The organism is Streptomyces sp. NPDC051180 (assembly GCF_040689545.1).
Lineage (GTDB): Bacteria > Actinomycetota > Actinomycetes > Streptomycetales > Streptomycetaceae > Streptomyces.
In genome coordinates this window covers 1-57,227 of sequence record NZ_JBFBBC010000011.1, presented here as the reverse complement: position 1 = coordinate 57,227, position 57,227 = coordinate 1, and the positions used below count along the sequence as shown (strand labels likewise).

The following is a 57,227-nucleotide window of genomic DNA, read 5'->3' as shown; positions in this document are numbered from 1 at the left end:
GGCCGCCCACGATCGAGTACTGGTCGGTCTTCTCGCCGTAGTAGATCCGCTGCTGGTACGTGCCGAGGGAACCGGTCGTCGGCAGGCCGGACTCGGTGAAGATCGGGGAGCCGTTGGCGTCCGTCTGGGTGCCCGAGGCCAGGATCGCGCCGTAGCCGTGGGTGTACGTGAAGTGGTCGTTGATCCAGTTCCGCTTCGGGATGCCCTTGATGTTGAGCTCACGGAGACCGACGACGGTGTCCTTGCCCTGGTAGCGGTCCACGTCCAGGGTCGTCGGGAACTGGTAGTACTTCCGCTTCTGCTCCAGCTGCTGGAACGTCGGCGACACGATGTTCGGGTCGAGGAGGCGGTAGCTGGCCGCCGTGTCGGCGTCCTTGCGGAGCTGGTCCTTGGCCTTGACCGTCGACTTGCCCGAGTAGTTCTCGGGCTTGGTCTCGTCGATCGCGTACGCCTTGCGGGTCGCGTCGATGTTCTTCTGGATGTACTCGGCTTCCTTGGCCTGCTCGTTCGGCTGGACCTGGAACTTCTGCACGATGGCCGGGTACAGGCCGCCGATCAGGATCGCGGAGAGGACCATCAGGCCGAAGCCGATCATCGGCAGCTGCCAGGTGCGGCGCCAGAGCGTCGCGAAGAACAGCACGGCGCAGATCGCGGCGATGCAGAACAGGATCGTCTTCGCCGGCAGGTACGCGTTGGCGTCGACGTACCGCAGGCCCGTCCAGTTGCCGGTCGCCTTGAAGTCGCTGGACTTCACGGCCAGGCCGTAGCGGTCGAGCCAGTACGCCACGGCCTTGAGGGCGACGAAGAGGCCGAGGAGCACCGAGAGGTGGCCGGTGGCCGCGCCGGTGGCACGCGCGCCCGGGCTGGTGATCCGCAGCCCGCCGTAGAGATAGTGGGTGAGCGCGGCGGCGATCAGCGACAGCACGACGGCGGCGAAGCCGAAGGCGAGCAGGAAGCGGTACCAGGGCAGGTCGAACGCGTAGAACGACACGTCGAGCCCGAACTGCGGGTCCGTCTGGCCGAACTTCACCCCGTTGATCCACATCAGCCAGGTGCGCCACTGGCCGGACGCGGAGGCGCCGGCGATCAGGGCCACCAGGGCGGTGACCGCGAGCAGCACCCACTTCTTGAAGGGGGCGAGGCCCATCCGGTACCGGTCAAGGCTCTGCTGCTCCAGCGACATCGCGCTGAGCGGCGGCCGCAGCCGGTACGCCAGCCAGATGTTCAGGCCGACGGCGAGCCCCATCAGCAGACCGAAGACGGCGAAGAGGCCGATCTTGGTCCACAGCGTGGTCGTGAACACGGACGAGTAGTTGACCGAGCGGTACCAGAGCCAGTCCGTCCAGAACCCGGCGAACATCACGAACGCCATGGCCAGGACGGCCAGCACGCCGAGCGTCATGAGCAGGGTACGGGCCCGCCGGGACGGCCGGCCGACTCTCATCCTTGGCCCGGACGGGCTCCCGCCGCGGTCCGGCATCTGGAAAGCCAACGTGCGCCCCTCGATGTTGATGCGTCTGAAAGCAGGCCCCGCGATCGTAGAGCCCACTGATGCAACTTACTGAGGCTTTACCTAGTTCCCGTCTTCCGGGGAAGACGAGGCAGGATATTGGTCATGTCCAACGTTTCCCCCTCAGGCCCGGCGATGGCCGCGAGCCCCCTCACCCGCGCGGTGCTCGAGATCGACGAGTACGCCTCGGGTCTCGGCTGGGATCAGCCGGCCCGCCTCTTCGCCCTGGTCGACACCGCGCGCCTGCGCGCCAAGGAGCCCCGGCTCGCCTCCCAGCTCGGCCTGGGCGACGACGCCACCGCCTACACCCCCATCGAGCAGGACAAGCTGCCGCGCGGGAAGCCGCTCGACGAGTTCCTCGGCACGATCGCCTGGCCCGCCGCCGTCGTCGGCTGCGCGCTCACGGTCGAGCGGCTCATGCTGCCCCCGTCGGCCGAGGCCCAGGTGCCGCAGGGCCTGACCGAGAAGCAGCTCGCCAAGTGGGTGGCCGGCCACCCCGACCGCCAGGAGGTCCGGATGACCGTGGCGGTGCTGCGCGCCGGCGGCCGCGAGGCCGCGATCCGGCTGCGCGAGAAGGACAGCCCGACCGAGGTCCTCACCGGCCCCGACCTGGTGCCCGGCCTCGCCGAGGCGCTGGCGGCGACCTTCGAGTCCTGACCCGTCACCCACGCCGAAGGGGCGCCCGTCCGAGTGGACCGGGCGCCCCTTCGGCGTGCGCGCGCCCCTCAGCCCTTCGAGCAGCGCGGGAGGCTCTTCGTGTCGCCCGCGCGGAGCTTCTCCAGCGACTTCGTGGCGTCCTCGATGGTGTCGACCCTGACCAGGGTCAGGCCGTCGGGGGTGTCCGACGCGGCCGACTCGCAGTTGTCGGCCGGGGTGAGGAAGAACTGGGCGCCCGCGTCCCGCGCGCCGACCAGCTTCATCTCGATGCCGCCGATCGGGCCGACCTTGCCGTCGTCGTCGATCGTTCCGGTGCCCGCGATGAACCGGCCGCCGGTGAGGCTCTCCGGGGTCAGCTTGTCGACGATGCCGAGGGCGAACATCAGACCGGCGCTCGGCCCGCCGACGTCGGCCAGGTTGATGTCGATCGTGAACGGGAAGACGTGGTCGGTGCCGGCCTGGATGCCCACGACGGCCCGGTCCCCCTCCTCCGAGGTGGTGGTCGTGATGACGACCTTCCGGGTGGCGGTGGGCTCGCGGCGCGCCTTCTCCGCGGCGGCGGCCTCCTTGGCGGGGACGATCGTGAACGTGACGTCCTGGCCCGGCTTGCGCTTGGTCACCTGCTTGGCGACGTCGGCCTGCTCCTTGATCGGCACGCCGTCGACGGCCTTGATCACGTCACCGGCGTGCAGCCTGCCCTCGGACGGGGACCCCTTCACGACGCTGCCGACGACGACGCGGGAGACCACCGGGATGCCCAGTTCCCCGAGGGCGGCGACCTTGGCGCTCTCCTGGGACTGGCTGAACTCCTCGGCGTTCTCCTGGCTCGACTCCTCCTCGGTCTTGCCGTCCGGGTAGAGGGTGTCGTGCGGCACCACCACGTTGTCGTGGGCGAGCCAGCCGTAGACCGCCTCGACGGCGTTCATCTTGTAGTCCGCGCTGGTCACCCGGACCGTCGTCATGTTGAGGTGACCGTCGGTCGGGTAGGTCTTGCGCCCCGAGATGTGGAGGACGGGCTCTCCCCTGGCCTCGCCGAGGGTGTTGACCGTGGGGCCCGGGCTCATCTCCGCGTACGGCACCGGGATCAGGACGCCCGCGATGAGCAGGCAGATCAGGACCAGGGTGGAGGCGAGCATCGTCGCGGTGCGGCGTGGCATGGAACGACAGTACGGGACTCGCCTGTGGGTGCACCCCCGGGGCGGGTCCGTACGGGGCGCCGGACGTCAGCTGGTCGGCGAGGTGGTGACACCGCCGGTGGCGGCGGCGTGCTCCCGCTCGACGAGAGCGGAATCGGCGGTCGTGGGGTGGACGCGTTCCATCGCGTCCCGGAACCGTGCGTAGCCGGCGAGTTCGGCCACGTCACCTATCGTCTTGTTCCTCGAAGCCCAGCTTCCCCATATCGCCGCGCCGACGACTGCGAAAAGCGGAATCAGCAACCAGGCCAGCGCTGCCATCCCGACCTCCCATCCCCAGTGAGTTGATCAGCAGACTGTGTCATCTGTGGGATCAACGCTCGCGCCTGGGGGGCGGTTACGCAAATCGGGCGTTCGGCTACGCCCCGTCGGCGCGTCGCCTTGCCCTGCCGGGCGAGCGCTCAGCAGGCGCGCCGACCCTCCCCCAGCCTCCGGCCGGGGGGACCCCCAGTCTCCGGGTGGGCGCTCAGCAGGCGCCCACCCACTCCTCGGTGCCGTCCGAGAAGGTCTGGTGCTTCCAGATGGGGACCTCGTGCTTGAGGTCGTCGATCAGCTTGCGGGACGCCTCGAAGGCTTCGCCGCGGTGGGGGCAGGAGACGGCGACGACGACCGCGATGTCGCCGACGCGCAGGTCGCCCACGCGGTGGACGGCGGCCAGGGCCCGCACCGGGTAGTTCGCGACGACCTTCTCGGCGACGCGGCGCATCTCGGCCTCGGCGGTGGGGTGGCAGGAGTAGCCCAGGGCGTCGACGTCCGCGCCGCCGTCGTGGTTGCGCACGGTGCCGACGAAGAGCGTGGTGCCGCCGGAGGCGTCGTCGCCGACGGCCCGGAAGACCTCGTCGACGGAGAGCGGGGTGTCACGGATCGCGAGCAGCTTGATCGGGTCGTCCGCTGCCTGCTCACCGGGGTGGTCGTGCGTCTGCGCCATGAGGCCATGGTGCCGCACGGCGCGGACATCCGGTAAGAGACCTTTCGACCTGTGGACGGGAGCCCCCGTAGGAGGGTCCTACAAGCCGCGTCGCTTCCGCATCTGGCGGACGAGCGCCGCGGTGCCGAGCAGGGCCACCGTCGCACCCGCCGCGCCCGCGGCCGTCGCGTCCTTGCGGCCCAGCCGGCGGCCGGCGACGGTGTGCCGGCCCGCGGCCTCCTCCAGGAGCGCGGTGAGGACCTCCTCGTTGGTCCACTTCGGCCGCCAGCCGGCGTCGTGCAGCCGTCCGACGCTCACCACCCAGGGGTGCATCGTGTAGGCGAGGTCCCCCGCCGGGGACGGCGTGAGGCCGATCCGGTGGAGGCGGGCCGCGGCGCCGAGGGCGACGGCGGAGGGGAGCTCCATGCGCCGGATGCCGGAGAGCTCCTCGACCTCCTCCTGTTCCAGCCAGCCGTCGCAGCCGACGGCGAACTCGCCCTCGACCTTCTCCAGGGCCGCGTACTCCAGGGCGCTCACCAGGTCCTCGACGTGACAGAACTGCCAGGTCGGCCGGGATCCGGCGACGACGAGCAGCCGGGGCGACTCGAAGTAGCGGGTCAGCGCCGTGTCCGTACCGCCGACGAGGACGGCCGGGCGGACGACGGTGACGTTGAGTCCGGGGTGGGCGCGGGGCGCGCGGCGGCCGAGCCGCTCGATCTCCAGCATGTCGCCGACGCCGGTGGCCTCGGCGGTGGCCTTGAGCTCGGCGTCCTCGGAGAGCGGGATGTCGTTGTCGGGCAGCGCGCCGTAGACCATCGCGGAGGTGCACAGCACCACCCGGCGGACCCCGGCGGCGGCGGCCGCGGTCAGCACGGTCTGCGTGCCGCGCACGTTGTAGGCCGTTCGGGCGGCGGGGTCGGTCTCCAGGTCGAGATCGACAGCGAGGTGCACGACGACGTCCGCGCCGCGCAGCTTCTCCGCGATGGCCGGATCGCGCACGTCGAGGATGTGCCACTGCGCCTCGGCGACCTCGCCCCGGCGCTCGTCGATCGCGACGATGAGCTTGACCTCGTCGGACGCGGCGAGACGCCTGGTCAGCAGGTCTCCGACGCCGGACGCGGCGCCGGTGACCGCGACGACGGGTCCGCGCGCGGCGGACCGGGTTGAGGGGTTTCGCGCTCCGCGAACCTGAGGATCTGGGGAACTCACCGGGCGTCTCCAGCGGTTGTCTTCAGTACGTACGCCGCATGACGCGTACGGACCAGGTGGCGTCCATCCTGCCGCAGGGCACGGCCCGGCGGAGCACCGAGCCCATTTCCGGCCCGGATGTCTACGCTGGTGGTGTGCGGGTCTGTCTGACAGACCTGGTCGGGCAGTCGCCGTCGGCAGGAGGCCGGCGGCCCTACGAGCCGAGGAAACCTGTGAGTGACACCCCATTCGGATTCGGCCTTCCGCCGGAGGAGCCGGAGAACGGCGACGAGGGCAAGAAGAAGGACCCCGCCGGAGGTGGCCAGGGGTCCGGTGGCCAGGGCGGCAACCCGTTCGGGGCGAACCCGTTCGGCTTCGGCGGACTGCCGGGCATGGGCGGGCCGGGCGGGGCGGACAACCCGTTCGCCGCGATGTTCGGCTCGCTGAACCCCAACGACCTGGGGGCGGCCTTCCAGCAGCTCGGGCAGATGCTGAGCTACGAGGGCGGTCCCGTGAACTGGGACATGGCCAAGCAGATCGCGCGCCAGGTGGTCGCGCAGGGCACGGCCGACGGCACCAAGGACGCCAGCGTGGGCCCCGCGGAGAAGTCCGCGGTCGAGGAGGCCGTGCGCCTCGCCGACCTCTGGCTCGACCAGGTCACGTCGCTCCCCTCGGGCGCGAACACGGCGGTGGCGTGGAGCCGCGCCGAGTGGGTCGAGGCGACGCTGCCCGCGTGGCAGCAGCTGGTGGACCCGGTCGCCGAGCGGGTCGGCTCGGCGATGGGCGACGTCCTGCCGCAGGAGATGCAGGCCATGGCGGGCCCGCTCATCGGCATGATGCGCTCGATGGGCGGCGCCATGTTCGGCCAGCAGATCGGGCAGGCCGTCGGCGCGCTCGCCGGCGAGGTCGTCGGTTCGACCGACGTCGGTCTGCCGCTCGGCCCGGCGGGGCGCGCGGCGCTGCTGCCGCTGAACATCGAGGCGTTCGGCAAGGACCTGGGCGTGCCCTCGGACGAGGTGCGGCTGTACCTGGCCCTGCGCGAGGCCGCCCACCAGCGTCTCTTCGCGCACGTGCCGTGGCTGCGGGCGCACCTGTTCGGCGCGGTCGAGGGGTACGCGCGCGGGATCAAGGTCGACACCTCGAAGCTGGAGGAGGCGGTCGGCCAGCTCGACCCGACCCACCCGGAGCAGCTGCAGGAGGCCCTCCAGCAGGGCATGTTCCAGCCGGAGGACACTCCGGAGCAGAAGGCGGCTCTGGCCCGTCTGGAGACCGCGCTCGCGCTGGTCGAGGGCTGGGTGGACGCGGTGGTCCACGAGGCCGCCAAGTCCCGTCTGACCTCGGCGGACGCGCTGCGGGAGACGCTGCGCCGGCGCCGTGCCTCGGGCGGTCCCGCCGAGCAGACCTTCGCGACGCTGATCGGTCTGGAGCTGCGGCCGCGGCGCCTGCGGGACGCGGCGCGCCTGTGGGCCTCGCTGACCGACGCGCGCGGGGTCGACGGCCGGGACGGTCTGTGGGAGCACCCGGACATGCTGCCGACGGCGACCGACCTCGACGACCCGGACGGTTTCGTCCACCGCGAGCACCTCGACTTCTCCGAGCTCGACAAGATGCTCGGCGAGGCGGCGGAGGGCCGCTCCGACGACGAGGGCAAGGACGACGGCGCCCAGTGACCCTGCACGACGACGCGGTCCTCGTACTGAAGGAGTACGGGGACCAGGAAGAGCTCCGGCGGGTCTACCTGGACCACCTCGCGGCCCATCCCGACGGCATGTACAAGCCGTGCGGGGCCGGTCACCTCACCAGCAGCGCGCTGGTGGTCGACCCGTCGCGGGGCCGGGTGCTCCTGACCCTGCACAGGAAGCTGGGCATGTGGCTGCAGATGGGCGGCCACTGCGAGGCCGGTGATCCGACGGTGGAGGCCGCCGCGCTGCGCGAGGCGACGGAGGAGTCCGGGATCGCGGGCCTGACGCTGCTGCCGGGCGGCCCGGTGCGGCTCGACCGGCATCCGATTCCGGCGCCCTGCCACTGGCACCTGGACGTGCAGTACGCGGCGCTGGCGCCGGCCGGCGCGGTGGCGGAGATCAGCGAGGAGTCGCTGGACCTGCGCTGGTTCGCGTACGAGGAGGTGGCGGGCGTGGCGGACACGTCGGTGGTGCGCCTCCTGGAGGCCGCGCTGGCCCGCCTCCCGTAGAGCGGGAGACGGGGAAGGGGGCGGTCGCCGCGGCGACCGCCCCCTTCCCCGTGCTCGGGTGCTCAGTTCCAGGCGTTGTTCTGGTTCTGGGCGTGGGCGCCGTGCTGTCCGGCGCCGAACTGGGCGGCGATGCCCTGGCCGATGGCCACGTGCTGCGGGGGCATGACCTCGCTGGGCTGGACCAGTGCGAAGCCCTGGCCGAGGAAGCTGAGCTCCCAGCCCTCGCCGGTGTCGCCGCGCCGGCGGCGGACGCTGGAGTTGGTCGTCTGCGCCTGCATCTGGACGCGCAGGCCGGTGGACCAGGCGACGATCGCGTCCGCGTCGACGCTGACGTACTTCTCGGGCGTGACCTGCATCGTCAACGGCTGGCCGGAGGTCATCAGGGCGACCTTGCCGCGGCCGGAGATGTTGAGCTGGTACTTGCCGGAGCCGGAGATGCCGTACTGGCTGTCGACGGCGATGACCTCGGTGTGGAGGGTCGAGTCGAGCGCCAGGACGTAGGAGCTGTCCACGGTGAGGCCCTCCTGCTCGACCTCCACGACGTGGACGTACTGGGCGAGGTTGGCGAAGTAGACCGTGCCCTGGCCGGAGCAGCGCATCAGGTCGAGGCCCTCGCCGGTGCGGGCCTGGGCCCGCCGCTGGCTCGGGGTCTTGTACTCGCCGTCGAAGTCGACGAGTCCCTGGTACGCGACCATGGCGCCCTTGCGGGCGAGGACGTCGTCCTGGCCGGTGAGGCTGACCCGCAGCAGCTGCGGGTTCTGGATGACGTACCGCTCCTGGCTCTGCTGTTCGGCGTGGTTGAAAAGCGGGCTCTGCATGGTGTGTTCTCGCTCCCCCTCAGCCCCGGACCCGCAGGCGGTCGGTGCTGTCCTCGCTCGGCTGTACGACGACGATGCCCTGGCCCGAGAAGGCCATCTGGAATGCCTCGCCGCTGCCCCGCCCGATGAGGGAGGACGCCTTGAAGCTGCGCTTGCCCTTGACCTTGAGCGTCGGCGACCAGGCGACGAGCGCGTCGGGGTCGACGTAGGTCTCGTCCTCGCCCCGGCCGCAGTCGACGACGATCGGCGTGCCGCGCGAGGTGAGCGCGACCCAGCCGGTGCCGGCGATCTGCACGTTGAACAGGCCCTGGCCGGCGAACTTGGCGAGCCCCTTGACCCGCTCGACGCCCCACTGGAGGTGGGCGTCGAAGGCGAGCAGGTTGGTGCCGTTGACCGAGATCGAGTCGTTCTGCAGGTTGATCACGACGACGTCGGCGCCGTAGTCGGCGAGGTAGAGCAGTCCGTCGCCGGAGCACTTCATGATCGGCGCGCCCTCGCCGGTGGCCCACTGCTGGGCGACCTGGCGGACGGCGGGCGGGTTGGGCTCGTAGGTGATGAAGCCCTCGTAGGCGACCATCGAGCCGGTCCGGGCGTACAGGTCCTGGCCGGAGGCCATGGCGACCCGCAGCATGGCGCGGCCGTGGTTCTCCATCCGGGCCGCGACGGGGGTCGGGGCGTAGCCCGCGAGTTGCTGGTTCATGACTTCGGGCTCCCTCAGACCTCGTAGGGCTGGACGACGATGAAGTTGCCGGGCGCACCCCGGAACTGCAGGTTGACGGTCTCCCCGCTGTGGCCGGGGTAGGCGTTGCGACGGAGCCGCACCTGGCTGGAGAGGATGACCTGGGACGCGGACGACCAGGCGACGACGGCCTGGCAGTCGGCGAAGGTCGTCGGCGTGACGGGCAGGACGACGGGGACGCCGTGGGTCTTCACGACGACCGTGCCGGTGCCCTGGAACTGCATGGTGAACAGGGCGCCGCCGGGGATGCCGTGGCCCTCGATGCGACGGACCTCGTACTGGAGGGACTCGTCGAAGGCGAGCACGTTCTCGGCGGAGACGCAGATGCCGTCGCCCTGGAGCTCGATCGGGTGCAGGTGCGCGCCCTCCTCGGCGAGGAAGACCTGGCCGCGGCCGGTGCAGCGCATCAGCTGCATCTCCTGGCCGGTGGCGTTGCCGACGATCCGGCCGGCGAAGCCCGCGCCCTTGTAGCCGAAGTCGACCTTGCCCTGGTACATGACCATGGAGCCCTGGCGGGCGAGGACGGGCACGCCGCCCATGGCGAGGTCGACCCGCATGAGCTGCTGGTTCTGCGGCGCCCAGCGGGCGCCGGTGGCGGTCTCCTTGTACGGCGCGAGGGCTGCGGCGAGCCCTGCCCCGGTCGCCGGGACGCCCTGTGGGACGCCCGCGGGCGGCTGGCCGTAGCCGGGCGGCTGCTGGCCGTACCCCGGGGGCTGCTGCCCGTAGGGGGCGGGGGCGGGCTGCCCGTACGGAGGCGTCTGCGGGGGCTGGCCCTGGCCGGGGTACTGGCCGGGGGCCTGTCCCGGGACCTGGCCGTACTGCGGCGGCTGCCCGTACTGCGGCTGCTGCGGCGGCTGTCCGTAGGGGGCGGGGGCCGGCGCGGGCGGCGGGACGGCGGTGGGCGCCAGCGGCGCGACCATCGTCGGGGCCGTGTGGACCGGCTGCGCGGGGGCGGGCGGCACGGGCGCCTGCGGCGGCGCGCCGAACGCGGGGGCCGGAGCCTGCGCGGGCGCGCCGAACGCGGGCGGCGCCGCGCCCTGCGGCGGCGGGGCGAACCCGGGGGCGGCGCCCTGGGGCTGCGGTGCCGCGGGCTCCTCCTCGGCGACCTCGCCGCCGAAGTTCCGCAGCAGCGCGTCCAGACCTCCGTCGAAGCCCTGGCCGACGGCGGCGAAGCGCCAGACGTCCTTGAGGTAGAAGTCGCCGAGCATCACCGCGCGCTCGGTGGAGAACTCCGCGCCGGTGAACGCGTACCGGGCGACCTCCTCGCCGCCGGCGACGATCCGCAGGTGGCCGGGGCCGATCTGGGACATCTGGCCGGCGCCGTCGACCGTCGCGGTGAACGACAGCTTGTGGATGTGCGCGGGGATGCGGTCGAGCGTGACGCGGAAGGACTCGGTGTCGCCGGACTGCGCCCCGAGCAGCTGGACGGACTCCTCGGGCGTCTTCGGCTGGTTGAAGAAGACGAAGTAGCGGTCGTCCGACAGCCGCTCGTCGGCGTCGAGGCCGAAGCAGCTGATGTCGAAAGTCAGTCCGGGTGCCGCGATCTGCACACCGACGTACAGATCGGTCCCCGCGGTCAGATCACTGATCTTGGCCTTGTGGCCGCGTTGGAATTCCCTGGCCATGCGTAACGACCGTCCCCCATCCCGAATGGCGAATGCTCGCGCCAGGCTAACGGCTGACCACGACATTGAGACAGGGCGGGTCGTTTTCGGTACGGAATCGGGAAACACGCGCACGCGTGCGTACCGCCGCCGTCACTCCTCGCGTGCGGCCGGAAGGTGCGGCAGCCGCGCGGCGGCGACGACGCCCTCCAGATAGCCGCGCGCCCGCTCGGTGCGGGGGTAGGACTCCAGGAGCCGCCAGAACTCCGGGCCGTGGCCGGGGACGAGGAGGTGGGCCAGCTCGTGCAGGAGGACGTAGTCGACGACGTACTCGGGCATGCCCTGGAGGCGGTGGGAGAGCCGGATGCTGCCCTCCGAGGGGGTGCAGGAGCCCCAGCGGGTGTTCTGGTTCGTGACCCAGCGGACGGACCGCGGACGGGCCCGGCCCCCGAAGTACTGCTCCGAGAGGTGCAGGGCCCGCTCGGTCAGCTCGTGGTCGCCGAGGACGCCCCGGCTCTCCTGGGCGGCCAGCTTGTCCAGCATCACGCCGACCCAGCGCCGCTCCTCGGCCTCGGACATCCGGGCCGGGATGAGCACGATGGTCCGGTCGCCCTCCCGGTACGCCGAGACGGTCCGGCTCCGCCGCGCGCTTCGGCGCACCTCGACCGCGCTCGTCCCCGCACCGCGGGGCTGCTTGCTGGTCACGCTGCGCTGTGGGTCGGCGGGCACGGCCCCGACGTTACCCGCTGAGGGCGCGGGAAGTCCCGCCTCCTGAGTGGTTTCGGGGAGAGTTCCGACACCTGCGCGTCCCATTCGAATGACTAATCCCCGAGCCTGTGGACAACTTTCGGCGACCGTCACGACAGCGGGGCATTCTCCCCACGGGACGGCGAAAACGCCGTTGTCGATCATGAAATGCGATCAGGGGCGGGGACGGAAATGCATCCGATGGTGAAACCGGCGCTGCGGCGGGCCTGGCGGAGTCTGCAGAGCGTGCAGTTCGGGGTCACCCCCGCCCACGCGGTGGTGCTCGGCCCGGTCGGCGCCGACACGGGGGCGGTCCTCGGCCTGCTCGACGGCACCCGCGGGACCGAGCGGCTCCGGGCCGAGGCCGGGGCGCTCGGCCTGCCCGACGGGCGTCTGGAGGCGCTCCTCGGCCGGCTGGAGTCGGCCGGGCTCCTCGCGGACGCCGGCACCGGGCGGCCCGGCCGGGCCGGACCCGCCGCCGGCGCCGTGGACCACGCCCTCGACCCGCTCCGCGCCGACCTGGCCGCCCTCTCGGTGGTCCACCCCGAGCCCGGGCAGGCCGCGCGGACCCTCGCGGCCCGGCGCGCCCTCCGGGTCCAGGTCCGGGGCGCGGGCCGGGTGGGGGCGACCGTGGCGGCCCTGCTCGCCGCGGCCGGCGTGGGCGGGATCGAGGTACTGGACTCCGGCCGCGTGGAGCCCTGGGAGACGGCCCCCGGCGGCCTGCCCGCCGAAGCCGTCGGGGAGCGCCGCGCCACGGCCGCCCGCCGTCTGGTCGGGCGCTGGACCCGGCCCCCGGCCCGCACCGCGGCGTCGGGGGTGCGGGGCGGGGCGGGTGACGGCGGCGGGAGCGGCGGCCTTTCACTCGTCGTGGTGACCCCGCGGGACGGTCTGGGGGCGTACGTCCCCGATCCCCTGCCGGCCGAGCCCTGGATCTCCACGGGCACCCCGCACCTGTACGCGGGGGTCCTGGAGGCGACGGGGGTCGTGGGGCCGCTCGTGCTGCCGGGCTCCACGGCCTGCGCGCGCTGCCTCCAGGAGGACCGGACCGACCGGGAGCCGGTGTGGCCCCGGCTGCTCGCCCAGTGGCGCTCCGGCGCCCCGCACGCGCTGCCCGCCTGCGACCTGGGCCTGGCGACGGCGGTGGCGGGGCTCGCCGCCGCGCACGCCCTTGCCTTCCTCGACGGCGGCCTCCCGGCGAGCGCGGGCACCCGCTGGGAGACGTCCGCGCCGTCTCTGGAGTGGCGGGCGGAGCGGCTGGGACCCCATCCGGCCTGCCCCTGCGGGGCGGCGCGAGGGGCGGAGGGGGAGCGCGCCTCGGCGGCCGCGGGCACGCACGACACAATGGCGGGGTAACGGCCCTGCGCGGCACGGCAGTCTGGGTTTTGGAGGGGCGTATGTCTGATCTTCCCCGGAAGGCGGTCACCCGGACCGCCAAGTTGGCCGCGTTGCCCTTGGGCTTCGCGGGCCGGGCCACCTGGGGCCTGGGCAAGCGGATCGGCGGGAGATCGGCGGAACTCGTCGCCCGCGAACTCCAGCAGCGCACGGCCGAGCAGCTGTTCAAGGTGCTCGGCGAGCTGAAGGGCGGGGCCATGAAGTTCGGGCAGGCGCTGTCCGTCTTCGAGTCGGCCCTCCCCGAGGAGGTCGCCGGACCTTACCGGGCGGCGCTGACGAAGCTCCAGGACGCGGCTCCCCCGATGCCGACCCGCACGGTGCACACCGTGCTGGAGGAGCGGCTCGGAACCGAGTGGCGGGAGCTGTTCCTGGAGTTCGAGGACAAGCCGGCGGCGGCCGCCTCGATCGGCCAGGTGCACCGGGCCGTCTGGCACGACGGGCGCGAGGTCGCGGTCAAGGTCCAGTACCCGGGGGCCGGGGAGGCCCTGCTCTCGGACCTGGCCCAGCTGAGCCGCTTCGCCCGGCTCCTCGGTCCGCTGATTCCGGGGATGGACATCAAGCCGCTGATCACCGAGATGCGGGACCGGGTCGCCGAGGAGCTGGACTACGCCCTGGAGGCGGAGGCCCAGCAGCGGCACGCGGAGGAGTTCGCGGACGACCCCGGCGTGGTGGTGCCGGCGGTGGTGCACCGCGCCGAGCAGGTCCTCGTCACCGAGTGGATGGACGGCGTCCCCTTGGCGGAGGTGATCGCCGACGGCACGGAGGCCCAGCGGAACCGGGCGGGCCAGCTGCTGGCCCGCTTCCTCTTCTCCGGCCCGGCCCGCACCGGTCTGCTGCACGCCGACCCGCACCCGGGGAACTTCCGGCTGCTCCCCGGCGCCGACGAGGACGGCGGGCCGGAGAGCTGGCGGCTCGGGGTCCTCGACTTCGGCACGGTGGACCGGCTGCCGGGCGGGCTTCCGGAGACGATCGGCACCTGTCTGCGGACGACCCTCGCCGGCGACGCGGAGACGGTCTACGGGCTGCTGCGCGGGGAGGGCTTCGTCAAGGAGTCCGTCGTCCTCGACCCCGACGCGGTCCTGGAGTACCTGCTGCCGATCATCGAGCCGGCCGAGGTGGAGTCGTTCCAGTTCAGCCGCGGCTGGATGCGCGCCCAGGCGGCCCGGATCGCCGACCCCCGCTCCCCCGCCCACCAGTTGGGCAAGCAGTTGAACCTGCCGCCCTCGTACCTGCTGATACACCGGGTGACGCTCAGCACCATCGGCGTGCTGTGCCAGCTCAACGCGACCGTCCGGCTCCGCGACGAACTGGAGGAGTGGCTGCCCGGCTTCAGCGGACCGGACCCCGCCTAGGCGGAGCCGCCCGGCTTCCGCCAGACGAGGCTGTACCGCCAGAACAGACGGCGACGCAGCCGCGCGCCGGGGAGGATCCGCCGGGCGGCGAGGGCGATGTCGCCGAAGGTCTCCTCGGCGTCCCGGGTCGCCGCGGTCATCGCGACCGGCCGGGGCGCCGGACGGCCCCGGCTCCGGAGCAGGCCGGTGGCGACGTTCAGGGGAATCGAGAGCAGGCCGAGAAGGTGGTCGCCGACGGTCGCGGGTCGGGCGAGGCCGAGGACGACCAGGGTGCCGCCGGGGGCCGACCGGTCCCGGAGTCGTTCCAGAGCCGGGATCAGCGGCAGGTGGTGGAGGGTCGCGACGCAGGTGACCGCGGCGTAGGTGCCGTCGTCCCCGGTGTCGGCCAGGGCGTCCTCGACGGCGAAGGTCACACGGGCGGCCGGGTCGGTCAGCTCGCGGGCGCGGGCGACGATCACGGGGTCGGCGTCGACGCCCCGCACGGAGCGGGCGCGGTCGGCGAGGAGCCGGGCGAGGTCGCCGGTTCCGCAGCCGACGTCGAGGGCCCGCTCGGGGCGGGCGGGCAGCCGGCGCAGGATCCACCGGTGGTAGTGGGCGTTGTGGTCCCACGGGTGGGCGGTGTTGAGGCGTTCGAGCGCGCGCAGGACGCCGTCCGTCAGGGTGGCCATCCCGGGAGTGGACCACACGGGTCCCGCGCGGGTCACCACCAGGAGGAGTCGAGGCGGCCCTCGATCGAGCGGATGTTGGCTCGGGCGCACTCCTCGCAGAAGTAGGTGCGCCGGCCGTTCTCCACCGAACAGGTCCAGGTCAGCGGCAGGGTGTCGGCGGTCTTGCCGCAGCGCGCACAGGCGAGGCGCTCCTCGGGGGTACGGGCGTCGTTCACCCTGGTGACGATAGCCCCGGCGCGGCGTCGCCGCCCGGGCAACGCACCGCGGGGGCCGGTCCGTTCGGACCGGCCCCCGCGTCGGCGCCCCGGATGGGGCGCGAGGTCACTGCTCAGTGCATGACGGCCATGGCGAGCGCGCGGCGGGCGCGCAGCGAGACGCGCTCGGCGCGGCGCTGCATGCGCCGGGCGGCGACCAGGCGCACGGCCTGGCGTTCCGCGTCGGCCTCACGCTGACGCTCGTGCATATGGGCACGGGCCAGGGCTTCTGGGATGAGTTGCATTTCACGGGTCCTGTTCTGACGCGCGGTGTACGCCGCGGCGGGGGAGAAGACTGGGGTCGCGGAGCCGAACGGCTCGCCTGCGGAAGAGGTCATCGGGGCCTGCTTCTGGGGATCGTGCGTGAGGGGGCGGTCGATGGTTCCGGTGGCGCTCATGCCGCGACCGGGTTCTTGCGCGGACGGCCACGGGGCCGCTTGCGGGCGACGACCACGCCCTGGACGAAGAGCTCGCCGCCCCAGACGCCCCAGGGCTCACGGCGCTCCTGTGCGCCGGCCAGGCAGGCCGCCACGAGCGGACAGGTCTTGCAGAGGGACTTCGCGTACTCGACGTCGGCCGGGGACTCCGCGAAGAAGACCTCGGGGTCGTAGGCGCGACACGGGACGGGGACGCCGAGGTTCTCGATGGCGTCGTCGAGCGCGGTGAGCGTGGTGAGGGGGGTCAAAGCGGGGTCCTCCGTGAGGCCGGGCAGGGGGAGCGAATCGGAAGGCGGTACGGACGGGGCGTGCGCTTCGAGTTGCACGGTGGTTTTTCCTCGTCTGGTCGTTCCGGCCTGTTGGCCGGGGTTTCGGCTGGTACCGGGTGTTCTGCCCGAGGCCCCTTCACTCCGTCGTCCCCGTTCGGGGACAAACAGAAGGGCCGCGGATCCCGGGTGGGGTTCCGCGGCCCTGAAGGCGCCGGTCTGATCATGGATCAGACTGGATCACTCCAGGGTTCGAGCCCACGGAAGGCCCACATCGTGTGGTGGTGCATCGTCGTCTGCTGCTGGGTGCCGGCACCGGTCGCCGCAAAGCCATAAACCGTGGCCTTGCCTGCTGCTCCTGCTTCCAGTGCCTTGGTCGGTCGCTCATTCCGGCGCTCCACGGCGGCCATGCCGAGACCGGAGAGACCGGTGACGGGCAGGCCGGCGACGGGCAGACCGGTGCCAATGAGAACCGAGGCGGAGAGGCCGAGGGTGCAGGCGGAGACGACCGAGGGATCGGTCATTTTGGCCATGCCGACGAAGCTGGCGGTGCTGACGGAGCTGGTCTGAATGGTCTTGCTGATCACTGGAATCGCCTCCTCTCGGCGTCTCGGAGGGCTCGGGTGCGAGCCGGGCCCTCGATATGTATGTGGACAAGTACAGCACGAAGACAGGGCTTCGAAGAAGCCGCCGTTTCCGTGGTTAAGAACCTATGGCGCTTGACGGGGCAGGCGCAAACTATTTTTCCGACGAGTTTTCCTCAGCCCTCGTCGACGTCCGTCCCTCCGTCCTCACCTGCGCAGATGGCCAGGACGTCGGCTCCGAAGCGGTCCAGCTTCCGCATGCCGACTCCGGCGATGGAGGACAGCTCGCCGTCGGTGGTCGGGACGCGCTCGGCGATGGCCATCAGCGTCTTGTCGGTGAAGACGCAGTAGGCGGGCTGGGCCAGTTCCCGCGCCTGCTCGGCGCGCCAGTCGCGGAGCCGCTCGTACAGCCCCTCGTCCATGTCCGAGGGGCAGTCCTCGCAGCGCATGAGCTTCATGGCGCCCGCCTCGGTGAGGGTCGCGCCGCAGACCCGGCAGAGCACGGGTCCCCGCACCTTGCGCCGGCCCCCGCCGACGCCGCTCCGCTCGATGCCGCCGCGCCCGGCGGACGCGGCCGCGCCGAGGGAGCCGGAGCCGGGCCGCAGCCCCTTGAGGAAGCGGCTGGCGCGCCGGGAGGCCCGGCCGCCCGGGGAGCGGGAGAGCGCCCAGGAGAGCGTGAGGTGGAGCCGGGCGCGGGTGACGCCCACGTACAGCAGGCGGCGCTCCTCCTCGACCTGCTCGTCGGTCTTGGCGTAGGTGATCGGCATCATGCCCTCGGTGAGGCCGACCAGGAAGACGGCGTCCCATTCGAGGCCCTTGGCCGCGTGCAGCGAGGCGAGGGTGACGCCCTGGACGGTCGGGGCGTGCTGGGCGGCGGCCCGCTCGTCGAGCTCGGCGACCAGGTCGGAGAGGGTGGCCCCGGGCCGGGCGCGGGAGAAGTCCTCGGCGAGCCGGACGAGGGCGGCCAGGGACTCCCAGCGGTCGCGGACGGCGCCCGAGCCGGCCGGCGGCCGGTCGGTCCAGCCCTTGGTGGAGAGGACGGCCCTGACCTGCGCGGGGAGGTCGTCCGCTCCGTCGAGGAGGGAGTCGTTGCCCCCGGCGCGGGCCGCGCCGCGCAGGGCGACGCCCGCCTCCCGCACCTCCTGGCGCTCGAAGAAGCGCTCGGCGCCGCGCAGCTGGTAGGGCACGCCGACGTCGGCGAGGGCCTGCTCGTAGACCTCGGACTGGGCGTTGATCCGGTAGAGGACCGCGATCTCCCCGGCGGGGACGCCGGCGGCGATGAGGTCGCGGATGCGGCGGGCGGTGCCCTCGGCCTCGGACGGCTCGTCGGCGTACTCCGTGTACGCGGGCTCGGGGCCGGGGTCGCGCTGGGAGATCAGCTCCAGGCGGTGCTCGGCGGCCCGGCCGCGGGCCTGGCCGAGCAGTCCGTTGGCGAGGTGGACGACCTGCGGGGTCGAGCGGTAGTCGCGGACCAGCTTGACCACGGTGGCGCCCGGGTGCCGGGTGCGGAAGTTCAGCAGGTGGTCGGGGGTGGCACCGGTGAAGGAGTAGATCGTCTGGCTGGCGTCGCCGACGACGCAGAGGTTGTCCCGGTCGCCGAGCCAGAGATCGAGCAGCCGCTGCTGGAGCGGCGAGACGTCCTGGTACTCGTCCACGACGAAGTGCTGGTACTGGCGGCGGATCTGGTCGGCGATGTCGTGCCGGTCCTGGAGGATGCCGACGGTGAGCAGCAGCACGTCCTCGAAGTCGATCACCGAGCGGTCGCGCTTGAGCTGTTCGTACATGGCATAGATCTGGCCGATCTCGGCCGGGTCGCGGGGGGCTTCCCGGACGGACTTGGCGACCACGGCCGGGTAGTCGGCGGGGACCGTCTGCGTGACCTTGGCCCATTCGATCTCGCCGGTGACGTCCCTGAGCTCGTTGCGGTCGAGCCGGACGCGGCAGCGGGCCGCCGCGTCGGCGACGAGCTGGATCTTCCGCTCCAGGAGCCGGGGCAGTTCGCCACCGACTGCTTTCGGCCAGAAGAACTGGAGCTGCCGGAGCGCGGCGGAGTGGAAGGTGCGGGCCTGGACGCCCCCCGCGCCGAGCTGCCGGAGGCGGCCCCGCATCTCCCCCGCGGCCCGGTTGGTGAAGGTGACGGCCAGCACACTGGAGGGCTGGAGCACGTTCGCCCGGACGCCGTACGCGATGCGGTGGGTGATGGCCCGCGTCTTGCCCGTGCCGGCGCCGGCGAGCACGCACACCGGGCCCGTCAGGGCCAGCGCGACCTCGCGCTGCTCGGGGTCGAGCCCGTCGAGCACCGCGTCGGCCGTCTCCGGGACCTGCGGGAAGAGAGTGGAGTGCGTTGCTGCTGTCACTCCGCCATGCTGCCAGGTCCGGCGGGCCGGTGCGGAGGACCGTCCACAGGCCGCCGGCTCCGGTCGTACGAATTCCGGGAATGGAGAGGCGGGGGCGTACGTTCTCCTTCTCGGCACCCGTCAGCGAACAAGAGGAGCGCCACGCCATGCAGGGCACCGTGACGATGTACAGCACCACGTGGTGCGGCTACTGCCGTCGGCTGAAGAGCCAGATGGACCGCGAGGGCATCGCGTACACCGAGGTCAACATCGAGCTGGACGCCGACTCGGCCGCGTTCGTCGAGAAGGCCAACGGCGGCAACCAGACCGTGCCGACCGTCCTCTTCCCGGACGGCTCCACGCTGACGAACCCCTCGCTCGCGCAGGTCAAGCAGAAGATCGGCGTCTGAGCCACCGCGCTCTCGGACCCCCGGCCGGCGAACCGCCCGGCCGGGGGTCCGTCGTGTGCGGGGCCCTCGCGGGGCCCTGGGAGGGAGCGGGCCGCTCAGGGGGCGGTCAGCACCATCAGGTCGTAGCGCTCGTCGACGGGGACGGGGCCGGTGGCGCCCTCGCGGCGCGCGTCGGCCGCCAGGTGGTCGAGTCCGTCCTCGAACTCCGCCGGGCTGAGTCGGCCGAACTTCGACTGGGGGCGGGCGGTCAGCCGTGCGTGGTAGGTCCGCAGGTCGACGGCGACCGGGCGGGCGAAGGACGTGACCTTCCGCACGGTGAAGCCGGCCGAGGCGAAGTCCTCGCGGATCTCGTCCGCCGACGGGAAACGCGTCCGGTCCAGCTCGCGCAGCTTCGGCCAGTAGTCGTAGACGAGGGCGTCCAGGCGGTCCCGGAAGGTCGTCCGGACGACCACCACTCCCCCCGGGCGCAGGACCCGGGCCAGTTCGCCGGCCACGCGGGGGCGGTCGGGCAGGTGGTGGATCACCCGGGACAGCAGCGCGAGGTCGAAGGCGCCGGAGCGGACGGGCAGCGCCTCGGCGTCGCCGCGCAGATAGTGCACCGCGGGACGGTCGTGGTGGCGCACGGCCTCGGCGAGCATCGCCGCGGAGGGGTCGACGCCGACCACCGTCGACGGGGCGAGCCAGCGGGCCGCGGCGGCGCAGAACATGCCGGTGCCGGCGCCGACCTCCACGATGGCGGGGGCGGGCCGGTCCGTGAAGGAGCCGATCAGCCGGGTCCAGTCACGGAGCGACGCCTCGGGCATCTCGTTGCCCCGCTGGTACGCGCCCGCCAGCCGCTCGTCGTCGTACACCCTGTTCCGCGTCATGACCGGCATCGTGCCAGAGGTGTCAGACCACGTCACCGGGCTTGGGCAGCGGCTTGCCGTACCAGCGCTCGATCAGGCGGGAGGCGATCGAGATGCCGTACGGGGGCACGACCTCGCCCGACTCGAAGGCGGCGGCCAGGTCGTCGCGGGAGAACCAGCGCGCCTCGTGTATCTCCTCGCCGTCCACGGTGATCTCCGAGGAGGTGGCGCGGGCGAAGAAGCCCAGCATCAGGCTGGAGGGGAAGGGCCAGGGCTGGCTGGCGATGTACTCGACCTCGCCGATCGTGACGCCCGCCTCCTCGAAGACCTCGCGGACCACCGACTGCTCGATGGACTCGCCGGGCTCGACGAAGCCGGCCAGGGTGGAGAAGCGGCCCTCGGGCCAGTGGACCTGGCGGCCGAGCAGTGCCCGGTCCCGGTCGTCGGTGACGAGCATGATCACCGCGGGGTCGGTGCGCGGGTAGTGCTCGGCGCCGCACGCCTGGCAGCGGCGGATGTGGCCGGCGGCGGCGATGACCGTGCGCTCGCCGCAGCGCGAGCAGAAGCGGTGGAGGCGCTGCCAGTTCTCCAGGGCGACCGCGTGCACCATGAGGCCCGCGTCCCGGTCCGACAGCAGCAGCCCGGCCTCGCGCAGCCCCGCGGGGCGGGCGGACTGGTCCATGCGGCCGGGCAGGGAGTCCTTCTGGAGGGCGAAGTAGGAGACCCCGTCGGCGTCCGTGCCCAGGAAGTAGCGGTGCGTCTCGGTGACGGGGGCCTCGAAGGCCGGGGTCATGACGAGCTCGGTGGTGCCGTCGGGCCGGTCGTCGATCAGCACCTGGCCCCCGGAGACCACGAAGACCCGGGTCGTGGGGTGGCTCCAGGCCGCGGCGAGCCACGCCTCGTCGAGGCGGTGGTGGGCGGCCCGGTCGACGCCGCTCGGTGCGGTGAGCGAGATCGGGCGGTCCGCGGACGCGTTCTTCAGGGTGCTCACAGGTGCTTCCAACTCCCCCGGATCGGTATGTGGGTTCAGCGCTCGGCGACGGCCTGTCCGGCCGTTCGCGTCGGGTCGGGCCGGGCGTTCGGCGCGCGGGTGCGCACCGGGCGGCCCGGACCCGGCGGGAATCGTCAGACGGGCCCCAGGGCGGCGGGCAGGTCGCCCCAGAGATGAGCGGTCGTCTCGACGCCCTTCATGAGGAGATCGAGCTCGATCTTCTCGTCGGGGGCGTGCCAGCCGTCGGACGGGACGGAGATGCCGAGGAAGAGGACGGGTGCCTCCAGGACGTCCTGGAGGTCGGCGGCCGGGCCGGAGCCGCCCTCGCGGGTGTAGCGGACCTTCGCGCCGTCGAAGGCCCGGCTCATGGCGCCGGCCACCGCCTTGAGGGCGGGGTGGTCGAGGGGCGTGAGGCACGGGCGGGTCGGTGCGCCGAAGGTGATCCCGTACCGGATGCCGGCCGGGACGAGTCCGTCGAGCCACGCGCGTACGGCGAGCTCGATCTTGTCGGGGTCCTGGCCCGCGACGAGCCGGAACGACAGCTTCAGCTGGGCGGAGGAGGGGATGATCGTCTTGCCGCCGGGGCCCTGGTAGCCGCCGCCGATGCCGTTGACCTCGGCGGTGGGGCGGGCCCAGACCCGCTCCAGGGTGGAGAAGCCCGCCTCGCCGAGGGTGCCGTGGGACTTGGCCGTCCGCAGCCACGCCTCCTCGTCGAAGGGCAGCTCGGCGACGAGGGCGCGCTCGGCGTCGGTGAGCTCGGTCACCCCGTCGTAGAAGCCGGGGATCGCCACGTGCTCGTCCGCGTCGTGGAGGGCGGCGACGATCCGGCCCGCGACGGTGGCCGGGTTCGGCACGGCTCCGCCGAAGGAGCCGGAGTGGATGTCCTGGTCGGGGCCGTACAGCTCGATCTCGCAGTCGGCCACTCCGCGCATGCCGGTGCAGACGGTGGGCGTCGTCTCGGACCACATGCCGGTGTCGGAGACGATCACGGCGTCGGCGGCGAGGCGCCCGGCGCGGGACTCGACCAGGGCGCGGAAGTGCGGGGAGCCCGACTCCTCCTCGCCCTCGACGAGCAGCTTGAGGTGGACGGCGGGTGCCGTGCGGCCGGTGGCGGCGAGGTGGGCGCGGACGCCGAGTGTGTGGAAGAACACCTGGCCCTTGTCGTCGGCCGCCCCGCGCGCGTACATCCGGCCGTCGACCACGGTGGGCTCGAAGGGGTCCGTGTGCCAGCCGTCCTCGCGGGCCGCCGGCTGGACGTCGTGGTGGCCGTAGACGAGGACGGTCGGGGCGCCGGGGTCCTCCGAGGGCCACTCGGCGAAGACCGCCGGGGCGCCGTCGGTCTCCCAGACCTCGACGGTCGTGAAGCCGGTCTCCGTGAGCTTGGCGGCGAGCCACTCGGCGCTGCGCCGGACGTCCCCGGCCCGGTCCGGCTGTGCCGACACCGAGGGGATGCGCAGCCACTCGGCGAGGTCGCCGAGGAAGGCGGCACGGTGCTGCTCGATGTACGTGCGTACGGCGTGGACGGCGCTGTCCGGGGTCTCGCTCATGCCTCCGAGCCTATCCGGCGTCCGGGGGTGCTCCGCCAAGCAGGATGGCTTCGAGCCCGGCCCGGCCCGGCAGGCGGGCGGGGCGGGCCACCTCGCCCGTGCGGACGTACACGAAGGCGGCGGCGACGTCCTCGGGCGCGAGGCCGTGCTGCTCGGCCCAGGCGAGCCGGTAGATCGCCAGCTGGAGCGGGTCGGCGGTCCGCTGGTGGCTGGTCTTCCAGTCGACGATCTCGTACGCGCCGGTCTCCGGGTCCCGGTAGACGGCGTCGATCCTGCCCCGGACGACCCGGCCGCCGAGGGAGAGGTGCACGGGGACCTCGACGCGGTACGGGGTGCGCCGGGCGTACGGCGTGCGCGCGAACGCCTCCTTGAGGGTCTCCAGGTCCCGCTCGTCGAGGATCTCCGGCTCGCCCGCGAAGTCCTCCCCGCCGGGCAGCTCCTCCGGGCCGAGGAAGGGCAGCGGCAGCTCCTCGAAGCGCGACTCCACCCACGCGTGGAAGCGGGTGCCGCGGCGGGCCGCGGGCTGCGGCGCCTTGGGCATGGGCCGGGCCAGCTCCTGGGCGAAGCCGTCCGGGTCGGCGGCGAGCCGCAGCACCTGGGAGGCGGAGAGGTACGCGGGCAGCAGGACGTCGCGGGTCGTCGCGCGGGCGCGGCGCAGCTCGGTGGTGAGCGAGGTGAGGTCGCGGTCCCAGGAGGCGATGGTCCGGGCGTCCTCGGGGGTGAGGTCGCCGTGCGGCGGCTCCGCGGGAGCGGCGGCGGGTTCGCGTGGTGCGGGGACGGCGTCCGCGTGGGTGTCCTCGGGGAGGGTCTCCTCGTCCTCGTCCCAGACGGGTTCCTCCTCCCAGACGGGTCCCTCCTCATCGGGCTCGGGCTCGGGCCGGGAGTCGTCCCCGGCGCGCGGGTCCGCCGCACGCGGGTGCCGCGCGGCCGGCTGCGTGAGCGGGGCGTCGCGCGCCTCCTCGGGCGCGTCCGCCCACAGCCTGGCCAGGACCTGCCGTGCCGCCTGCCGGCGGCGGGCGAGGGCCTCGCCGTCCAGCGGAAGGGGCCAGGGGCGGTCCGGGCCGCCGTCCGCGAGGGACGGGTTCCGGTCGTCGGGGGCGGGCTCGTCGGCCCAGGACTCGATGTCGCCGTGGCCGGCCGCGCAGTGGTCGTACAGCGCGTGGAGGAAGTCCGAGGGGCCGCGGGGCTTCTTCTGCTCGGGGCCCCACCAGTGGGCGGAGCCGAGGAGGAGGGAGCGGGGGCGGGTGAAGGTGACGTAGCCGAGGCGGAGCTCCTCGGTGTGCTGGTGGTCCCGCATCGCGTTCTTGAAGGACGTGAGGGACTTGGCGTCCCAGGTGTCGATCGCCGGCAGGGTCGGCGCGTCGCCGCGCAGGGCGTGCGGGAGGACCTGGGGCTGGGAGGTCCAGGACTCGCGGGCGCGCGCGCTGGGGAACTGGCCGGCGACGAGGCCGGGGACGGCGACGACGTCCCACTCCAGGCCCTTGGACTTGTGGGCGGTGAGGACCTTGACCGTGTTCTCGCCGCCCGGGAGGGCGCTGTCGAGGCCCTTCTCGAACTGGACGGCCGTGCGCAGGAAGCCGAGGAAGGCGAGCAGGCTGGCCTCGCCGTCGAGGGAGGCGAAGCCCGCGGCGATGTCGAGGAAGTGGCCGAGGGTCTCGCGGCGGCGGGCGGCCAGGGCCTGCGGGGAGGCGGAGAGCTCGACCTCCAGGCCGGTGGCGCCGAGGACCCGGTGGAGGACGTCCATGAGCGGGTCGGCGAGCGAGCCGCGCAGGGCGCGCAGCTCGGTGGCGAGGCGCGCGAAGCGGACCCGGGCCTCGGCGGAGAAGGCCAGGCCGTCGTCGTCGGTGCCGCCGGAGCCGAGGAAGGTGTCGAGGGCGTCGGCGAGGGAGACGACCTCGGCCGGGTCGACGCCCTCGACGGCGGCGGCGAGGCGCTGCTCGGGGTCCGGCTCGTCGCCGCCCCGGTGGACCAGGAGGCGGGCGCGGCGGCCGAGGAGGGCGAGGTCGCGGGGGCCGATGCGCCAGCGGGGGCCGGTGAGGAGACGGACCAGGGAGGCGTTGGCCCCCGGGTCCTGGAGGACCTCGCAGACGGCGACCAGGTCGGCGATCTCCGGCAGGTGGAGGAGGCCGGAGAGGCCGACGACCTCGACGGGGACGTCACGGGCGACGAGGGCCTCGTGGATGGCGGGGAAGTCGGTGGCCGTCCGGCACAGCACGGCGATCTCGCCGGGCTCGCGGCCGGTGCGGACGAGGTGGGCGAGGGAGTCGGCCAGCCAGTCGATCTCCTCGGCGTGGGTGGGCAGGAGCGCGATCCGCACGCTGCCGTCCCGCTCGGCGCCGGGCGCGGGCCGCAGCGCCTCCACGCCCGCGTGCATGGCGCGCAGGGGGGCGGCGAGGCCGTTGGCGAGGTCGAGGAGGCGGCCGCCGCTGCGCCGGTTCTCGGAGAGGGAGAAGCGGTCGGCGGGGCGGCCGTCCGCGTGCGGGAAGTGCTCGGGGAAGTCGTCCAGGTTGGCGACGGACGCGCCGCGCCAGCCGTAGATGGCCTGGCAGGGGTCGCCGACGGCGGTGACGGCGTGGCCGGTGCCCTGGCCGAAGAGCCCGGAGAGCAGCAGCCGCTGGGCGACGGAGGTGTCCTGGTACTCGTCGAGGAGGACGACCCGGAACTCCTCGCGCAGGATCTCGCCGACCTCGGGGCGGGTGGTGGCGAGCTCGGCGGAGCGCGCGATCTGGTCGCCGAAGTCGAGCAGGTCGCGGGAGCGCTTGGCGGCGCGGTAGCGGACGACGAGGTCGAGGAGCTCGCGGCGGGCCGCGGCGGCCTCGGGGATCTTGCGCAGCTCCGCGTTGCTGAGCCGGGCGCCGGCGAGGGCGTCGAGCAGCTCGCCGTCGTACGCGTCGAGCCGCTCGGGCGGGACGAGGTGCTCGGCGAGTTCGGCGTCGAGGGCCAGCAGGTCGGTGATGAGGGTCGGGAAGGACCGGCCGAGCGCCGGGTAGGGGCCGGGGGCCTCCCGCAGCACGCGCGCGGCGAGCTGGTAGCGGGTGGCGTCGGCGAGGAGCCGTGAGGTGGGCTCCAGGCCGATGCGCAGGCCGTGGTCGGTCAGGAGCTGCCCGGCGAAGGCGTGGTACGTGGAGATCCGGGGCTCGCCGGGCGGGTCGTCCGGGTCGATGACGTCGGGGTCGGTGACGCCGGCGCGGACGAGGGCGGTGCGGACGCGCTCGGCGAGCTCGCCGGCGGCCTTGTTGGTGAAGGTGAGACCGAGGACCTGCTCGGGGGCGACCTGGCCCGTGCCGACCAGCCAGACCACGCGGGCGGCCATCACCGTCGTCTTGCCGGAGCCGGCTCCGGCCACGACGACCTGCGGGGCGAGCGGCGCGGTGATGCAGGCCGTCTGCTCCGGAGTGAACGGGATGCCGAGGAGCTCTTTGAGCTGCTCGGGGTCGGTGATGCGTGCGGTCACCCCAAAGAGGCTAACGGGGCCGACCGACATTCCGGCCCCGTACGCCTCCCGCCCGGGGTCCTAGGGCCTGTCGTCACATTCCCCTCTGCCCCGCGACGCCTGACACGCGCTCTCGCCGCAGGGCCGCCCTTCGGGCAACGAAGGGAATGTGACGACAGGCCCTAGACGGACGCGCCGGGGTCGAGCCGGGTGAGGTCCACGGTCTGGTCGGCGGGCGGGACGACCACGCGGACGGGCTTGTCGTAGTCGGAGAGGAGCATCGTGCCGGGGTCCTCGCCGCCGGCCTTGACCATCTTCCGGATGTACGGCTTGCCCTCCCGGGCGACGGAGACGGTGGTGGTCTCGCCGTCCTCCTTCCTGACCAGGGTGGCGACGGGGGCTCCGTCGACCTCGGCGTCCGGCCCCCGGGTGAGCGGGCCGCGCTCCTCCTTGTCCCTGCCGAGGTCGGCGAGGAGGGACTTCAGGTCGCAGACGCCGCCGAGGTCCTCGCTGCCGGCCTGACCGGGCGCGATCTTCAGCCAGCGTCCCTTGATGAGTTCGATGGTGGCGGCGATCTGCGGCTCGGGCATGCCCTGGGAGGTCATCGACGCCCGCCAGAACGCCTCGTCGCCCTTCATGTAGGTGATGTCGTCGGCCTTGCGGAGCTCGGCGACACCGCCCTTGATCTTCATGCGGCCGGTGCACTCGTCCTTGTCACTGAGGGCGAAGTCGATGTCGAGGGGCTGGCCGTCCGTGACGATCCGGCCGGTCATGCGCAGCGAGGTCGCGGACCGGGTCGCGGTGACGGCCCGGTCCGCGATCTCGTCGGCGGAGAGCCCGGCGAAGGGGTCGGGCGACGGTGCGACGGCGGCGGCGGGGGACGGGGCGGACTCCGCCGCCGCCCAGGCCGCCGGAGCGGGACCCGCGACGACGACGGCCGCGCAGACGACGGCCGCCGCGCGGAGCGTGCGGGGGGAGTGGGACGTCATGCGAGCCTCCTCGCCGATCCCCCCGGGCCGTCCCACCAGGGTCGCCCCGCGCGCGCGTGCCCGCTACTCCGGCGCCGCGGGGCGTGCCTGCGTCAGGAGGCGCCCTTCATGAGCTCCGCCATGTCCACGGTCTGGTCGGCCGGCGGGGCGGCGGCGGTGACCGGCTTGTCGAAGTCGCCCAGGTCGACCGTGCCCGGGTCCTTGCCGCCGGTCGTCACGACGCGGAGGATGTACGGCTTGGCCGCGTCCTTGGCGACGTAGAAGGTGACGGTCTCGCCCTTGGCGGTGTCCTTCTTGCTGAGCACGGCGGCGGACCGGCCGTCGACGTCGGCGTCGGCCCCGCGGGTCATGCCCTTGCGCGGCGTCTCCTCGTCCATGTCCTTGACGATCTGCTTCAGGTCGCAGAACGCGCCGGGGCCCTCGGCGCCGGCCTCGCTCGGCATCTTCAGCCAGCGGCCCTTGAGGAGCGCGGACATGGCGCCGGACTCCTCGGCGGAGGCGCCCTCGTCGCCGCCGGTGGACTTCCAGAAGGCGTCGTCGCCCTTCATGTACGTGGTGCCGCCGGTGCCGACGATGTCGGCCTTGCCGCCCTTGACGGCCTGCATCGAGCCCTTGCAGTTGCCCTTGTCGTCGACGGAGAAGTCGACGCTGACGTCCTCGCCGTCCGTGTTGCCCTTGCCGTGCATGCGGAAGGCGGTGGCGCCCTTGGTGGTCTCGACCGCCTTGTCGGCGATGGCGTCGGCGGTGAGTCCCGCGAAGGGGTCGGCGGCCTTGTCCTCGCCCTTGGAACAGCCCGTGACACCCGCGACCACGGCCACGCAGACCGCCGCCACCGTCCAGAGCTTCCTGTCGACCCTCATGCGCGTACTCCTCACAGCCGTTCCGGACGGCTTTCTCACAGCTTGTCTTCACGACGCCCTTATGCGGACGTCACGGAGACATGGACCGGTGAGGCAGGGAAAAGGATGCACGGGGCAGAACGTGACGCTCCGCACAGGCGGCGGCCGGCTGTCAGTCGACGACCTGGCGGCCCTCGGGCCGTGCGCTGCACGAGGCCCGGAAGGCACAGGTCGTGCAGTGCTGTCCGGTGCTCGGGGTGAACCGCTCGTCGAGGACCCGGCCCGCCGCGTCGGCGAGCAGCTCGCCGACCCACTCCCCCTCCAGGGGCTGCTGCGCCTGCACCTTCGGCAGGGCGTCCCCGCCCTCCTTCTGCGGGGCGCTCTGCCGCAGCTGGACGAGTTCGGCGCCGCCGGGCTCGGGGCGCCGGCCGTCGAAGACCTCGTCGAGGGCGCCCTCCCGGACGGCGAGCTGGTAGACGGCGAGCTGCGGGTGGTGGGCGACCTCGTCGCGGGTGGGGGCCGACTTGCCGGTCTTGAAGTCGACGACGTACGCGCGTCCCTGCTCGTCGGTCTCCACCCGGTCCATGGAGCCGCGGATGCGGACCTCGTAGTCGCCCGCCTCCAGGGTCACGTCGAAGCCGTGCTCGGAGGCGGCCGGGGTGCGGCCGCCCCGGTCCAGGACGTGCCAGCGCAGGAAGCGTTCGAGGGCCACGCGCGCGTGGCCCTTCTCCTGCGCCGACTTCCAGGGCGCGTCGAAGGCCAGGCCGTCCCAGACGGAGTCCAGGCGGGCCATGAGGACGTCGAGGTCGGCGGGGGTGCGGCCGGAGGCGACCTCGTCGGCGAGGACGTGGACCACGTTGCCGAAGCCCTGGGCGGCGGTGGCCGGGGCGGCCGCCTTGACCTCGCGGCCCAGGAACCACTGGAGGGAGCAGGTGCCGACCAGGCTCTCCAGGGAGCTCGGGGAGAGCGCCACGGGCCGGTCGCGCTCGCGCAGCGGCGCCGCGCCGCGCGTGGGCTCGAACAGGCCCCACCAGCGGTCCGGGTGCGCGGCCGGCACCAGCGGCTGGCCGTCCTCGTCGGTGAGCGCGGCCAGGGCGGCGAGCCGGTCGGCCGCCGCGTCCCGCAGGGCGGGCGAGGCGGCGGGGTCGACGGTGGTGGCCCGCAGCTCGGCGACGAGGGCGGAGACCGCGAGGGGGCGGCGGGGGCGGCCGGGGACGTCCGTCGGCTCGGCCCCGAGCTCGGTGAGGAAGCGGGACGGCTGGTCGCCGTCCTCGGCGGCGGCCTTCACCGCGGTGACGACCAGCCGGTCACGCGCGCGCGTGGCGGCCACGTAGAAGAGGCGGCGCTCCTCGGCGAGGAGGGCGCCGGGGGTGAGCGGTTCGGCGAGGCCGTCGCGGCCGATGCGGTCCGCTTCGAGGAGCGAGCCGCGCCGGCGCAGGTCGGGCCAGAGCCGCTCCTGCAGTCCGGCGACGACGACCAGGCTCCATTCGAGGCCCTTGGAGCGGTGGGCGGTCATCAGCCGGACCGCGTCCGGGCGGGTGTGCCGGCGGGTGAGCGTGTCCGCGGCGATGTCCTGGGCGTCGAGCTCCTCCAGGAAGTTCAGGACGCCACGGCCGCCGACGCGTTCCTCGGCGCGGGCGGCGGTCTCGAACAGCGCGCAGACGGCGTCCAGGTCACGGTCGGCGTTGCGTCCCGCGGGGCCGCCGCGCAGGGCCGCGCGCTCCAGGCGGCCGGGCCACGGCGTGCCGTTCCACAGCACCCACAGCGCCTCCTCGGCGGTGCCTCCCCCGGCGAGGAGCGTGCGGGTCTCACGGAGCAGGTCGCCGAGCCGCTTCGCGCCGCGCGCGTACGCGGGGTCGTGGGCGACCAGCCGTTCGGGCTCCGCGAGGGCGCGGGCGAGGAGGACGTCGGAGGGCGGCGGGACCTTGTTGCCGGCGGCGCGCTCCTCGTCGCGCAGGGCGCGGCCGAGGCGGCGGAGGTCGGCGGGGTCGACGCCGGCGAGGGGGGAGGCGAGGAGGTCGAGGGCGGTGTCGACGGGGAGCCACGCGGCAGCGGCGGCGGCCGGGGCCTCGTCCGCCCCGTCCGCGTCGTCCGCCTCCTTCGTCCGGTCCGTCCGGTCCGTCCGGTCCGTCTCGTCCGTGGGGTCCTCGTGCGGCCCGTCGTCCGGGACGGCCCGGGCGGCGCCCGGGGAGGCCGAGGACACCGCTCTCAGGGCCAGGAGCAGCGGGGCGACCGCCGGTTCGTGGCGGAGGGGGGTGTCGGCGGCGTCGGTCTCGACGGGGACGCCGGCGGAGGTGAGGGCGCGGCGGAGGGACGGGAGGGTGGCGGCGGCGCGGGTGAGGACGGCCATGTCCTGCCAGGGGACACCGTCCTCCAGGTGGGCGCGGCGGAGGAGGTCGGCGATGTTCTCGGCCTCCGCCGAGGCGGTGGGGTAGGTGTACGCCTCGGCCCGGCCGCCGTCCCGTACCGGTGCGAGGTCCCGGTGGGCGCGGACCTTGTCGGCGGGGAGCCGGGGCATCGGCATCCGCTGGGCGAGCTGCCGGGTCGCGCCGAGGAGGGCGGCGCCCGAGCGGCGGGAGGCACCCAGGACCCGGACATCGGCGCCGCCGAAGGAGGCGGGGAAGTCGAGGATGCCGTTCACGTCGGCGCCGCGGAAGGCGTAGATGGACTGGTCGGGGTCGCCGAAGGCGACGACGGTGGAGCGTCCGTCGCCGGCGAGGCGGTGCAGCAGCCGGACCTGTGCCGGATCGGTGTCCTGGTACTCGTCGACGAAGACGGCGTCGTACGCGGGCAGGGTGACCTGTTCGGCGAGCAGGACGGCGCGGTGCACGAGCTCCGTGTAGTCGAGGACGCCCTGGAGGTCGAGGACGTCGAGGTACTCGGCGAGGAAGCCGGCGGCGGCCTTCCAGTCGGGGCGGCCGACCCGGTCGGCGAAGCGGGCCAGGGCGTCCGGGCCGAGGCCCAGCTCGCGGGAGCGGGCGAGGACGGCCCGCACCTCGTCGGCGAAGCCGCGGGTGGTGAGGCAGGCGCGCAGTTCGTCGGGCCAGCCGACCCGGCCGAGGCCCGCCTTCTCCAGGTCGATCTGGCCGGCGAGCAGTTCGCGTACGGCGAGGTCCTGCTCGGGCCCGGAGAGGAGCCGGAGCGGTTCGGCGAAGATCTCGGCGTCCTGGTGGGCCCGGATCAGGGCGTAGCAGTAGGAGTGGAAGGTGGTCGCCTGGGGCGGGCGGCGGCCGCCGAGCCGGGCGGCCATGCGGTCGCGGAGTTCGACGGCGGCCTTGCGGCTGAAGGTGAGGACGAGGAGGCGTTCGGGGTCGGTGCCGCTCTCCATGCGGGCGGCGACGGCCTCGACCAGCGTGGTCGTCTTGCCGGTGCCGGGTCCGGCGAGGACGAGGAGCGGTCCGCCGGCGTGGTCAACCACTTCCCGCTGCGCTGCGTCCAGCTGAGGGGGATCCTGGCGGGCCGGTGTGGTGCGCACCAGCCGGTACGCGCCCGGGGTCCGCTGCCGTCCCGTACCCGGGTACGGCTGTCCCTGGTGCGGCGGCGTACGCCGGGTGGTGGAGGAGGTGCTCACGTGGATCGCCGGTCCTGGTGGGTGTGGTGGTGCGGGTGAGGCGGCCGTGTGCCGTGGCCGCCGCCTCGGGAGACGCGAACGTCGACGTTACGCGAAGCGGGCCGTCGACGAGCCGCACTCCGGACCGCTTCCACCCCGGCGGGGCCGTCCCGCCCGCGCCTTCCTGGCCCCCGCCCTCAGGTGTGAGTTCCGGCACCTCCGCCGCCGCCGGCGCCGTCCGCCCGACCGGGGTCCGGGGTGCCGTCCCAGCGTGCCCGCCGCATGTCGACGCGGGGCACGTGGCCCTCGGCCGACGCGCCCGCCGCACGCAGCGGGGTGCCCTCCTCGCGGTAGTGGCCGAGGGCCCGCAGCTCATGGCCGGGGAGGATCGTCCCGTCCGCCCGGACCACGCGCCACCAGGGCGCGGCACCGCCGTACAGGGCCATCACCCGGCCCACCTGCCGCGGTCCGCCCTCGCCCAGCCATTCGGCCACGTCGCCGTAGGTCATGACCCGGCCCGGCGGGATCCCGTCGGCGACGTCGAGCACCCGCTCCGCGTACTCGGGCAGTTCTCCGGTCTCCCCCACGGGCTCCTCCATGCTCATCCGCACCATCCTGCCTCACCCCACCGACATGGCCCTGATGCCTCCGCGCGCGGGCTCTTCGTGCCACCATCGTCCGGGCGGTGACTGGTGATACGAGATCAAGAGCGACAAGTACGAGAACAAGAACGTGATCGAGAAGACACGCGGGCAGAGACGGACATGCTGATGGGGCAGGACACGCAGCCTCCCGAGGGGGGCCAGGCCGACGTGCCCGAGCGGGTCTCCGGCGACGAGCCGCTGCTCGCCGCCCGGGTCCACCGGCCGTCCGACCTGATGCGGCTGCTCGTCGGCCTGCTCGCCATCGGGCTGGTCATCGCGATCGCGGCGTTCGCCCACGCCACGACCTCGGGCCTCGAGGAGGACATCAACAAGGGCGCCGTCGGCGCCCCCGACGTCTTCGTCAAGATCGCCGGTCTCTTCTCCTCCATCGCCGTCCTGCTCGTCCCGGTCGCCTTCGCCATCGAGCGGCTGATCAAGCGCGACGGACTGCGCATCGCCGACGGCGTCCTCGCCGCCGTCCTCGCGCACGGCGTCACCCTCGCCACCGACCTCTGGGTCGCCCAGGCCGCGCCCGGCACCATCCAGGACGCGCTGACCCAGCCGCAGTCCGGCGGCGGGCTCACCGACCCGGTGCACAACTACCTGGCCCCGGTCATCGCGTACATGACCGCCGTGGGCATGGCCCGCAGGCCGCGCTGGCGGGTGTCGCTCTGGGTGGTGCTGCTGCTCGACGCCTTCACCATGCTGGTGGCCGGCTACACCACCGCCCTGTCGATCATCCTGACCGTGCTGATCGGCTGGACGGTGGCCTACGGCACGCTCTACGCGGTGGGCTCGCCCAACGTGCGGCCCACCGGGCAGACCCTCCTCGCCGGACTGCGCCGGGTCGGCTTCCGGCCGGTGACGGCGCTGCGCGCCGAGGGCGTGCCCGACTCGGCGGACAGCGGGGACCGCGGCCGCCGCTACATCGTGACCCTGGAGAACGGTCCCCCGCTCGACGTCACCGTCGTCGACCGCGAGCAGCAGGCGCACGGCTTCTTCTACCGCGCGTGGCGCCGGATCACCCTGCGGACGATCACCACCCGACGGTCGATCGTCTCGCTCCGCCAGGCGCTGGAGCAGGAGGCGCTCCTCGCGTACGCGGCGATCGCCGCCGGGGCGAACGCGCCGAAGCTGATCGCGACCTCGGAGCTCGGGCCGGACGCGGTGATGCTCGTGTACGAGCACATCGGCGGCCGGAGCCTGGACTCGCTCGACGACGACGAGATCACCGACGAGCTGGTCACCAGCGCGTGGCGGCAGGTCCGGGCGCTGCAGTCGCGTCGGATCGCGCACCGCCGGCTCACCGGGGACGCGATTCTGGTGGATCGTTCCGGCAGGGTGATCCTGACCGATCTGCGGGGCGGCGAGATCGCGGCCGGCGACCTGGTCCTGCGGATGGACATCGCGCAGCTGCTCACCACGCTCGGCCTGCGGGTCGGCGCCGAGCGCGTGGTGGCCGCGGCCGTCGAGGTGCTCGGCCCGGACGCCGTCGCCGACTGTCTGCCCCTGCTCCAGCCGATCGCGCTGAGCCGCTCCACGCGCGCGACGCTGCGGAGACAGGCCCGGGAGCGGTCGGCCCGCGAGCGGGAGGCCGTGCTCGCCGCCTCAGGGGCGGCCAAGCACGAGCGGGAGCTGGCGAAGGCCCAGGCCGCCGAGGCCGCGGCGGACCCGTCGGCCGCCCGGGCGGAGACCAAGGCCGAGAAGAAGGCGGACAAGAAGGCCGAGAAGCGGGCCCTCGACACCGCGCTCGACGAGGCCCGCGAGGAGGACCTGCTGGCCCAGATCCGGCAGCAGGTGCTGCTCATCCGCCCTCAGGCGCCGGCCGAACCGGTCCGCCTGGAGCGGATCAAGCCGCGGACCCTGGTCAGTCTGATCGCGGGCGCGGTCGCCGCGTACTTCCTGCTGTCGCAGATCTCCCGGACACCGCTGTCGACGATCAGCGAGGCGGACTGGCGGTGGGTCGCGGCCGCGGTGCTGTTCTCCGCGTTCAGCTATGTGGCGGCGGCGATGAGCCTGCTCGGCTTCGTGCCGGAGCGGGTCGGGTTCTGGCGGACGGTGGTGGCCCAGGTCGCCGGCTCGTTCGTGAAGATCGTCGCCCCGGCGGCCGTCGGCGGCGTCGCCCTGAACACCCGCTTCCTCCAGCGCTCCGGGGTGCGGCCGGGGCTCGCGGTGGCGAGCGTCGGCGCCTCCCAGCTCTTCGGGCTCGGGGCGCACATCCTGCTCCTGCTCTCCTTCGGCTACCTCACGGGAACGGAACGGTCGCAGTCCTTCACCCCGTCGAGGACGGTCATCGCCGGCCTCCTCACGGTCGCGGTGCTCGTCCTCGTCGTCACAGCGATCCCGTTCATGCGGAAGTTCGTCTCGACACGGCTGCGCTCGCTCTTCGCCGGTGTGGTGCCGCGCATGCTGGACGTGCTCCAGCGGCCGATGAAGCTGGTCACCGGCATCGGCGGGATGCTGCTGCTCACCCTCACCTTCGTGCTCTGCCTGGACGCCTCGATCCGGGCCTTCGACCACAACGGCGTGTCGATCAGCTACGCGAGCGTGGCCGTCGTCTTCCTCGCGGGCAACGCCCTCGGGTCGGCCGCGCCGACCCCGGGCGGCGTGGGAGCGGTCGAGACCGCGCTCACCCTGGGTCTGGTGGCGGTCGGCCTGCCGGCCGAGGTCGCGACCCCGGCCGTCCTGCTCTACCGCCTGCTGACCCTGTGGATCCCGGTCCTGCCGGGCTGGCTCTGCTTCAACTGGCTGACGAAGCGCGAGGCGCTCTAGGCCGGGCCTCTCCAGGGGCGCCGCGCCCCGGCCACCCGCATGGACCTCCGTCCCGCGCGGGGGCGGGGGCGACGGCCCACCATGGGTGTATGCCGATCTCCGTCGCCCAGCGCGCCGCACTGCTGACCGCCACCACCGTGCTGCTCGCCGCCGGGTGCTCGGACGGGGGCGACGGCACGGAGGAGCCGCCGAAGGCCAGCGGTTCCGGGGTCGCGGCGCTGACGGAGCAGAAGCTGTCCTGGGCGCCCTGTCCCCCGCCGTCGGCGGCCGAGGGCGGCGGGCCCGCGCCCTCTCCGCTCCCCGGCGGCGCGGCCTGGGAGTGCTCCTTCCTCCAGGCGCCGCTGGACTGGTCGGTGCCGGAGGGCGAGACGATCGAGCTCGCCCTCATCCGGGCCAGGGCGAAGGACAGTGCCCGCCGGATCGGCTCGCTCGTCTTCAACTTCGGCGGCCCCGGCGGCTCCGGGGTCACCGCCCTGCCGGGCTTCGCCGCGGACTACGAGACCCTGCGCAGCCGGTACGACCTGGTCTCCTTCGACCCGCGCGGGGTGGGCCGCAGCGACCCGGTGGAGTGCGCCACCGACAAGGAGCTCGACGCCTACTACGCCCTGGACTTCACGCCCGACGACGAGGCGGAGGAGCGGACGCTGTCGGAGGCGCAGAAGAAGTACGCGGCGGGCTGCGAGCGGGACTCGGGCACCGCCCTGCCGCACGTCGGCACCGAGAACGCGGCCCGGGACATGGACCTGATGCGGCAGGTCCTCGGCGACGACCGGCTGCACTACTTCGGCATCTCGTACGGCACCGAACTCGGCGGCGTGTACGCCCACATGTTCCCGAAGAACGTCGGCCGGGCCGTCTTCGACGCGGTCGTCGACCCGGAGGCGGGCGTCGAGGACGGCGCCCTCGGCCAGGCGAAGGGCTTCCAGCTCGCGCTGGACAACTTCGCCCAGGACTGCGTCGACCGCGGCGACGAGTGCACCCTGCCCGGCTCGACCGTCGCCGAGATCGAGGACTTCGTCATGGAGCTCCTGGCGTCCCTGGACAAGAACCCGATCCCCGGCATCGGCGACCGGAAGCTCACCCAGACGCAGGCGACCAACGGCATCGCGCAGGCGCTGTACTCCAAGGAGTACTGGACCTATCTGGAGCAGGGCCTCGACGCGGCGGACGGCGGCGACGGCGCGCTGCTCCTGTCGCTCTCCGACGCGATGAACGGGCGCGACCAGAACGGCTCCTACAGCAACATCCAGGCCGCCAACGCCGCCATCAACTGCGTGGACTTCAAGGAGCGCTACACGCTCGGCCAGGCGAAGGAGCGGCTCCCGCAGTTCCGGGAGGCGTCGCCCGTCTTCGGCGACTTCATGGGCTGGGCGCTGGCGAGCTGCTCGCAGTGGCCGGTGCCCGGCGTCTGGGAGCACCCGGACGTGTCCGCCCCCGGCGCGGCGCCGATCCTGGTGGTCGGCAACACCGGCGACCCGGCGACGCCGTACGAGGGCGCCCGGGCGATGGTGAACGCGCTCGGCAAGGGCGTCGGCGTGGAGCTGACGTACGAGGGCGAGGGCCACGGCGCCTACAACAGCGGCGACAAGTGCGTGAAGAAGGCGGTGGACGCCTACCTGCTGGACGGCAAGGTGCCGCCCTCGGGGACCGTCTGCAAGTAGGCCGGACGGCCGGAAGGGCCCGGACCTCGTCACGAGGTCCGGGCCCTTCCGTCGCCGAGGGGCCGCCGTGTCCTAGTAGACCGGCTTCTCGGGCTCGATCTGGTGGACCCAGCCGATCACGCCGCCGCCGACGTGGACCGCGTCCGCGAAGCCCGCGGACTTGAGCACCGCGAGGACCTCCGCACTGCGGACACCCGTCTTGCAGTGCAGGACGATCCGCTTGTCCTGCGGGAGGTCCTGGAGGGCGGTGCCCATCAGGAACTCGTTCTTCGGGATCAGACGCGCCCCCGGGATCGAGACGATCTCGTACTCGTTCGGCTCGCGGACGTCGATGATGTCGATGTTCTCGCCCTCGTCGATCCACTCCTTGAGCTGCTTGGGAGTGATCGTCGAGCCGAGCGCCGCCTCCTGGGCCTCCTCGGACACGACGCCGCAGAACGCCTCGTAGTCGATGAGCTCGGTGACGGTGGGGTTCTCGCCGCAGACCGCGCAGTTCGGGTCCTTGCGGACCTTCACCTGGCGGTACTGCATCTCCAGGGCGTCGTAGATCATCAGGCGGCCGACCAGCGGGTCGCCCACGCCGGCGAGGACCTTGATGGCCTCGGTGACCTGGATGGAGCCGATGGACGCGCAGAGCACGCCCAGGACGCCGCCCTCGGCGCAGGACGGGACCATGCCCGGCGGCGGGGGCTCCGGGTAGAGGCAGCGGTAGCAGGGGCCGTACTCGGACCAGAAGACCGACGCCTGGCCGTCGAACCGGTAGATCGAGCCCCAGACGTACGGCTTGTTCAGCAGCACGCAGGCGTCGTTCACCAGGTAGCGGGTGGCGAAGTTGTCGGTGCCGTCGACGATCAGGTCGTACTGCCCGAAGATCTCCATCACGTTGTCGGCCTCGAGCCGCTCCTCGTGAAGGATCACGTTGACGTACGGGTTGATGCCGAGCACGCTGTCGCGCGCCGACGCGGCCTTGGAACGGCCGATGTCGGCCTGGCTGTGGATGATCTGGCGCTGGAGGTTCGACTCGTCGACCTCGTCGAACTCCACGATGCCGAGCGTGCCCACGCCGGCGGCGGCCAGGTACATCAGCGCCGGCGAGCCGAGGCCACCGGCGCCGACACACAGCACCTTGGCGTTCTTCAGCCGCTTCTGCCCGTCCATCCCGACGTCCGGGATGATCAGGTGGCGGGAGTACCTGCGGACCTCGTCTACGGTGAGCTCGGCAGCCGGCTCGACCAGGGGTGGCAGCGACACGGGGACTCCGGTTGTCGGTATGTCAGTACGGTTGTTCTCCCCGTAACACTGCCACGCCCCTCCTCATTCCGAGACACCCGGTCCGATCCGCGAGACGATTTCGTCCCAGTAGCCGGGCAGCGAGTGAAATGGCGCGGTTCGTCCCGGCCCACCCGGGCGGTCGGTGAAGAAGATCGTCCCCGCCCCCTGCCAGCGGGCGACCCGCAGGGCCTCCTCCAGGTGGGTGCGCGGGACCCCGTGCACCAGGTGGACGAACTTCGACTCCGCGTAGTCGGCGGTCCACTCCGCCACCTGGGACCAGCGGTAGTCCACCCAGGAGCCGGAGAAGGTCACGAGCTGGTCGGCCGCCTCGGCGTACCCCGGATGGGGAGGGGTGCCGTGGCCGAGGACGAGATGGGCCTCGCCGCCGAGGATCGCCTCCAGGGTCGCCGTGACCCGTCGCGTCCCGGCCAGATCGGCCCGGTCGGCGGGGGCCCGGTCCAGGTAAAAGCCGCCCACCTTGTACCAGTCGAGGAAGCGGTGGGCGTCCGAGACGAGCTCCCCGAAGGGCCGGCGGCCGTGGTCGGCGTCCAGGTGTCCGAGGACCCTGACGCCGGCGTTGCGGAGCTTCCCGGCCGCCTCCAGACAGTGCGGGTCGGGCCGGCAGCCCGGCCCCTCGGCGACGTTGAGCACCGCCCAGTGCACCGGGGTCCCGGGCCTGGTCAGCTCGGCCCACTCGACCGGGGCGAGCAGGGGGTGGGCGTAGCCGGGGACGCCCACGCCGAGCGCCTGGACGGCCCCCGTGGCGGTGGTCGTCGTCAGATGCGACACGCCGCCTCCATCCAGATGTCGGCGAGGGACTCCTCCAGGTTGATCCGGGGCCGCCAGCCCAGCCGGTCGCGGGCGGTGCGGACGTCCGCCTGCTGCCATGGGCCGCAGCCGTCGGGGTACGGGTAGGGCGCGGAGGCCAGCTGGTCGGCGATGGTCCCCTCGGTGCGGGGCGCGCCGATCATCGGGCGCTGCGCCAGGCCGTGCGGGGCGTCCAGCTCGTGCAGGTTGCCGGAGTAACCGGCCACCCGGGCGAGGACGGCGGCGGCGTCGCGGAGCCGGACCGCGCGGCCGGTGCCGATGTTCACGACGCCCTGCGCGGCGGAGAGCGAGGCCGCGTGCACGGCCCTGGCCACGTCCCGCACGTCGACGAAGTCCCGCTGCACGCCGAGGCCGCTGAGCTTGAGCTCGCCGTCGCCGGCCTGCATGGCCCGGCGCATCGCCTCGGCGAGCCGGCCGAGCGGGGAGCCGGCGGGCGTGCCGGGGCCGACGGGCGAGAAGACGCGCAGGACGACCGCGTCGAGCCCGGAGCCGAGGACGAGTTCGGTGGCGGCCAGCTTCGACACCCCGTACGGGCCGCCGGGGCGGGGCACCGCGTCCTCGGCCGTGGAGGAGCCGGGCTGGCTCGGCCCGTACTCCGACGCGCAGCCGACCTGGACGAGGCGGGCGCCGCAGCCGCTGCGGCGCAGGGCCTCGCAGACGGTGGCGACGGCGACCGTGTTGTGCCGGGTGAGGTCCCGGGCGCCGCCGCGGGTGGCGCCCGCGCAGTTGACCACGACCCCCGGGTGGACGGCGTCCAGGAAGCGGGTCAGCGCGCCCGGACTGCCGGAGGCGAGGTCGAAGCGGACGTCGGCGTCGTCGCCGCGGCCGAGGGCGGTGAGGTGGACGGCCGGGTCGGCGAGCAGCCGGTCGGCGACGAAGCGGCCGATGAAGCCGTTGGCTCCGAGCAGTAGCACCCTCATCGTGCGGCCCCTTCGTGCCGACCGGCCGGTGCTGGGGGTTGACGGGTCATGGTCTTCGGTCTCCTTGCGGGGTGATGAGAGAGGTGGTGACGGGGCGCGCCCGCGGCGTCGGCTCCGCGGGAGCGGGCGGTGGTGCGGTGGGAGGCCCGCCGGGGTGTCGGCTCCGGCGGGGCTCCCGGTTTCGCGGGGCTCCTCACGGGGTGGCGTGGGCGGAGGCCCGGGCGAGGGCGCCGGTCGCGTGGGCCAGCAGGCCGAGCGCGGCGGCGCCGCAGACGAGGGTGGGTACGGCCCCGGGGCCCCAGGAGTCGACGAGGGCGCGCACCGGGGCGGCGAGCCCGTCGAAGCCGGGGAGGGGGACCCGGGCGGCGAGGACGCTCGCGAGGGCGAGGGCCTCGGCCGCGCCGGCGGCGGCGAGGGCGGCGGAGGCCGTCTCGGGGTGGCCGTGGACGGTGAGGAGCCGGGCGAGCAGGAGGAGCGCGCCGAGCGCGAGGGCGCCGGGGCTGAAGCCGGTGGCGGCGAGCAGCGCGGCGAGGGCGAGCAGCTGGAGGGCGACGGTGCCGAGGAGGAGCGGTCTGGTGGCCGCGGCGAAGTCGGCGAGGCCGCGGCTCTCGGCGATCCGGAGGCGGGCCCGGCGGGCGAAGAGGTGCGCGCACCAGGCGGCGGGGGCCACGGCGAGGGCGAGCCCGAGGAGCGGGCCGGGGTCGAGGTCCCAGACGCCGTCGGGGCCGCCGCTGAGGACCTGGGCGAGGAGTCCGTCGCCGCCGACGGCGTACGCCAGGAGCCAGAGCGTCCAAAGCCGTGCGGCGGGCACGGTCCCGCCGGCGGGGACCCGGAAGGGTCCTCGTCGGACGGCGAGTACCAGCGCGGCGCCGAGGGCCGGGACCGCGAGGACCGCGAGGGCGGTCCGCAGGGGTCCGTAGGCGAAGGTGAGGGCGATGCCGGCGAGGCCCGCGACGGCGCCGGGGGCGAGGACGGCGAGCGCCCAGGGGGTGCGGTCGGGCTCCGGTCCGGCCGTCGGCGCGGGTGTCCCCTGTCCGCGCGGCACGCGCGCGTACAGCTCCTCCGCCAGCGAGAAGACGTCCCGGTGCCGGAAGCGTGCGGCGGTCCGGTCCGTGAAGCCCTGCGCTTCGAGGCCGGCGGCGATCTCCAGCGGGTCCACGGCCCGCTCGCACAGGTCCCGGTGGCGGTGCATGAGCACCTTGACGGGATCGGCGTGCCCGCGTCGGGGCCGGGGGGCGGCGGACGCTCCGGGCGAGGGGGCGCGTGCGTCGGCGCGTGCGGCGGCCGCCTGCTCCGTCCGCCACGCCGTTCCGCCGACCGGTGCGTCGGGCCGGTCTCCGGGCGGGCCCGCGGGCCGACCGGCACCGGGCTCCGGGCGGGTCGGCGCGGCCGCCTCCGGGATCGGGGCTATCCCGGCCGGGCCGGCGGCGTCCACGGGGTCGGCGGGGTCCGCCGGTCCGGCCGGGTCCCCCGGGACGGCCGCCCCCGTCGGGTCCGGGGAGTCGGGGGCGCGCAGGTCGAGGCCGGTCGCGGCGGCCCTCGGGTCCGGGCCGCCCGACGGGGTGAGGGCGGGCGCGCCGAGGAGGGCTTCGGAGCGGGCGTCCCAGGCTCCGGGGCTCGTCGGGGCGGCGGGGCCGCGCATGGGGGTGCCTCCTTCAGGCATCGGGGCCTCCCGCGCCCGCGGTCAGGGCCGTGTGCGTCCAGCTGCCCGGCACATGGGCCTCGGCGGGGTGGGCGAAGGGCACGCCGTCCCCGGGACGGTGGCGCACCGGCGTGTGGGAGAGGAGTTCGAGGTAGATGCCGCGGAAGGCGGCGAGGTTCTGCTCGACGGTGAAGAGTTCGAGGGCGCGGGCGCGGGCCGCGGCGCCGAGCCGGTAGCGGCGTTCGGGGTCGCGGAGGAGGGCGAGGCAGGCGTCGGCGAGGGCCCGGGGATTGCGCGGGGGGACGACGAGGCCGGTGCCGCCGATGATCTCGACGACGGCTCCGACGTCGGTGGAGACGGTGGCCCGCGCGCAGAACATGGCCTCGACGAGGCTGGCCGGGAAGCCCTCGACGACGCTGGACAGGACGACGACCGCGCCGGAGGCGTAGACGTCCTCCAGGGTGGGGGCCTCGGGGCCGCCGAGCTCCTCGAAGGTGACGGGGTTCTCGCCGACGGCGTGCGCCCCGGTGGCCTCGTCGGGAAAGAGCTGGGCCGCGAGCCCCCTGCAGTGCGTCAGGTACGCGCTTGCGCCCGGTTCGCGGACGGGCACGGCGACGATCCGCAGCCGGGCGTCGGGCTGCCGGGCCCGGATCTCGGCGAAGGCGTGGAGGAGGGCGATCAGGTCCTTGGCGGGTTCGACGCGGCCGACCCAGACGAGGGTGGCGGGGTCGCCGCTCTCCTCGTCCTCGCCGACCTCGGCGAAGCGGTCGGCGGCCATGCCGGGGTGGACGGTGCGGACGCGGTCGCGGTCGGCGCCGCACTTCTCCTGCCAGCGGCGGGCGTGGGCGTTGCCGGGGGTGAGGAGGGCGGCCTGCCGGTAGGTCTCGGCGGCGATCCGTCCGTGGAGGGCGGCGAGGAGGGCCCGCAGGGGGGCGGAGCGGTCGCTGCCTGCGGCCGAGAGGTAGTGGGCGCGGAGCGGGACGCCGTACTCGGTGACGAGGAGGGGGGTCCCGAAGAAGCGTTTGGCCAGCAGGCCGGGGAGGGCGGTGGTGCCTCCGGCGGCGGCGTGGCAGAGGTCGGCCGAGCCGAGCGTGTCCTCGGTGTACCAGTCGAGGGAGAGGGGGCGCAGGGCCCGCTCCAGGTGGTCGGCGAAGGCGAGGTGGTCGGCGAGGCCGGAGGCGGCCGCGCCCCGGCGTGCGCCGGGGGCGCGGCAGGCGGTCTCCAGCGCGCGGACGGCGTCGTCGGAGCGGAGCGCGCCGGGCAGTCCGCCCCGCTCGCGGGCGAGTTCGGCGAGCGCGTAGAGCCCGGCGGCGAAGGAGGCCGCGCCCGCGCCGGCCGCCGGTTCGCCTCCGGGGGCGGCTCCGGTCCCGGCGCCCGTCCCCGGCGCGTCCTCGGCGCAGAGACCGCCGGCGAGGGCGTGGAGGGCGTCGGCGAAGTGCCGCCGCTCGCGCCGGCCGTATGCGCGGCGGCCCGCGCGGCCGGCACCGAAGGCGGCGCGTTCGAGGCGGTGCCTCGGCAGGCCGGCCGCGTCGGGACCGTCGAGGTGGGCGGTGCGCACGACGCGGGCGTTCGGGGGGAGCGGCGGCGGGGTGCCGGGGCGGCCCAGTGCGTAGAGGTCGAACTGGTGCTGCCCGAGCCCGCGTACGAGCCGGTCGCACCAGGGCACGGACTCACCGGCGGCGTACGGGTAGCCACCCTCCGTGAGCAGTCCGATCCGCACGAGCGCACCCCCGATCTCCCTTGACGGCGGCCACCGTTGGTCCGGCGACTCGCAGCGGGAAGAACGTAAGCGGAGAGAGCGGTGGTGCGACGGACGGTTGTCCGTCGCACCACCGGAAGGGGTGAATGCACGTAACTTTCACTCCCCGGTCGCGTTCCGTCGCGGTACACCACGGAACGGTCACACAGGGTCAGGCCGCGGCCACCACCGGCGCCCCCCGCCGACCCCGGCGCTCGGCCGCCAGGACGGGGTCGAGCGAGGGCACGGCGGCGAGCAGCTGCCGGGTGTAGGGGTCCCGGGGAGCGCCGTACACCTCCTCGACCGTGCCCTCCTCGACGAGCCGGCCGGCCCGCATGACGGCGACCCGGTCGCTCACCTGCCGGACGACCGCGAGGTCGTGGGCGATGAAGACCAGTCCCAGGCCGAGTTCGGCCTGGAGCTCGGCGAGCAGTGCGGTGACCTGGGCCTGGGTGGTGACGTCGAGGGCGGAGACGGGTTCGTCGCACACGATCAGGCGGGGCGAGGCGGCGAGCGCGCGGGCGATCCCGACGCGCTGGCGCTGGCCTCCGCTGAACTCGTGCGGATAGGCCGTGTACCGGTCGGGGTCGAGCCCCACCCGGTCGAGCAGCTCGCGCACCCGGCCCCGGATCCGGGTCTCGTCGCGCTCCCCCGCCACGCGCAGCGGGTCGGCGATCGACTCGCCGACGGAGCGGCGCGGGTTGAGGGAGGCGACCGGGTCCTGGAAGACCATCTGGAGCTCGTGGCGCAGCGGGCGCAGCTCCCGCTCGGGCAGGGTGCCGATCTCCCTCCCCCCGTAGCGGAGCCGGCCGCCGGTCGGGTCGAGGAGCCGCACCAGCATCCGGCCGAGGGTGGTCTTCCCGCTGCCTGACTCCCCGACGACGCCGAGGGTCTCGCCGGCGCGGACGGTGAGCGACACCCCGTCGACGGCCGTGACCCGCTTCCCGCCCCGCCCGAACTCCCGCCGCAGCCCCTGTGCTTCGAGGAGGACCTCGCCCGCTTCGGCGGGCGCGCGCACGGGCCCGTCGAGCCGGGGCACGGCGGCGAGCAGGCGTCGGGTGTACGGCTCCGCCGGGGCGCCCAGCAGGCGGGAGACGGGGCCGCGTTCGACCTCGCGTCCGGCCCGCATGACGAGGACGTCGTCGACGCTCTCGGCGGCCACGCCCACGTCGTGGGTGACCAGGAGCAGGGCGGTGCCCGTCTCGCGCCGCAGCTCGTGCAGCAGGTCGAGGATCTGGGCCTGCACGGTGACGTCGAGGGCGGTGGTCGGCTCGTCGGCCACGAGGAGCCGCGGCTCGCAGGCGAGCGCCATCGCGAGGAGGGCGCGCTGGCGCATGCCGCCGCTGAACTCGTGCGGGCGGGAGCGCGAGCGGCGGACCGCGTCGGGGATGCCGACCCGGTCGAGCACCTCCACGGCCCTGGCCCGGGCGGCCTTCCGCGACACGGGGTGGTGGACGCGGTGGACCTCGGCGATCTGGTCGCCGACGGCGTGGTACGGGTCGAGGGCGGAGAGCGGGTCCTGGAAGACCATGGCGGCGATGCCGCCGCGCAGCCGCCGCAGCTCGCCCGGGCCGGCGGTCCCGACGTCGACGCCGCCGACCCGTACGGAGCCGCCGATCCGCGCGCCCGTGCCCCGGTGGAGGCCGAGGAGCGCTCCCGCGACGGTGGACTTGCCGCTGCCGGACTCGCCGACGAGGGCCAGGGCGCGGCCCTCGCCGAGGGTGAAGGAGAGGCCGTCGACGGCCCGCACGCGGGCGCCGTGGCGGTCGAACTCGACGGTGAGGTCGCGGACTTCGACGAGTGGCGCCGGGGTCTGCGGGGCGGGGTCGTGTGCGGTCACGTCAGGACCACCCTTCGGTCGGCGGCGGCGTACAGCAGGTCCGCGACGACGCCCGCGAGGACGACGGCCGTGCCCATCACCATGACCACGCCCACCACCACGGGCAGGTCGATCTGGCGCACTGCGTCGATGAGGGTCTTGCCGAGCCCGGGGATGCCGAAGAGGGACTCGGTGAGGACGGCTCCGCCGAACATGGAGCCGAGGTCGACGGCGCTGACCGCGATGACCGGCGGGACGGCGCCGCGCAGTGCGTGGCGGGCGACGACCGACCGCTCCCCCACCCCGTAGGCGCGGAAGGTGCGGATGTGGTCCTCGGCGAGCGTCTCCAGGGTGGAACTCCTGGTCAGCCGGGCGTACTTGGCGGACTCGAAGAAGCCGAGGGCGAGCCAGGGCAGCAGCATGTTCCAGGCCCACTGCTCGGGGTCGTCGCCGAGCGGCACGTAGCTCGGGAAGGGCAGCCAGCGGAGGTAGGCGCAGACGGCCATGAGGAGGAGCAGGCCGAGGATGAAGACGGGGGTGCCGGTGCCGGCCAGGGTGAGGACGGTGAGGATCCGCTCGGTGGGTCCGCCGCGCCGGAGCGCCGCGAGCAGTCCGGTGCCGACGCCGACGATCAGCCAGATCACCATCGCGCCGAGGGCGAGCGAGGCGGTGGCGGGGAGCCGCTCCAGGAGGAGCCGGGTGACCTGCTGGTCGGTCTGGTAGGAGAGGCCGAGGCAGGGCGCGTCGCAGTGGGTGAGCGCGGTGCCGGTGGAGTAGTCACGGCCGACGAAGACGCCCTGGAGGAAGTGCAGGTACTGGGCGACCACGCTCTGGTCGAGACCGAGCCGGACGCGGACCTGGGCGATCTGCTGCGGGTTGCAGCGCTCCCCGCAGGCGAGCCGCGCCGGGTCGCCGGGGGCCAGGTGGAGGAGGCCGTAGACGAGGACCGAGAGCGCCAGGAGGACGAGCACGGCACCCGCGAGCCGCTTGAGTACGTAGCGGGTCATCGGGAGGTCTCCTTACGGGTGCCCACGCCGAGCCGGCTCGCCTCGCGCGGGTCGAGGGCCGTGCGGACCGCGTCGCCGAGGACGGTGAAGGCGAGGACGGTGACGAAGAGGAGCCCGGCGGGCAGCAGGACGTAGGCGGGGTCGGCCCGGAACCAGGTCTGCGCGGTCGACAGCATCTGCCCCCAGGAGGGGGTGGGCGGGGTGACGCCCACGCCGAGGAAGGAGAGCGACGCCTCGACGACGATGTTGGTGGGGAGGAGGATCGCCGCGTAGGTGATGACGGGGGCGGCGAGCGACGGCAGCAGTTCGCGGCGGGCGGTCCGCCACCGTCCGGAGCCCGCGAGGCGCGAGGCCGCGACGAAGTCGAGGCTGCGCAGGGTGAGGGTCTGGGCGCGGACGATGCGGGAGGTGCCGGCCCAGCCGAGGAGGCCGATGATCAGGACGAGGAGCAGCGGGCGGGGGAAGTCGCGCGGGACGACGGCGGTCAGCGCGATGGCGAGGACCAGCATCGGCAGGGCGACGAGGACGTCGGTGATCCGGCCGAGGAGGCCGTCGACCCAGCGGCTGCCCAGGCCGGCGGCGAGGCCGACGAGGACGCCGATGACGATCTGGACGGCGGTGGCGCCGACGGCCACGAGCAGCGAGATCCGGGCGCCGTGGAGGAGGCGGACGAACAGGTCGCGTCCGGTGCCGGGTTCGACGCCGAGCCAGTGGTCGGCGCTCGCCCCGCCGAAGGAGCCGTACGGGACGCCGCCGCGGGCCGAGTCCACGAGGTCGTCGTGGTACGTGTTCGGGTCCTGGCCCTCCAGCGCGGCGAACAGCGGGGCGGCGACGGCGAGGAGGACGAGCAGCAGGAGGACGGCGGCGGAGACGAGGGCGGCGGGCCGGGTGCGCAGCCGCCGCCACACCTGCCGGGCGGCGCCCGTGGCGGGGATGCCCGCCACGGGCGCCGTCGTGTCGGTCACGGCGGTCACTTGACCGCGACCTGCGAGATGTCGAGGACGCCGGTCCAGTCGCTGATGACGACGTTCTTGACGTCCTTGCCGACGAGCCGCTTGTAGACCGGGTGGAAGAGCGGCACGTCGAGGGCCTGCTCGCCGATCCTCTTGTCGAGGGCGCCCCAGCGGCCGGCGGCGGCCTTGAGGTCCGTCAGTTTGTTGATCTCGTCGATCTCGCGGTTGACCGAGGGGTCGTTCAGCTGGGCGTGGTTGTAGTTGGAGCCGTCGGCGACGATCTGGCGTCCGTCGAAGATCGGCGCGAGGAACGGGCCGCCGGCGGGCCAGTCGGCGCCCCAGCGGGAGAGGAAGAAGCCCGGGGCGTCCTTGACGCTCCAGCGCTTCTCGTTGAAGGAGTTGGGCTCCTGGCCGTCGAGCTTGACGGTGATGCCGGCCTTGCCGAGGGCCTCCTGGACGGCGGTGGCGATCTCGGGGCTGGTGGCGCGGTTCTGGGCGGTGGAGTGCAGCAGGGTGACGGTGAGCCCGTTCGGGTGGCCGGCTTCCTTGAGCAGCTCCCTGGCCTTCGCGGGGTCACCGGTCTTCCCGGCCGGGAAGTGGTCGTAGGGCGTGAAGCCGAAGGACTTCTGCTCAGGCAGGAAGGTGGTCGCGGGCTCGGCGAGCGCGGAGCCGCCGGCGGCGTTGACGACGCTGGTGCGGTTGACGGCGTAGGAGATCGCCTGACGGACCTTCGGGTTGTCGAAGGGCTTCACCTTGGGGTTGAAGGCGAGGTAGTTGGTGAAGCCGAAGTGGCCGGTGCCGACGCGGGCGGCGAGCGCCTCGTCGGAGCCGATCTGGGCGAGTTCGGCGGGACCGAGGTTGGTGTCGGTGGTGATGGCGGCGGAGTCGGCGCCGGAGGAGGTGGCGAGGCGCTGGTTGATGACGGCCTCGTCGAGTCCGGACCTGACGTCGATCCGGTCCGGGTACGCCTTGCGCTCCTCGTCCGTCTTCGGGTCCCAGTGCTCGTTGCGCTCCAGGACGAGGCGCTCGCCGTCGTTCTCGTTCGCCACGACCTTGTAGGGGCCGGAGGAGACGGGGTGCTGCTCGTAGGCGGCGCCCTTGTCCTTGGCCTTCGGGACGGGGGTGAACTGCGTCTGGGTGGCGACGAAGGGGAACTCGCCCTCGGGCTTGCGCAGCTTGAAGACGATGGTCCGGGGGTCGGGGGTGACGATGGACGCGAGGCCGTTCCGGTCCTTGTAGGGCCCCTGGTACGTGTCGCCGCCGACCAGCCAGTCCCGCAGGTAGGGGGCGCCGCCGGAGAGTTCGGCGGCGAAGGAGCGCTCGATGCCGTACTTGACGTCGGCGCTGGTGATGGCCGTGCCGTCCTCGAACTTCAGGCCCTCCTTCAGCGTGTACGTCCACTCCGTGGCGTCCTTGTTGGGGCGGCCGATGTCGGTGGCGAGGTCGGGGACGACCTGGGTGCCGGCGGCGCCCGCCTCGCGGTTGCGGGTGGTGAGGGTACGGAAGACGAGGGACGGGACGTTGCCGCCGCCGGAGGTGTAGAGACGGGCGGGGTCGAAGTCGGTCTGCGCCTCGCTGTTGAGGACGGTGAGCGTGCCGCCCTTCTGCGGGGCGCTCCCCGCCTTGCCGGAGGTGCCGCTCCCGGCGCCGGCGTCCTCGGGTCCCGCGCAGGCGGCGGCGCCCGAGGCCAGGACGAGACTGACGGCGGCCGCTGCCACGCGGCGGGAAATGACGGACGGTTGACGCATTGGAGAAGACCTCTCGGAGAACTACCGGCGGGAAAAGGGGAATTCCGCGCAGGCAGCGGCGAGTGGGGTCGTCCGGGAATGGTGCCGGGAACGGGAAAAGGCCGCGCCTGCGGGAGGGAGGACCCGGGCGCGGGGCAGCGTCGGCGAAAAGCGGAAAGGAAAGGGCCGACGGGCGCTCGGGCAGGCGTCAGCTACAGAGAATGTCGGACACGGTGTGTGCGGTCACGCCGATGAGCGCCAGCTCGAAGGCGGCGCGATCGGAGACGACGTGACGGGGCGACATGCCGAGAAATATGAACGAACGCGCGAGCGATGTCAACGCGATTCCCGGCCGGGATGAGACGCGGGTCTCGACATGTGATCACGCCGGCGACGGACGGAACGTCAACTTCCGGGGTGCACCCAAGGGTTGGGGCGACAGGCGATCCCGTCGATGTTCAGCGACTTCGTCTGCTGCTGCATCACGGGCGCGAGCGCACCGGCCGTGCGGCAGCTCACATGACCGTGCCCGAGGCGATGACCGACCTCGTGATTGATGAGCATCTGACGATAGGCGTACATCGCCTTCGGTCCGAAGGTCTCCGAACCCTGGGCCCAGCGGAAAGCGTTGATCATCACGCGTTCGGTCGACGCGGAGTCGCAGGACACGTTGTCGACCGTCGTGTCGAGACCGGACTTCCTGCACCACGTTCCGGTGGTGCCGGGACTGGCGAGCGTGATGACGAACTCGGGTTCCCCACTGGAAATCCGCTCGAACTTCATCTCGCCGTCACCGGCCCAGCTGCGCCGGTCGTTCAGCGTCTTCTGCACGGCGGTGGCGAACAGCCTCGGATCGAGGCCGATCCCCTTCTCCACGTCGATCCGGTAGCGGACGAGGCGCCCCTTGCCGGGCGCCCTGTCGAATCCCGGCACGGCCTCGAAGGCCCCGGAGCCCTTCAGCTTCGGGTCGATCGGGAACTGGTGGGTCATCAGCTGCTCGTACGTCGGCGCGGGGGTGACGACGGGCTTCGGCGCCGTCGGCGTGATCCGGTCGTCGGAGCGCGACGCGGAGGAGTCGTCCACCGCACGGTCGGCGGGACCCTCGGCGGCGTGGGTGACGGGCGGCTCCTTGCCGCTGTCGGCGACCTGGCCGGCGACCACGACGGCGAGGACGGTGGCGACGGCGGCAGCGGCGACACCGGTGAGGGTGCGCCCCGGGCCGCCCTTGCGCGCGGCCTCCTCCGCCCCGTCCGGGGTCTCGCGGCGCGGCGCGGGGATGAGCGTCCCCTGCTCCGCGTCCTGCCGGGAGGCGGACTCCTCCGGCGCCGCCGCCCGGTGGGAGCCGCGGCGGCCCTCGTACGCCCCGGGACGGGCCGCCGAGCCCTCGTCGTGCTGCGGATGGCCGCCCCGCACGGGGGTGCGGTAGGCGGGGATGCCGTGTGCGGGAGTGCCGGGCGTGCCGTGCGCGGGGGCGTCGAAGGCCGGGGGCGCCGCGGGGGCGCCGGCATACGTGCCGCGCCCGTACGTCGGGACGCCGTGGGCGGGGGTGCCGTGGGCGGGGGTGCCGTACGCCGGGGTGCCGTGCGCAGGGGTGCCGTACGCGGGGAACCCGTGCGCCGGGGTCCCGGCGGGGTCCTCGCCGGCGCCGGGGGCCCGGCGGCGGCGCCCGGTGCCGGGGGCCTGGGCCGGCGGCTGCGCCTGCCCCGCCGACGGGTACTGCCCGGTGGCGGCGGCCGGAGGCGCGGCCGGCGCGGTGGGCGCGGAGCCCTTGCGACTGTGTCGTCCCACGGCCCCGGATCAGCTCCCGCCGTGGTCGGCGATCAGTTCCCGGGCGGCCTGGGCGACCGTCTCGGGGTACTCCATCATCGCCACGTGCCCCGCGTCGGGGAGCGTCAGCAGGCGCGAGCCGCGGAAGGCGGCGGCCGCCTTCCGGGCCATCCGGTACGAGACGAGCCGGTCGCGCCCGCCGTAGACGAGGAGGGTCGGGGCGAGGACCCGTTCGGCCTGGCGCCACAGCCCGTGCTGCCCGCCGAGCGTGTAGGCGTCGACGATGCCGCGCGAGGAGCGGGCCATGGCGTCCCAGAAGTAGGGGAGCTCCAGACGCCGCTCCATCTCCTCCACCGCGTGCAGGAGGCCCTCGTCGGTGACCCGCGCGGGATCTCCGTAACAGAGGGAGAGGACACCGCGGACGCGCTGCTCGGGCGTCCAGTCCCGGGAGAGCCTCGCGAAGAGCGCGGCGACGCCCGGCACGGCCAGCATCACGGTGGGCCAGGCGGTGCGCTGGGCGCGCAGCTCCGGCAGGGCCGGGGAGACCAGGGTCAGGGTGCGGACCAGGTCGGGCCGGGCGGCGGCCACCCGGGTGGCGACGGCGCCGCCGAGCGAGTTGCCGAAGAGGTGGACGGGGCCGCGCCCGCCGGCGTCCAGGAGCCGGATGACCGCGCGGGCGTGTCCGGTGACCGTGTAGTTGCCGTCGTCGGGCGGCGGGGAGTCGCCGAAACCGGGCAGGTCGACCGCCTCGCCGTCGAGCACGTCCGCCAGCAGGGGCATCAGCGCCGACCAGTTCTGCGAGGAGCCGCCGAGGCCGTGCACGTACAGCGCGGGCGCCAGGCCGGGCCGGTCGCCGGGCCGCGCGCGCACGGTGAGGGTGAGGCCGGGGAGTTCGACGGAGCGGAGCTCCTCGCCGTCGGCGACCCGTACGGCGCGGGTCCGCGACGCGGGTGGTGCGGCGGATGCGGTCCGTTTTTCCGGCAGCTCGGTCGAGGACATGGCCGCAATATTACGAGACGATCACGCGGCTCCGCGTGTGGGTGCCGTCACAAGTGCGTGTGCGGCGGGGCGCGGGTGCTCCTACGCTCGAAGAGAGGGCCATCGGAGAGGACCGCGACCCGCATGCCGGAGGGAACCCGCATGACTGTCGATCCGTCCGAGCCGGACACATTCACGGAGGAAGAGGTCGTCTTGCTGGAGCAGGAAATCCCGGAGGCCGACGCCGCTGAGCAGCACACGGAACTGCAGCAACGCGAGGACGAAGCCGTCCCCCATATCGAGCAGGAGTCGGCGAACGAGGCTGACGCGTCCGAACAGGCGCGCGTGGTCGCCCTGGACGAAGACGACTACCGCTGATTTGTTCGGTTTAATCTTGAATCGACTGTCGACCGGAACGTCCGGTCCGTGAAATTCTGCGTTCGCACCGCGCACAGCCGGGTTACCCAAAAGTACGATGGCGGCGCGGCGCGACAGCGCGCATGGATCGATTCTTGGGAGGCCGCGTGAGCGCCATCGAGCAGACAGAGGCAGCACGCCCTCGGGGCACGCGCCTGCCGCGACGTGCCCGACGGAACCAGCTGCTCGGCGCGGCCCAAGAGGTCTTCGTCGCCCAGGGGTACCACTCCGCCGCGATGGACGACATCGCCGAGCGGGCCGGCGTCAGCAAGCCGGTGCTCTACCAGCACTTCCCCGGGAAGCTGGAGCTGTACCTGGCCCTGCTCGACCAGCACTGCGAGGCCCTCCTCCTGTCGGTGCGCACCGCGCTGGCCTCCACCACCGACAACAAGCTCCGGGTCGCGGCGACGATGGACGCGTACTTCGCGTACGTCGAGGACGAGGGGGGCGCCTTCCGTCTCGTGTTCGAGTCCGACCTGACCAACGAGCCCGCCGTGCGCGAGCGCGTGGACCGGGTGAGCCTGCAGTGCGCCGAGGCGATCTCGGACGTCATCGCCGAGGACACCGGTCTGTCCAAGGACGAGTCGATGCTCCTCGCCGTGGGTCTGGGCGGCGTCTCGCAGGTCGTGGCCCGTTACTGGCTGTCCAGCGAGTCCCCGATCCCCCGTGACAAGGCGGTCGCGCTCCTCACCTCCCTCGCCTGGCGCGGCATCGCCGGCTTCCCGCTGCACCCGGTGGACGGCCTGCTCGGCGCCGAGGGCCACTGAGCATTCCCGGGGGCTGTTCGCTCCTGGCGTGCAGCGGCTGCACCGTGCGCGTCCCCTCACCGGGCTAATGTGTGCAGCGTACGGCGCACTCAATCGCGCAACGCTGACCGTTCGGAGGGACATAGCCGTGGAGGTCAAGATCGGCGTGCAGCACGCACCCCGGGAGATCGTTCTGGAGAGCGGGCAGTCCGCCGAGGAGGTCGAGCGCGCGGTGGCCGACGCGCTGGCCGGCAAGGCGCAGCTGCTCAGCCTGTCGGACGAGAAGGGTCGCAAGATCCTCGTTCCGGCCGAGAAGATCGCGTACGTGGAGCTCGGCGAGCCCGCCGTCCGCCGCGTGGGTTTCGGCGCGCTCTGAGCCCGCGGAACACGAAGGAAGGCCCGGTGGACCGTCTCGGTCCACCGGGCCTTTCGTATGTCCGTATGGCCACGTCAGGGCGTACGGAAGGATTGCGTTCCGCCCCTCAGGGGTAGGAGGTCCCCGACCGCACCACCCGCCCCGCAGCACACCGCGAGGTGATCCGCAGTGTTCCTGGAAGCCCTCGGTTCCGCCCTGCTCGGTTTCGCCCTGGCATGGGTCGCCGTGCAGCGGCTCGCCGGCCGCCTCCCCGTCCGGGGCAGAGTCCTCGCCACCGGCACGCTCGGCGGGGTGTTCGGGGCCCTCGTCACCCACGGGGCCCTGGGACCGGGCCACTTCGCCGCCACGCTGATCGGCGCCGTGGCCGTGGCGGCGGTGCTGCTCTCGCTGCTCATCCGCCCGTCGAGGCGTCGGCTGCGCCGATCAGCGGCGGCGTGAACAGCGCCGCCCGGCCCTCCCGTTCCTGATCCGCCGCGCTACGCGGCGAGGCCCAGCGCGGCCATCCGCTTGGTGTGCGCCTCGGTGATCCGGGAGAACATCCGGCCCACCTCCGCGAGGTCGAAGCCGTCCGCCACGCCGCCGACGAGCATCGTCGACAGCGCGTCGCGCTCGGCGACCACGCGCTGCGCCTGCGAGAGCGCCTCGCCCATCAGGCGGCGCGCCCAGAGCGCGAGGCGCCCGCCGACGCGCGGGTCGGCGTCGATGGCGGCGCGCACCTTCTCCACGGCGAAGTTGCCGTGGCCGGTGTCGTCCAGCACGGAGAGGACCAGCGCGCGCGTGTCGGAGTCGAGGCGGGCCGCGACCTCCCGGTAGAAGTCGCTCGCGATGGAGTCGCCGACGTACGCCTTGACCAGGCCCTCCAGCCAGTCCGACGGAGCGGTCAGGCGGTGGAAGTCGTCCAGCGCCCGGGCGAAGGGCTCCATGGCGGCGGTCGGCTCGGCGTCGACGGCCGCGAGGCGGTCGCGCAGCTGCTCGAAGTGGTGGAACTCGGCCGAGGCCATCTTCGCCAGCTCCGCCTTGTCCGCGAGGGTGGGCGCCAGCTTGGCGTCCTCGGCGAGCCGCTCGAAGGCCGCCAGCTCTCCGTAGGCGAGGGCGCCGAGGAGGTCGATCACGGCGGCGCGGTACTGCGGCTCGGCGGAAGCGGTGGCCCAGTCCTCGGCGGCGATCCCGGTGGGCGTGGCGTTGTCAGGCGTCTCCATGGAGCGCACAATAGCCCGCCCGCGGACCCCGGTAAGGCCCTGGTCAGTCAGTGTGACCGTGCCCTCATCACGTTTTCTCCCAACACACATGCGCGATTCCGGGGTACAGTGATAAAGCGCCTGCCGAGTATGCGGACATGCTTTCGCACGTTCGGACGTAACCGGTAGGCCGACTCATGAATGAGGATGCCCGGTCGGTGGCCCGATCGGCTCCGGCCCGACAGCCCTTCCGGCGGACCCGCGGAAGGGTCACCCTCAGCGGTACGACGCTCGAGCGACGGCAGTGGTCCCGTGCCACCCGGCAGCGATCTCAACGATCCGGCCGGAAGGATCCCGGCACGGTACGACCCCCTTCGTTCGCCTCGCGCCGCGTCTCACAGAAGAGGCAGCACCCTGACTACGACTTTCCGAGAGCTCGGAATCCTCCCCGAGACGGCCGAGGCCCTGGAGGCCGTCGGCATCGTCACCCCCTTCCCCATCCAGGAGATGACCCTCCCGGTCGCCCTCACCGGCACCGACGTCATCGGCCAGGCCAAGACCGGCACGGGCAAGACCCTCGGTTTCGGTCTGCCCATCCTGGAGCGCGTCACCGTCCCGACGGACGTCGAGGCCGGCCGCGCCCGCCCCGAGCAGCTGACCGACGCCCCGCAGGCGCTCGTCGTCGTGCCGACCCGCGAGCTGTGCCAGCAGGTCACCAACGACCTCCTGACCGCCGGCAAGGTCCGCAACGTGCGCGTGCTCGCCATCTACGGCGGCCGGGCCTACGAGCCCCAGGTCGAGGCGCTGAAGAAGGGCGTCGACGTCGTCGTCGGCACCCCCGGCCGCCTGCTCGACCTGGCCGGCCAGCGCAAGCTCGACCTGTCCAAGGTGAAGGTCCTCGTCCTCGACGAGGCCGACGAGATGCTCGACCTGGGCTTCCTGCCCGACGTCGAGAAGATCATGAACATGCTTCCGGCGAAGCGCCAGACGATGCTGTTCTCGGCCACCATGCCGGGCGCGGTCATCGGTCTCGCGCGCCGCTACATGTCGCAGCCGACGCACATCCGCGCCACCTCGCCCGACGGCGAGGGCGTGACCGTCGCCAACATCAAGCAGCACGTCTACCGCGCGCACTCGATGGACAAGCCCGAGATGGTCTCCCGCATCCTGCAGGCCAACGGCCGCGGGCTCGCGATGATCTTCTGCCGCACCAAGCGCACGGCCGCCGACATCGCCGAGCAGCTGGAGCGGCGCGGCTTCGCCTCCGGCGCCGTCCACGGCGACCTCGGCCAGGGCGCCCGCGAGCAGGCGCTGCGCGCCTTCCGCAACGGCAAGGTCGACGTCCTCGTCTGCACCGACGTCGCCGCGCGCGGCATCGACGTCGAGGGCGTCACCCACGTCATCAACTACCAGTCGCCGGAGGACGAGAAGACGTTCCTCCACCGCGTGGGCCGCACCGGCCGCGCCGGTGCCAAGGGCACCGCGGTGACGCTGGTCGACTGGGACGACATCCCGCGCTGGCAGCTCATCAACAAGGCGCTCGGCCTGGACTTCCACGACCCGGTGGAGACGTACTCCAGCTCTCCGCACCTGTTCGAGGAGCTCGACATCCCGGCCGGCACCAAGGGCATCCTGCCCCGCGCCGAGCGGACCCGCGCGGGTCTGGGCGCGGAGGAGCTGGAGGACCTGGGCGAGCCCGGCGGACGCCGTGCGCGCGGCCCGAAGGCCGACCGCCAGGAGCAGACCGAGGAGCGCCCGGCGCGCACCCGCGCCCCGCGTCAGCGCCGCCGCACCCGCGGCGGCGAGCTCGGCGACGCCCCGGCGTCGGCGGCCCCGGCCGTCGAGACGTCGGCTCCGGCCGCCGCAGCGGCGGACGAGGACCGGACCGAGTCCGGCCCGCGCACCCCGCGCCGTCGCCGTCGCACCCGTGTCGGCGCCCCCGGCGCCGCGGTGGCGCAGGCTCCCGTCGCCCGGGCCGCCGTCGCCCAGGAGGCACCCGTGGCCGAGCCGGCTCCGGCCGCCGTGGCCGCCCCGGTGAGGGAAGCCGCTCAGGCCCCGGCCGCCGCGGCTCCGGCGGAGGAGCCGAAGGCTCCCCGCCGCCGTGCGCGCGCCCCCCGCCAGGAGGCCGTGACGGCCGCTCCCGCCGCCCAGGCCCCGGTGGCCCAGGAGGCGGCTCCGGCCCCGCGCCGCCGTCGTCCGCGGGTGATCCGGCCGGCCGAGGACACCGGTTCGTTCCAGACCGTCGAGACCGCCGCGGCCGCCCTGCGCGCCGCAGCGGCAGCTCCGGCCGTCGCAGCGGCCCCGGTCGTCGCCGAGGCCCCGGTGGCGGAGGAGCCGAAGGCGGCTCCGCGCCGCCGTGCCGTCCGCAAGGCCACCGGTGCCCCGGTGACCGAGCAGGTCGTCGTCCCGCAGGCCGCGGCCCCGGTCGTCGAGACCCCGGTCGCCGAGGCCCCCGAGGTCACGGCCGAGGTGCCCGCGCCGCGCCGCCGCCGTGCGGTCCGCAAGGCCACCGGCACCGCGGTGACCGAGGCCCCCGCGGCCGAGGCCCCGGTCGTCGCGCCCGTCGTCGAGACGGTGGCCGCGCCGGTCGTGGAGGAGGCTCCCAAGGCCCCCGCCCGCGGCCGTCGCACCGCCCGCCGCCCCGCCGGCTCCCCGGCCACCGCCGAGGCACCCGCCACGGTGGTCGTCGAGACGGTCGCCGCGCCCGTCGTGGAGGAGGCCCCCAAGGCCCCCGCCCGCGGCCGTCGCACCGCCCGCCGCCCCGCCGGCTCCCCGGCCACCACCGAGGCACCCGCCACGGTGGTCGTCGAGACGGTCGCCGCGCCCGTCGTGGAGACGGTCGCCGAGACGGTCGTGGAGGAGGCTCCCAAGGCCGCCCCGCGTCGTCGTACGACCAAGAAGGCCGCGGCCGCCGAGCCCGTGACCGAGGCGGTCGTCGAGCCGGTGGCCGAGGAGGCCCCGAAGGCTCCGCGCCGCCGCACCACGAAGAAGGCCGCGGCCGCCGAGGCCGTGGCCGAGGCGCCGGTGGCCGAGGAGGCCCCCAAGGCTCCGCGTCGCCGCACCACGAAGAAGGCGGTCGTGGCGGAGGCGCCCGACGCTTCCGAGCCGAAGACGCCGACGCGTCGCCGGACGACGAAGAAGGCCGCGGCCGCCGAGGCCGTGGCCGAGGCGCCGGTGGCCGAGGAGGCCCCCAAGGCTCCGCGCCGCCGCACCACGAAGAAGGCGGCCGCCCCGACCGAGGGCTGATGCCCGTCCCGTGACAGCCGTGCGGCCCGGTCCCTCCCCAGGGCCCACTCGCGGGCCGCCGCCGTGCGGCTCCTCGACCGGACGCCGGT

49 protein-coding genes (1 of these 49 running past the window's edge) are annotated in these 57,227 nt (G+C 73.8%); 13 read left to right on the top strand and 36 right to left on the bottom strand.

Annotated elements, in window-relative coordinates:
- Positions 1-1,480, bottom strand: partial view of a UPF0182 family protein gene (locus tag AB0424_RS20520; RefSeq protein ID WP_366307727.1) — the 5' portion only. The gene continues 1,424 nt to the left of window position 1, outside the view; only the first 1,480 of its 2,904 coding nucleotides appear in the window; the start codon lies at positions 1,478-1,480; the stop codon falls past the left edge of the window.
- Positions 1,481-1,615: 135 nt separating this feature from the next.
- Between AB0424_RS20520 and AB0424_RS20515 the strand changes: the two genes are divergently transcribed.
- Entirely contained in the window at positions 1,616-2,167 is a 552-nt protein-coding gene (locus tag AB0424_RS20515; RefSeq protein ID WP_366307386.1) for a PPA1309 family protein, read from the top strand.
- Between the two features lie 68 nt (positions 2,168-2,235).
- Here the strand turns inward: AB0424_RS20515 and AB0424_RS20510 are convergent, their stop codons facing one another.
- The 4 genes from AB0424_RS20510 to AB0424_RS20495 form a co-directional block, all read right to left on the bottom strand.
- Positions 2,236-3,324 (bottom strand): PDZ domain-containing protein, encoded by a 1,089-nt coding sequence (locus tag AB0424_RS20510; RefSeq protein ID WP_366307384.1) that lies wholly within the window; start codon positions 3,322-3,324, stop codon positions 2,236-2,238.
- Positions 3,325-3,390: 66 nt separating this feature from the next.
- The gene (locus AB0424_RS20505) at positions 3,391-3,525 is read right to left on the bottom strand and encodes a hypothetical protein (protein ID WP_366307747.1); all 135 of its coding nucleotides are present in this window, start codon (positions 3,523-3,525) and stop codon (positions 3,391-3,393) included.
- Between the two features lie 301 nt (positions 3,526-3,826).
- Complete coding sequence (locus AB0424_RS20500; RefSeq protein WP_366307382.1) at positions 3,827-4,288, bottom strand: molybdenum cofactor biosynthesis protein MoaE; 462 nt, start codon at positions 4,286-4,288, stop codon at positions 3,827-3,829.
- 78 nt (positions 4,289-4,366) lie between these two features.
- Positions 4,367-5,476: an SDR family oxidoreductase gene (locus AB0424_RS20495; RefSeq protein WP_366307380.1), complete on the bottom strand. Its 1,110-nt coding sequence runs from the start codon at positions 5,474-5,476 to the stop codon at positions 4,367-4,369.
- A gap of 212 nt (positions 5,477-5,688) precedes the next feature.
- Between AB0424_RS20495 and AB0424_RS20490 the strand changes: the two genes are divergently transcribed.
- Together AB0424_RS20490 and AB0424_RS20485 are read left to right on the top strand one after the other, a co-directional pair.
- Entirely contained in the window at positions 5,689-7,125 is a 1,437-nt protein-coding gene (locus AB0424_RS20490) for a zinc-dependent metalloprotease (RefSeq protein ID WP_366307378.1), read from the top strand.
- Complete coding sequence (locus AB0424_RS20485) at positions 7,122-7,646, top strand: NUDIX hydrolase (RefSeq protein ID WP_366307376.1); 525 nt, start codon at positions 7,122-7,124, stop codon at positions 7,644-7,646. Before AB0424_RS20490 ends, AB0424_RS20485 begins: the two co-directional genes overlap by 4 nt.
- A 62-nt stretch (positions 7,647-7,708) precedes the next feature.
- Here AB0424_RS20485 and AB0424_RS20480 read toward each other — a convergent pair whose 3' ends face one another.
- The 4 genes from AB0424_RS20480 to AB0424_RS20465 form a co-directional block, all read right to left on the bottom strand.
- Positions 7,709-8,464: an AIM24 family protein gene (locus tag AB0424_RS20480; RefSeq protein ID WP_366307374.1), complete on the bottom strand. Its 756-nt coding sequence runs from the start codon at positions 8,462-8,464 to the stop codon at positions 7,709-7,711.
- A gap of 19 nt (positions 8,465-8,483) precedes the next feature.
- Positions 8,484-9,164, bottom strand: a complete 681-nt coding sequence (locus tag AB0424_RS20475) for an AIM24 family protein (protein ID WP_366307372.1) — start codon at positions 9,162-9,164, stop codon at positions 8,484-8,486.
- A gap of 14 nt (positions 9,165-9,178) precedes the next feature.
- Entirely contained in the window at positions 9,179-10,828 is a 1,650-nt protein-coding gene (locus AB0424_RS20470) for a TerD family protein (RefSeq protein WP_366307370.1), read from the bottom strand.
- Between the two features lie 132 nt (positions 10,829-10,960).
- Positions 10,961-11,536, bottom strand: a complete 576-nt coding sequence (locus AB0424_RS20465) for a SprT-like domain-containing protein (RefSeq protein WP_366307368.1) — start codon at positions 11,534-11,536, stop codon at positions 10,961-10,963.
- Between the two features lie 210 nt (positions 11,537-11,746).
- Between AB0424_RS20465 and AB0424_RS20460 the strand changes: the two genes are divergently transcribed.
- Both AB0424_RS20460 and AB0424_RS20455 read left to right on the top strand, forming a co-directional pair.
- On the top strand, positions 11,747-12,907 hold the full coding sequence (locus tag AB0424_RS20460; RefSeq protein ID WP_366307366.1) for a ThiF family adenylyltransferase: 1,161 nt from the start codon (positions 11,747-11,749) through the stop codon (positions 12,905-12,907).
- Between the two features lie 41 nt (positions 12,908-12,948).
- Positions 12,949-14,298 carry an AarF/ABC1/UbiB kinase family protein gene (locus AB0424_RS20455; RefSeq protein WP_366307364.1) on the top strand — a complete coding sequence of 450 codons (1,350 nt, stop codon included), beginning with the start codon at positions 12,949-12,951 and terminating at the stop codon, positions 14,296-14,298.
- On the opposite strand, the gene AB0424_RS20450 is transcribed toward AB0424_RS20455, so the two are convergent.
- The 6 genes from AB0424_RS20450 to AB0424_RS20425 all read right to left on the bottom strand — a co-directional run bounded on the left by AB0424_RS20450 (position 14,295) and on the right by AB0424_RS20425 (position 18,864).
- Entirely contained in the window at positions 14,295-14,966 is a 672-nt protein-coding gene (locus AB0424_RS20450) for a class I SAM-dependent methyltransferase (protein ID WP_366307362.1), read from the bottom strand. The genes AB0424_RS20455 and AB0424_RS20450 overlap by 4 nt on opposite strands.
- A 32-nt stretch (positions 14,967-14,998) precedes the next feature.
- Positions 14,999-15,181, bottom strand: a complete 183-nt coding sequence (locus AB0424_RS20445) for a hypothetical protein (RefSeq protein ID WP_366307360.1) — start codon at positions 15,179-15,181, stop codon at positions 14,999-15,001.
- 113 nt (positions 15,182-15,294) lie between these two features.
- On the bottom strand, positions 15,295-15,618 hold the full coding sequence (locus tag AB0424_RS20440; protein ID WP_366307358.1) for a hypothetical protein: 324 nt from the start codon (positions 15,616-15,618) through the stop codon (positions 15,295-15,297).
- Positions 15,615-15,983 carry a WhiB family transcriptional regulator gene (locus AB0424_RS20435; RefSeq protein WP_189800002.1) on the bottom strand — a complete coding sequence of 123 codons (369 nt, stop codon included), beginning with the start codon at positions 15,981-15,983 and terminating at the stop codon, positions 15,615-15,617. The genes AB0424_RS20440 and AB0424_RS20435 overlap by 4 nt, the downstream gene beginning before the upstream one ends.
- 170 nt (positions 15,984-16,153) lie before the next feature.
- Positions 16,154-16,510, bottom strand: a complete 357-nt coding sequence (locus tag AB0424_RS20430) for a hypothetical protein (RefSeq protein WP_366307356.1) — start codon at positions 16,508-16,510, stop codon at positions 16,154-16,156.
- A gap of 173 nt (positions 16,511-16,683) precedes the next feature.
- Positions 16,684-18,864 (bottom strand): ATP-dependent DNA helicase UvrD2, encoded by a 2,181-nt coding sequence (locus AB0424_RS20425; RefSeq protein WP_366307354.1) that lies wholly within the window; start codon positions 18,862-18,864, stop codon positions 16,684-16,686.
- A 146-nt stretch (positions 18,865-19,010) separates the two neighbouring features.
- On the opposite strand from AB0424_RS20425, the gene AB0424_RS20420 reads away from it, so the two are divergent.
- The gene (locus AB0424_RS20420; RefSeq protein WP_366307352.1) at positions 19,011-19,253 is read left to right on the top strand and encodes a mycoredoxin; all 243 of its coding nucleotides are present in this window, start codon (positions 19,011-19,013) and stop codon (positions 19,251-19,253) included.
- Positions 19,254-19,348: 95 nt separating this feature from the next.
- Here AB0424_RS20420 and AB0424_RS20415 read toward each other — a convergent pair whose 3' ends face one another.
- The 8 genes from AB0424_RS20415 to AB0424_RS20380 all read right to left on the bottom strand — a co-directional run bounded on the left by AB0424_RS20415 (position 19,349) and on the right by AB0424_RS20380 (position 32,061).
- On the bottom strand, positions 19,349-20,119 hold the full coding sequence (locus AB0424_RS20415) for a methyltransferase domain-containing protein (RefSeq protein WP_366307350.1): 771 nt from the start codon (positions 20,117-20,119) through the stop codon (positions 19,349-19,351).
- Between the two features lie 22 nt (positions 20,120-20,141).
- Positions 20,142-21,089, bottom strand: coding sequence for an NAD(+) diphosphatase (gene nudC, locus AB0424_RS20410; RefSeq protein WP_366307348.1), 948 nt, complete (start codon positions 21,087-21,089; stop codon positions 20,142-20,144).
- Positions 21,090-21,223: 134 nt separating this feature from the next.
- Entirely contained in the window at positions 21,224-22,636 is a 1,413-nt protein-coding gene (locus tag AB0424_RS20405; protein ID WP_366307346.1) for a dipeptidase, read from the bottom strand.
- A 10-nt stretch (positions 22,637-22,646) separates the two neighbouring features.
- Entirely contained in the window at positions 22,647-26,090 is a 3,444-nt protein-coding gene (locus AB0424_RS20400; RefSeq protein WP_366307344.1) for an ATP-dependent DNA helicase, read from the bottom strand.
- A 161-nt stretch (positions 26,091-26,251) separates the two neighbouring features.
- Positions 26,252-27,058 (bottom strand): hypothetical protein, encoded by an 807-nt coding sequence (locus tag AB0424_RS20395; protein ID WP_366307342.1) that lies wholly within the window; start codon positions 27,056-27,058, stop codon positions 26,252-26,254.
- A 92-nt stretch (positions 27,059-27,150) separates the two neighbouring features.
- Positions 27,151-27,918: a hypothetical protein gene (locus AB0424_RS20390; RefSeq protein WP_366307340.1), complete on the bottom strand. Its 768-nt coding sequence runs from the start codon at positions 27,916-27,918 to the stop codon at positions 27,151-27,153.
- Positions 27,919-28,069: 151 nt separating this feature from the next.
- Positions 28,070-31,468: an ATP-dependent DNA helicase gene (locus AB0424_RS20385; protein WP_366307338.1), complete on the bottom strand. Its 3,399-nt coding sequence runs from the start codon at positions 31,466-31,468 to the stop codon at positions 28,070-28,072.
- A gap of 176 nt (positions 31,469-31,644) precedes the next feature.
- Positions 31,645-32,061, bottom strand: a complete 417-nt coding sequence (locus AB0424_RS20380; protein ID WP_366307336.1) for an MGMT family protein — start codon at positions 32,059-32,061, stop codon at positions 31,645-31,647.
- Positions 32,062-32,217: 156 nt separating this feature from the next.
- On the opposite strand from AB0424_RS20380, the gene AB0424_RS20375 reads away from it, so the two are divergent.
- Both AB0424_RS20375 and AB0424_RS20370 read left to right on the top strand, forming a co-directional pair.
- The gene (locus tag AB0424_RS20375; RefSeq protein WP_366307334.1) at positions 32,218-34,863 is read left to right on the top strand and encodes a lysylphosphatidylglycerol synthase transmembrane domain-containing protein; all 2,646 of its coding nucleotides are present in this window, start codon (positions 32,218-32,220) and stop codon (positions 34,861-34,863) included.
- An 89-nt stretch (positions 34,864-34,952) separates the two neighbouring features.
- Complete coding sequence (locus AB0424_RS20370) at positions 34,953-36,524, top strand: alpha/beta hydrolase (RefSeq protein ID WP_366307332.1); 1,572 nt, start codon at positions 34,953-34,955, stop codon at positions 36,522-36,524.
- A 72-nt stretch (positions 36,525-36,596) separates the two neighbouring features.
- Here AB0424_RS20370 and moeZ read toward each other — a convergent pair whose 3' ends face one another.
- The 12 genes from moeZ to AB0424_RS20310 form a co-directional block, all read right to left on the bottom strand.
- Entirely contained in the window at positions 36,597-37,775 is a 1,179-nt protein-coding gene (gene moeZ, locus AB0424_RS20365; RefSeq protein WP_366307331.1) for an adenylyltransferase/sulfurtransferase MoeZ, read from the bottom strand.
- Positions 37,776-37,838: 63 nt separating this feature from the next.
- Positions 37,839-38,585 (bottom strand): spherulation-specific family 4 protein, encoded by a 747-nt coding sequence (locus AB0424_RS20360; RefSeq protein WP_366307329.1) that lies wholly within the window; start codon positions 38,583-38,585, stop codon positions 37,839-37,841.
- Positions 38,573-39,544 carry an NAD-dependent epimerase/dehydratase family protein gene (locus AB0424_RS20355; RefSeq protein WP_366307327.1) on the bottom strand — a complete coding sequence of 324 codons (972 nt, stop codon included), beginning with the start codon at positions 39,542-39,544 and terminating at the stop codon, positions 38,573-38,575. The genes AB0424_RS20360 and AB0424_RS20355 overlap by 13 nt, the downstream gene beginning before the upstream one ends.
- Positions 39,545-39,737: 193 nt before the next feature.
- Positions 39,738-41,186 carry a hypothetical protein gene (locus AB0424_RS20350; RefSeq protein ID WP_366307325.1) on the bottom strand — a complete coding sequence of 483 codons (1,449 nt, stop codon included), beginning with the start codon at positions 41,184-41,186 and terminating at the stop codon, positions 39,738-39,740.
- 13 nt (positions 41,187-41,199) lie between these two features.
- Complete coding sequence (locus tag AB0424_RS20345; RefSeq protein WP_366307323.1) at positions 41,200-42,906, bottom strand: glycosyltransferase; 1,707 nt, start codon at positions 42,904-42,906, stop codon at positions 41,200-41,202.
- 190 nt (positions 42,907-43,096) lie between these two features.
- Positions 43,097-44,764 (bottom strand): ABC transporter ATP-binding protein, encoded by a 1,668-nt coding sequence (locus AB0424_RS20340; protein WP_366307321.1) that lies wholly within the window; start codon positions 44,762-44,764, stop codon positions 43,097-43,099.
- On the bottom strand, positions 44,761-45,750 hold the full coding sequence (locus AB0424_RS20335; protein ID WP_366307319.1) for an ABC transporter permease: 990 nt from the start codon (positions 45,748-45,750) through the stop codon (positions 44,761-44,763). Before AB0424_RS20335 ends, AB0424_RS20340 begins: the two co-directional genes overlap by 4 nt.
- Positions 45,747-46,724, bottom strand: a complete 978-nt coding sequence (locus tag AB0424_RS20330) for an ABC transporter permease (protein ID WP_366307314.1) — start codon at positions 46,722-46,724, stop codon at positions 45,747-45,749. Before AB0424_RS20330 ends, AB0424_RS20335 begins: the two co-directional genes overlap by 4 nt.
- On the bottom strand, positions 46,721-48,451 hold the full coding sequence (locus AB0424_RS20325; protein WP_366307312.1) for an ABC transporter substrate-binding protein: 1,731 nt from the start codon (positions 48,449-48,451) through the stop codon (positions 46,721-46,723). The genes AB0424_RS20330 and AB0424_RS20325 overlap by 4 nt, the downstream gene beginning before the upstream one ends.
- A 187-nt stretch (positions 48,452-48,638) precedes the next feature.
- The gene (locus AB0424_RS20320; RefSeq protein WP_366307310.1) at positions 48,639-48,734 is read right to left on the bottom strand and encodes an Ms4533A family Cys-rich leader peptide; all 96 of its coding nucleotides are present in this window, start codon (positions 48,732-48,734) and stop codon (positions 48,639-48,641) included.
- 101 nt (positions 48,735-48,835) lie between these two features.
- Positions 48,836-50,218, bottom strand: a complete 1,383-nt coding sequence (locus AB0424_RS20315; RefSeq protein ID WP_366307308.1) for a DUF3152 domain-containing protein — start codon at positions 50,216-50,218, stop codon at positions 48,836-48,838.
- A gap of 9 nt (positions 50,219-50,227) precedes the next feature.
- Positions 50,228-51,196, bottom strand: a complete 969-nt coding sequence (locus tag AB0424_RS20310; RefSeq protein WP_366307306.1) for an alpha/beta hydrolase — start codon at positions 51,194-51,196, stop codon at positions 50,228-50,230.
- Between the two features lie 141 nt (positions 51,197-51,337).
- On the opposite strand from AB0424_RS20310, the gene AB0424_RS20305 reads away from it, so the two are divergent.
- The 4 genes from AB0424_RS20305 to AB0424_RS20290 all read left to right on the top strand — a co-directional run bounded on the left by AB0424_RS20305 (position 51,338) and on the right by AB0424_RS20290 (position 53,152).
- Complete coding sequence (locus tag AB0424_RS20305; protein ID WP_366307304.1) at positions 51,338-51,553, top strand: hypothetical protein; 216 nt, start codon at positions 51,338-51,340, stop codon at positions 51,551-51,553.
- A gap of 146 nt (positions 51,554-51,699) precedes the next feature.
- The gene (locus AB0424_RS20300) at positions 51,700-52,359 is read left to right on the top strand and encodes a TetR/AcrR family transcriptional regulator (protein WP_366307302.1); all 660 of its coding nucleotides are present in this window, start codon (positions 51,700-51,702) and stop codon (positions 52,357-52,359) included.
- Positions 52,360-52,486: 127 nt separating this feature from the next.
- Positions 52,487-52,714: a DUF3107 domain-containing protein gene (locus tag AB0424_RS20295; RefSeq protein WP_187284102.1), complete on the top strand. Its 228-nt coding sequence runs from the start codon at positions 52,487-52,489 to the stop codon at positions 52,712-52,714.
- Positions 52,715-52,882: 168 nt separating this feature from the next.
- Positions 52,883-53,152 carry a hypothetical protein gene (locus tag AB0424_RS20290; RefSeq protein WP_366307300.1) on the top strand — a complete coding sequence of 90 codons (270 nt, stop codon included), beginning with the start codon at positions 52,883-52,885 and terminating at the stop codon, positions 53,150-53,152.
- Positions 53,153-53,190: 38 nt separating this feature from the next.
- Here AB0424_RS20290 and AB0424_RS20285 read toward each other — a convergent pair whose 3' ends face one another.
- Positions 53,191-53,913, bottom strand: coding sequence for a ferritin-like fold-containing protein (locus tag AB0424_RS20285; protein WP_366307298.1), 723 nt, complete (start codon positions 53,911-53,913; stop codon positions 53,191-53,193).
- Between the two features lie 486 nt (positions 53,914-54,399).
- Between AB0424_RS20285 and AB0424_RS20280 the strand changes: the two genes are divergently transcribed.
- Entirely contained in the window at positions 54,400-57,138 is a 2,739-nt protein-coding gene (locus tag AB0424_RS20280) for a DEAD/DEAH box helicase (RefSeq protein WP_366307296.1), read from the top strand.
- Positions 57,139-57,227 lie beyond the last annotated feature (89 nt).

Excerpts from the sequence above, each read along its gene's own strand:
- AB0424_RS20515 (WP_366307386.1), top strand. The coding sequence starts at position 1,616 with ATGTCCAACGTTTCCCCCTCAGGCCCGGCGATGGCCGCGAGCCCCCTC.
- AB0424_RS20510 (WP_366307384.1), bottom strand. The coding sequence starts at position 3,324 with ATGCCACGCCGCACCGCGACGATGCTCGCCTCCACCCTGGTCCTGATC.
- AB0424_RS20500 (WP_366307382.1), bottom strand. The coding sequence starts at position 4,288 with ATGGCGCAGACGCACGACCACCCCGGTGAGCAGGCAGCGGACGACCCG.
- AB0424_RS20480 (WP_366307374.1), bottom strand. The coding sequence starts at position 8,464 with ATGCAGAGCCCGCTTTTCAACCACGCCGAACAGCAGAGCCAGGAGCGG.
- AB0424_RS20475 (WP_366307372.1), bottom strand. The coding sequence starts at position 9,164 with ATGAACCAGCAACTCGCGGGCTACGCCCCGACCCCCGTCGCGGCCCGG.
- AB0424_RS20470 (WP_366307370.1), bottom strand. The coding sequence starts at position 10,828 with ATGGCCAGGGAATTCCAACGCGGCCACAAGGCCAAGATCAGTGATCTG.
- AB0424_RS20460 (WP_366307366.1), top strand. The coding sequence starts at position 11,747 with ATGCATCCGATGGTGAAACCGGCGCTGCGGCGGGCCTGGCGGAGTCTG.
- AB0424_RS20455 (WP_366307364.1), top strand. The coding sequence starts at position 12,949 with ATGTCTGATCTTCCCCGGAAGGCGGTCACCCGGACCGCCAAGTTGGCC.
- AB0424_RS20450 (WP_366307362.1), bottom strand. The coding sequence starts at position 14,966 with ATGGCCACCCTGACGGACGGCGTCCTGCGCGCGCTCGAACGCCTCAAC.
- AB0424_RS20440 (WP_366307358.1), bottom strand. The coding sequence starts at position 15,618 with ATGAGCGCCACCGGAACCATCGACCGCCCCCTCACGCACGATCCCCAG.
- AB0424_RS20420 (WP_366307352.1), top strand. The coding sequence starts at position 19,011 with ATGCAGGGCACCGTGACGATGTACAGCACCACGTGGTGCGGCTACTGC.
- AB0424_RS20415 (WP_366307350.1), bottom strand. The coding sequence starts at position 20,119 with ATGACGCGGAACAGGGTGTACGACGACGAGCGGCTGGCGGGCGCGTAC.
- AB0424_RS20405 (WP_366307346.1), bottom strand. The coding sequence starts at position 22,636 with ATGAGCGAGACCCCGGACAGCGCCGTCCACGCCGTACGCACGTACATC.
- AB0424_RS20395 (WP_366307342.1), bottom strand. The coding sequence starts at position 27,058 with ATGACGTCCCACTCCCCCCGCACGCTCCGCGCGGCGGCCGTCGTCTGC.
- AB0424_RS20390 (WP_366307340.1), bottom strand. The coding sequence starts at position 27,918 with ATGAGGGTCGACAGGAAGCTCTGGACGGTGGCGGCGGTCTGCGTGGCC.
- AB0424_RS20380 (WP_366307336.1), bottom strand. The coding sequence starts at position 32,061 with ATGGTGCGGATGAGCATGGAGGAGCCCGTGGGGGAGACCGGAGAACTG.
- AB0424_RS20375 (WP_366307334.1), top strand. The coding sequence starts at position 32,218 with ATGGGGCAGGACACGCAGCCTCCCGAGGGGGGCCAGGCCGACGTGCCC.
- AB0424_RS20370 (WP_366307332.1), top strand. The coding sequence starts at position 34,953 with ATGCCGATCTCCGTCGCCCAGCGCGCCGCACTGCTGACCGCCACCACC.
- AB0424_RS20355 (WP_366307327.1), bottom strand. The coding sequence starts at position 39,544 with ATGAGGGTGCTACTGCTCGGAGCCAACGGCTTCATCGGCCGCTTCGTC.
- AB0424_RS20350 (WP_366307325.1), bottom strand. The coding sequence starts at position 41,186 with ATGCGCGGCCCCGCCGCCCCGACGAGCCCCGGAGCCTGGGACGCCCGC.
- AB0424_RS20335 (WP_366307319.1), bottom strand. The coding sequence starts at position 45,750 with ATGACCCGCTACGTACTCAAGCGGCTCGCGGGTGCCGTGCTCGTCCTC.
- AB0424_RS20325 (WP_366307312.1), bottom strand. The coding sequence starts at position 48,451 with ATGCGTCAACCGTCCGTCATTTCCCGCCGCGTGGCAGCGGCCGCCGTC.
- AB0424_RS20320 (WP_366307310.1), bottom strand. The coding sequence starts at position 48,734 with ATGTCGCCCCGTCACGTCGTCTCCGATCGCGCCGCCTTCGAGCTGGCG.
- AB0424_RS20310 (WP_366307306.1), bottom strand. The coding sequence starts at position 51,196 with ATGTCCTCGACCGAGCTGCCGGAAAAACGGACCGCATCCGCCGCACCA.
- AB0424_RS20305 (WP_366307304.1), top strand. The coding sequence starts at position 51,338 with ATGACTGTCGATCCGTCCGAGCCGGACACATTCACGGAGGAAGAGGTC.
- AB0424_RS20285 (WP_366307298.1), bottom strand. The coding sequence starts at position 53,913 with ATGGAGACGCCTGACAACGCCACGCCCACCGGGATCGCCGCCGAGGAC.
- AB0424_RS20280 (WP_366307296.1), top strand. The coding sequence starts at position 54,400 with ATGACCCTCCCGGTCGCCCTCACCGGCACCGACGTCATCGGCCAGGCC.